Source organism: Sodalis sp. RH15 (genome assembly GCF_047324255.1).
Lineage (GTDB): Bacteria > Pseudomonadota > Gammaproteobacteria > Enterobacterales > Enterobacteriaceae > Acerihabitans > Acerihabitans ligni.
Genome location: NZ_CP178738.1, coordinates 2,703,079 through 2,759,626 on the forward strand (window position 1 = coordinate 2,703,079; position 56,548 = coordinate 2,759,626).

The 56,548-nt window shown below is 54.9% G+C and carries 55 protein-coding genes and 1 tRNA gene (2 of these 56 running past the window's edge); 35 read left to right on the top strand and 21 right to left on the bottom strand.

Translation table 11 applies throughout. The features are described from left to right. The 3 genes in view from ACL2XO_RS12475 to ACL2XO_RS12485 are tightly spaced (at most 39 nt apart) and all read right to left on the bottom strand, a layout consistent with a single transcriptional unit that may run on beyond the window. Nucleotides 1–1,277, bottom strand: the 5' portion of a protein-coding gene (locus tag ACL2XO_RS12475; RefSeq protein WP_413742848.1) for a sugar ABC transporter ATP-binding protein. 220 nt of this gene lie to the left of the window's left edge; the window shows 1,277 of its 1,497 coding nt (coding positions 1–1,277); the start codon lies at nt 1,275–1,277; its stop codon lies beyond the left edge, outside the window. A gap of 39 nt (nt 1,278–1,316) precedes the next feature. Next, entirely contained in the window at nt 1,317–2,360 is a 1,044-nt protein-coding gene (locus tag ACL2XO_RS12480) for a substrate-binding domain-containing protein (protein ID WP_413742849.1), read from the bottom strand. 21 nt (nt 2,361–2,381) lie between these two features. Further along, nucleotides 2,382–3,362: a sugar phosphate isomerase/epimerase family protein gene (locus ACL2XO_RS12485; RefSeq protein ID WP_413742850.1), complete on the bottom strand. Its 981-nt coding sequence runs from the start codon at nt 3,360–3,362 to the stop codon at nt 2,382–2,384. Between the two features lie 239 nt (nt 3,363–3,601). Here ACL2XO_RS12485 and ACL2XO_RS12490 point away from each other — a divergent pair, with 239 nt between their 5' ends. The 6 genes from ACL2XO_RS12490 (at nt 3,602) to ACL2XO_RS12515 (ending at nt 10,798) form a co-directional block, all read left to right on the top strand. Further along, nucleotides 3,602–4,462 carry a MurR/RpiR family transcriptional regulator gene (locus tag ACL2XO_RS12490; RefSeq protein ID WP_132922110.1) on the top strand — a complete coding sequence of 287 codons (861 nt, stop codon included), beginning with the start codon at nt 3,602–3,604 and terminating at the stop codon, nt 4,460–4,462. Between the two features lie 284 nt (nt 4,463–4,746). Beyond that, nucleotides 4,747–5,832 (top strand): DUF4432 family protein, encoded by a 1,086-nt coding sequence (locus tag ACL2XO_RS12495; protein WP_413742851.1) that lies wholly within the window; start codon nt 4,747–4,749, stop codon nt 5,830–5,832. A gap of 455 nt (nt 5,833–6,287) precedes the next feature. Continuing rightward, nucleotides 6,288–7,193, top strand: coding sequence for an autoinducer 2 ABC transporter substrate-binding protein (locus tag ACL2XO_RS12500; RefSeq protein ID WP_243701426.1), 906 nt, complete (start codon nt 6,288–6,290; stop codon nt 7,191–7,193). A gap of 92 nt (nt 7,194–7,285) precedes the next feature. After that, nucleotides 7,286–8,770: a sugar ABC transporter ATP-binding protein gene (locus tag ACL2XO_RS12505; protein ID WP_413742852.1), complete on the top strand. Its 1,485-nt coding sequence runs from the start codon at nt 7,286–7,288 to the stop codon at nt 8,768–8,770. Then, nucleotides 8,763–9,767: an ABC transporter permease gene (locus tag ACL2XO_RS12510; RefSeq protein ID WP_413742853.1), complete on the top strand. Its 1,005-nt coding sequence runs from the start codon at nt 8,763–8,765 to the stop codon at nt 9,765–9,767. The genes ACL2XO_RS12505 and ACL2XO_RS12510 overlap by 8 nt, the downstream gene beginning before the upstream one ends. Nucleotides 9,768–9,838: 71 nt before the next feature. Beyond that, on the top strand, nt 9,839–10,798 hold the full coding sequence (locus ACL2XO_RS12515) for an ABC transporter permease (protein ID WP_413743057.1): 960 nt from the start codon (nt 9,839–9,841) through the stop codon (nt 10,796–10,798). Nucleotides 10,799–10,970: 172 nt separating this feature from the next. Here the strand turns inward: ACL2XO_RS12515 and ACL2XO_RS12520 are convergent, their stop codons facing one another. Beyond that, nucleotides 10,971–11,882, bottom strand: a complete 912-nt coding sequence (locus tag ACL2XO_RS12520) for a ribokinase (RefSeq protein WP_413742854.1) — start codon at nt 11,880–11,882, stop codon at nt 10,971–10,973. Between the two features lie 20 nt (nt 11,883–11,902). After that, nucleotides 11,903–12,772 (bottom strand): SIS domain-containing protein, encoded by an 870-nt coding sequence (locus ACL2XO_RS12525; RefSeq protein ID WP_413724131.1) that lies wholly within the window; start codon nt 12,770–12,772, stop codon nt 11,903–11,905. Between the two features lie 292 nt (nt 12,773–13,064). On the opposite strand from ACL2XO_RS12525, the gene ACL2XO_RS12530 reads away from it, so the two are divergent. Both ACL2XO_RS12530 and ACL2XO_RS12535 read left to right on the top strand, forming a co-directional pair. Beyond that, nucleotides 13,065–14,030 (top strand): sugar phosphate isomerase/epimerase family protein, encoded by a 966-nt coding sequence (locus ACL2XO_RS12530; RefSeq protein ID WP_413742855.1) that lies wholly within the window; start codon nt 13,065–13,067, stop codon nt 14,028–14,030. 80 nt (nt 14,031–14,110) lie between these two features. Continuing rightward, nucleotides 14,111–15,346: an MFS transporter gene (locus tag ACL2XO_RS12535; protein ID WP_413724133.1), complete on the top strand. Its 1,236-nt coding sequence runs from the start codon at nt 14,111–14,113 to the stop codon at nt 15,344–15,346. An 868-nt stretch (nt 15,347–16,214) separates the two neighbouring features. Here the strand turns inward: ACL2XO_RS12535 and ACL2XO_RS12540 are convergent. From ACL2XO_RS12540 to ACL2XO_RS12570, 7 genes are all read right to left on the bottom strand, one after another. Then, nucleotides 16,215–16,484 (bottom strand): HPr family phosphocarrier protein, encoded by a 270-nt coding sequence (locus tag ACL2XO_RS12540; RefSeq protein WP_132922100.1) that lies wholly within the window; start codon nt 16,482–16,484, stop codon nt 16,215–16,217. A 26-nt stretch (nt 16,485–16,510) separates the two neighbouring features. Continuing rightward, nucleotides 16,511–17,371 carry a class II aldolase gene (locus ACL2XO_RS12545; RefSeq protein WP_132922099.1) on the bottom strand — a complete coding sequence of 287 codons (861 nt, stop codon included), beginning with the start codon at nt 17,369–17,371 and terminating at the stop codon, nt 16,511–16,513. Nucleotides 17,372–17,515: 144 nt separating this feature from the next. After that, nucleotides 17,516–18,997 carry an FGGY-family carbohydrate kinase gene (locus tag ACL2XO_RS12550; protein ID WP_413742856.1) on the bottom strand — a complete coding sequence of 494 codons (1,482 nt, stop codon included), beginning with the start codon at nt 18,995–18,997 and terminating at the stop codon, nt 17,516–17,518. Then, complete coding sequence (locus tag ACL2XO_RS12555; RefSeq protein WP_413724136.1) at nt 18,990–20,348, bottom strand: PTS galactitol transporter subunit IIC; 1,359 nt, start codon at nt 20,346–20,348, stop codon at nt 18,990–18,992. The genes ACL2XO_RS12550 and ACL2XO_RS12555 overlap by 8 nt, the downstream gene beginning before the upstream one ends. Nucleotides 20,349–20,423: 75 nt before the next feature. Beyond that, nucleotides 20,424–20,711: a PTS sugar transporter subunit IIB gene (locus ACL2XO_RS12560; protein ID WP_132922096.1), complete on the bottom strand. Its 288-nt coding sequence runs from the start codon at nt 20,709–20,711 to the stop codon at nt 20,424–20,426. Continuing rightward, nucleotides 20,708–21,181 (bottom strand): PTS sugar transporter subunit IIA, encoded by a 474-nt coding sequence (locus tag ACL2XO_RS12565; RefSeq protein ID WP_413743058.1) that lies wholly within the window; start codon nt 21,179–21,181, stop codon nt 20,708–20,710. Before ACL2XO_RS12565 ends, ACL2XO_RS12560 begins: the two co-directional genes overlap by 4 nt. A 72-nt stretch (nt 21,182–21,253) precedes the next feature. Then, nucleotides 21,254–22,000 carry a GntR family transcriptional regulator gene (locus ACL2XO_RS12570; RefSeq protein ID WP_132922095.1) on the bottom strand — a complete coding sequence of 249 codons (747 nt, stop codon included), beginning with the start codon at nt 21,998–22,000 and terminating at the stop codon, nt 21,254–21,256. A gap of 558 nt (nt 22,001–22,558) precedes the next feature. On the opposite strand from ACL2XO_RS12570, the gene ACL2XO_RS12575 reads away from it, so the two are divergent. Further along, nucleotides 22,559–22,711, top strand: a complete 153-nt coding sequence (locus ACL2XO_RS12575; RefSeq protein ID WP_413726924.1) for a hypothetical protein — start codon at nt 22,559–22,561, stop codon at nt 22,709–22,711. Here ACL2XO_RS12575 and ACL2XO_RS12580 read toward each other — a convergent pair. Further along, nucleotides 22,648–23,223 (bottom strand): TetR/AcrR family transcriptional regulator, encoded by a 576-nt coding sequence (locus tag ACL2XO_RS12580; protein ID WP_413724137.1) that lies wholly within the window; start codon nt 23,221–23,223, stop codon nt 22,648–22,650. The genes ACL2XO_RS12575 and ACL2XO_RS12580 overlap by 64 nt on opposite strands. A gap of 123 nt (nt 23,224–23,346) precedes the next feature. On the opposite strand from ACL2XO_RS12580, the gene ACL2XO_RS12585 reads away from it, so the two are divergent. The 5 genes from ACL2XO_RS12585 to ACL2XO_RS12605 all read left to right on the top strand — a co-directional run bounded on the left by ACL2XO_RS12585 (nt 23,347) and on the right by ACL2XO_RS12605 (nt 26,962). Then, nucleotides 23,347–24,081, top strand: coding sequence for an SDR family NAD(P)-dependent oxidoreductase (locus tag ACL2XO_RS12585; protein WP_413724138.1), 735 nt, complete (start codon nt 23,347–23,349; stop codon nt 24,079–24,081). A gap of 75 nt (nt 24,082–24,156) precedes the next feature. Continuing rightward, complete coding sequence (locus ACL2XO_RS12590; protein ID WP_413742857.1) at nt 24,157–24,756, top strand: NADPH-dependent F420 reductase; 600 nt, start codon at nt 24,157–24,159, stop codon at nt 24,754–24,756. A 533-nt stretch (nt 24,757–25,289) separates the two neighbouring features. Continuing rightward, nucleotides 25,290–25,754, top strand: a complete 465-nt coding sequence (locus ACL2XO_RS12595; protein WP_413726925.1) for a helix-turn-helix domain-containing protein — start codon at nt 25,290–25,292, stop codon at nt 25,752–25,754. Between the two features lie 3 nt (nt 25,755–25,757). Beyond that, entirely contained in the window at nt 25,758–26,333 is a 576-nt protein-coding gene (locus ACL2XO_RS12600) for a putative toxin-antitoxin system toxin component, PIN family (RefSeq protein ID WP_413724140.1), read from the top strand. A 296-nt stretch (nt 26,334–26,629) separates the two neighbouring features. Further along, nucleotides 26,630–26,962: a hypothetical protein gene (locus ACL2XO_RS12605; protein ID WP_413742858.1), complete on the top strand. Its 333-nt coding sequence runs from the start codon at nt 26,630–26,632 to the stop codon at nt 26,960–26,962. 194 nt (nt 26,963–27,156) lie between these two features. Here ACL2XO_RS12605 and ACL2XO_RS12610 read toward each other — a convergent pair. From ACL2XO_RS12610 to ACL2XO_RS12620, 3 genes are all read right to left on the bottom strand, one after another. After that, nucleotides 27,157–27,232: transfer RNA gene (locus ACL2XO_RS12610), tRNA-Asn, on the bottom strand. 184 nt (nt 27,233–27,416) lie between these two features. After that, nucleotides 27,417–28,757, bottom strand: a complete 1,341-nt coding sequence (locus ACL2XO_RS12615; RefSeq protein ID WP_132922006.1) for an anaerobic C4-dicarboxylate transporter — start codon at nt 28,755–28,757, stop codon at nt 27,417–27,419. A 245-nt stretch (nt 28,758–29,002) separates the two neighbouring features. After that, entirely contained in the window at nt 29,003–29,758 is a 756-nt protein-coding gene (locus tag ACL2XO_RS12620) for a hypothetical protein (protein ID WP_413724174.1), read from the bottom strand. A gap of 354 nt (nt 29,759–30,112) precedes the next feature. Here ACL2XO_RS12620 and ACL2XO_RS12625 point away from each other — a divergent pair, with 354 nt between their 5' ends. From ACL2XO_RS12625 to ACL2XO_RS12685, 13 genes are all read left to right on the top strand, one after another. Next, the gene (locus tag ACL2XO_RS12625; RefSeq protein ID WP_413724175.1) at nt 30,113–30,583 is read left to right on the top strand and encodes a MarR family winged helix-turn-helix transcriptional regulator; all 471 of its coding nucleotides are present in this window, start codon (nt 30,113–30,115) and stop codon (nt 30,581–30,583) included. Further along, nucleotides 30,580–31,716, top strand: coding sequence for an HlyD family secretion protein (locus ACL2XO_RS12630; RefSeq protein ID WP_413724176.1), 1,137 nt, complete (start codon nt 30,580–30,582; stop codon nt 31,714–31,716). The genes ACL2XO_RS12625 and ACL2XO_RS12630 overlap by 4 nt, the downstream gene beginning before the upstream one ends. Beyond that, on the top strand, nt 31,703–33,313 hold the full coding sequence (locus ACL2XO_RS12635) for a DHA2 family efflux MFS transporter permease subunit (protein ID WP_413742859.1): 1,611 nt from the start codon (nt 31,703–31,705) through the stop codon (nt 33,311–33,313). Before ACL2XO_RS12630 ends, ACL2XO_RS12635 begins: the two co-directional genes overlap by 14 nt. 142 nt (nt 33,314–33,455) lie before the next feature. Further along, complete coding sequence (locus tag ACL2XO_RS12640; RefSeq protein ID WP_413742860.1) at nt 33,456–34,079, top strand: TetR/AcrR family transcriptional regulator; 624 nt, start codon at nt 33,456–33,458, stop codon at nt 34,077–34,079. A gap of 50 nt (nt 34,080–34,129) precedes the next feature. After that, nucleotides 34,130–35,113, top strand: a complete 984-nt coding sequence (locus ACL2XO_RS12645) for an MDR family oxidoreductase (protein ID WP_413742861.1) — start codon at nt 34,130–34,132, stop codon at nt 35,111–35,113. Between the two features lie 240 nt (nt 35,114–35,353). Further along, complete coding sequence (locus tag ACL2XO_RS12650; protein ID WP_413724179.1) at nt 35,354–36,493, top strand: transporter substrate-binding protein; 1,140 nt, start codon at nt 35,354–35,356, stop codon at nt 36,491–36,493. Continuing rightward, nucleotides 36,490–37,083: an ANTAR domain-containing response regulator gene (locus ACL2XO_RS12655; RefSeq protein WP_132921998.1), complete on the top strand. Its 594-nt coding sequence runs from the start codon at nt 36,490–36,492 to the stop codon at nt 37,081–37,083. The genes ACL2XO_RS12650 and ACL2XO_RS12655 overlap by 4 nt, the downstream gene beginning before the upstream one ends. After that, on the top strand, nt 37,080–37,928 hold the full coding sequence (locus ACL2XO_RS12660; RefSeq protein WP_413742862.1) for an ABC transporter permease: 849 nt from the start codon (nt 37,080–37,082) through the stop codon (nt 37,926–37,928). The genes ACL2XO_RS12655 and ACL2XO_RS12660 overlap by 4 nt, the downstream gene beginning before the upstream one ends. A 2-nt stretch (nt 37,929–37,930) precedes the next feature. Then, nucleotides 37,931–38,857: an ABC transporter permease subunit gene (locus tag ACL2XO_RS12665; RefSeq protein WP_207918039.1), complete on the top strand. Its 927-nt coding sequence runs from the start codon at nt 37,931–37,933 to the stop codon at nt 38,855–38,857. 13 nt (nt 38,858–38,870) lie between these two features. Further along, a complete protein-coding gene (locus ACL2XO_RS12670) occupies nt 38,871–40,478 on the top strand; it encodes an ABC transporter substrate-binding protein (RefSeq protein ID WP_413742863.1) in 1,608 nt (535 codons plus the stop codon). 175 nt (nt 40,479–40,653) lie between these two features. Continuing rightward, complete coding sequence (locus ACL2XO_RS12675) at nt 40,654–41,601, top strand: acetamidase/formamidase family protein (RefSeq protein ID WP_413724182.1); 948 nt, start codon at nt 40,654–40,656, stop codon at nt 41,599–41,601. A 9-nt stretch (nt 41,602–41,610) separates the two neighbouring features. Next, entirely contained in the window at nt 41,611–43,341 is a 1,731-nt protein-coding gene (locus tag ACL2XO_RS12680; protein WP_413742864.1) for an ABC transporter ATP-binding protein, read from the top strand. A gap of 230 nt (nt 43,342–43,571) precedes the next feature. Next, complete coding sequence (locus ACL2XO_RS12685) at nt 43,572–44,705, top strand: glutathione-independent formaldehyde dehydrogenase (protein WP_203521783.1); 1,134 nt, start codon at nt 43,572–43,574, stop codon at nt 44,703–44,705. Nucleotides 44,706–44,841: 136 nt separating this feature from the next. Here ACL2XO_RS12685 and ACL2XO_RS12690 read toward each other — a convergent pair whose 3' ends face one another. Together ACL2XO_RS12690 and ACL2XO_RS12695 are read right to left on the bottom strand one after the other, a co-directional pair. Beyond that, nucleotides 44,842–46,269, bottom strand: coding sequence for a heavy metal sensor histidine kinase (locus ACL2XO_RS12690; protein WP_413742865.1), 1,428 nt, complete (start codon nt 46,267–46,269; stop codon nt 44,842–44,844). Further along, nucleotides 46,269–46,937, bottom strand: a complete 669-nt coding sequence (locus ACL2XO_RS12695; protein WP_132921992.1) for a heavy metal response regulator transcription factor — start codon at nt 46,935–46,937, stop codon at nt 46,269–46,271. Before ACL2XO_RS12695 ends, ACL2XO_RS12690 begins: the two co-directional genes overlap by 1 nt. A 202-nt stretch (nt 46,938–47,139) precedes the next feature. Between ACL2XO_RS12695 and ACL2XO_RS12700 the strand changes: the two genes are divergently transcribed. The 3 genes from ACL2XO_RS12700 to ACL2XO_RS12710 all read left to right on the top strand — a co-directional run bounded on the left by ACL2XO_RS12700 (nt 47,140) and on the right by ACL2XO_RS12710 (nt 49,231). Continuing rightward, nucleotides 47,140–47,766 carry a hypothetical protein gene (locus ACL2XO_RS12700; RefSeq protein ID WP_132921991.1) on the top strand — a complete coding sequence of 209 codons (627 nt, stop codon included), beginning with the start codon at nt 47,140–47,142 and terminating at the stop codon, nt 47,764–47,766. 105 nt (nt 47,767–47,871) lie between these two features. After that, entirely contained in the window at nt 47,872–48,483 is a 612-nt protein-coding gene (locus ACL2XO_RS12705; RefSeq protein WP_413726926.1) for a cytochrome b/b6 domain-containing protein, read from the top strand. Further along, on the top strand, nt 48,470–49,231 hold the full coding sequence (locus ACL2XO_RS12710; RefSeq protein WP_132921990.1) for a molybdopterin-dependent oxidoreductase: 762 nt from the start codon (nt 48,470–48,472) through the stop codon (nt 49,229–49,231). The genes ACL2XO_RS12705 and ACL2XO_RS12710 overlap by 14 nt, the downstream gene beginning before the upstream one ends. A gap of 47 nt (nt 49,232–49,278) precedes the next feature. Here the strand turns inward: ACL2XO_RS12710 and ACL2XO_RS12715 are convergent, their stop codons facing one another. Together ACL2XO_RS12715 and ACL2XO_RS12720 are read right to left on the bottom strand one after the other, a co-directional pair. Beyond that, nucleotides 49,279–50,850 (bottom strand): diguanylate cyclase, encoded by a 1,572-nt coding sequence (locus tag ACL2XO_RS12715; protein WP_413742866.1) that lies wholly within the window; start codon nt 50,848–50,850, stop codon nt 49,279–49,281. Nucleotides 50,851–50,977: 127 nt separating this feature from the next. After that, nucleotides 50,978–51,283: a FidL-like protein gene (locus ACL2XO_RS12720; RefSeq protein WP_413742867.1), complete on the bottom strand. Its 306-nt coding sequence runs from the start codon at nt 51,281–51,283 to the stop codon at nt 50,978–50,980. Between ACL2XO_RS12720 and ACL2XO_RS12725 the strand changes: the two genes are divergently transcribed. Further along, a complete protein-coding gene (locus tag ACL2XO_RS12725; RefSeq protein WP_413743118.1) occupies nt 51,227–51,349 on the top strand; it encodes a hypothetical protein in 123 nt (40 codons plus the stop codon). The genes ACL2XO_RS12720 and ACL2XO_RS12725 overlap by 57 nt on opposite strands. Before the next feature lie 92 nt (nt 51,350–51,441). Here the strand turns inward: ACL2XO_RS12725 and ACL2XO_RS12730 are convergent, their stop codons facing one another. Beyond that, entirely contained in the window at nt 51,442–52,260 is an 819-nt protein-coding gene (locus tag ACL2XO_RS12730; RefSeq protein ID WP_413742868.1) for a winged helix-turn-helix domain-containing protein, read from the bottom strand. A 383-nt stretch (nt 52,261–52,643) separates the two neighbouring features. Between ACL2XO_RS12730 and ACL2XO_RS12735 the strand changes: the two genes are divergently transcribed. The 4 genes from ACL2XO_RS12735 to ACL2XO_RS12750 form a co-directional block, all read left to right on the top strand. Then, the gene (locus ACL2XO_RS12735) at nt 52,644–53,183 is read left to right on the top strand and encodes a winged helix-turn-helix transcriptional regulator (protein ID WP_413742869.1); all 540 of its coding nucleotides are present in this window, start codon (nt 52,644–52,646) and stop codon (nt 53,181–53,183) included. Beyond that, a complete protein-coding gene (gene fabF, locus ACL2XO_RS12740; protein ID WP_132921985.1) occupies nt 53,176–54,447 on the top strand; it encodes a beta-ketoacyl-ACP synthase II in 1,272 nt (423 codons plus the stop codon). Before ACL2XO_RS12735 ends, fabF begins: the two co-directional genes overlap by 8 nt. A 165-nt stretch (nt 54,448–54,612) precedes the next feature. Continuing rightward, nucleotides 54,613–55,701 (top strand): ABC transporter substrate-binding protein, encoded by a 1,089-nt coding sequence (locus tag ACL2XO_RS12745; RefSeq protein WP_413724191.1) that lies wholly within the window; start codon nt 54,613–54,615, stop codon nt 55,699–55,701. Beyond that, nucleotides 55,688–56,548: the 5' portion of a FecCD family ABC transporter permease gene (locus tag ACL2XO_RS12750; RefSeq protein WP_132921983.1), read on the top strand. Its footprint extends 147 nt past the window's final position; only the first 861 of its 1,008 coding nucleotides appear in the window; the start codon lies at nt 55,688–55,690; the stop codon falls past the right edge of the window. The genes ACL2XO_RS12745 and ACL2XO_RS12750 overlap by 14 nt, the downstream gene beginning before the upstream one ends.

Genomic DNA, 56,548 nt, shown 5'->3' on the forward strand with positions numbered 1-56,548 from the left:
CCCCGTGTGGGTTCATCGAATAAAAACACCTCGGTATTCGCCGCCACCCATCTGCCGATAATCACCTTTTGCTGGTTACCGCCGCTTAATGTGCCGATGAATCTTTCAATATCCAGCGGCCTGAGGTTTAAGTTGGACATGACGCCGAATGCCACATCCTTTAATTTTTTGCCGTTAATCAAACCTTGCTGAGTGAATTGCCTCATGGAGGGCAGCGCCATGTTTACCGCCACCGATCTTTCTTTGATGATCCCTTCTTTCTTTCTGTCCTCCGGAACCAGGCCGATACCCGCCCGGATAGTGGACTTGATATTATGAGGCTTAATCTCATGGCCCTTGATATACACCTTGCCGCTGGTTTTATTGTCCAAACCCGCGATGAGGCGTAACAGTTCGGTCCTGCCCGCGCCCACCAAGCCGGTAATACCCAGGACCTCACCGGCGGAAACGGAAAAACTGGTGGGCTTGACCACGGGAATCCTGCCCAGGTTTTCCACCCGCAATATTTCGTTGCCGGTGGAAAACGTATTGTGCTTTATTTTGTCGATCTTACGGCCCACCATCCTGGTGACTATCGTCTCTTCGGTCTCGTCCGCGATATTCACCACGCCCACCTGCTTGCCGTCGCGCAGAATAGTGGCCCGATCGCAGACCCGGAAGATTTCATCCATTTTATGCGATACATAAATGATGGATACACCCATCTTCTTGAGATCAAGGATCAGCTCCGCCAAGCGTTCGAATTCGGTGGGCGTCAGACTTGATGTGGGTTCATCCATTGCGATGATTTTGGCATCATCCAACAGCGCCCGGCCGATTTCGACGATTTGCTGTTGCGCCACTTTCAAGGTCTTGATCGGCACATTGGGATCAATGGTGGTATCCAAACGCTTGAGGATGAGTATGGCCTTTTCGTACTGCGCCTTTTTATCCACAAAGAGCCCCTTTTGTTTGGTCAAGGGGCGGCCGAGAAACATGTTTTGCGCCACGGAGAGTTCCGGAACGTGCTGCAGTTCCTGATGAATCATAGCGATACCGGCCTTACGGGCGGACAGCGGGTTTTTTATGGTCACCGCCTCGCCATCCAGCGCCACTTCGCCGGCATTGGCTTCCGTTATGCCGAACAAAACATTAAGGAGGGTGGATTTCCCCGCGCCGTTCTCTCCTATCAGGGCATGAACCTCGCCGGCCTTCACCGCAAGATTGACGCCTTCCAGTACCGTAACGCTACCGTAGACCTTGGTCACGTTACGCATTTCCAGACGATTAATTTCCATAACCCCTCCCCATAACCCTCTCCGTGCCCGTGCGGTCGCTTAGTTTTGTTGCAGCAGTTTTATCAGTTGATCCCGGTTCGCCGTTTTGAATTGCTGGGCGTTGTCTTTGGTAATAATCGCCTGCGGCGTTGAAACCACGCGGGGAAGCGGCTGTCCGCCGATAACGCGCAGGGCAACGTTCATCGCCACTTCGCCCGTCAGTTCAGGGAAACTGTCAACCGTACCGGTGAGTTCTCCGCGCAGAATGGACGCATAGGCATCGGAAATACCGTCGGTGCCGAAGACCGCGACCTTATTCGTCAGGCCGGCGGCATGCACCGCTTCCACCACGCCCAGGGCCATATCGTCATTATTGGAATAGAAACCAATCAGATCGGGATGCTGTTGCAGAATGGTCGCGGCATTGTTGTAGGCGGTTTCACGGCTCCAGTTCGCCGGCACGCTGGCCACCACCTGGAATTTTTTATCGGCTTCGATGGTTTCACGAAAACCCTGCGTACGCTGGCGCGCCGCATATACCCCAGGTTGGCCTTCGATCACCGCCACTTTGCCGCCCTGCGGGCGATTTTTGATAAACCACTGGGCGACGCGGACGCCGTTGTCTTTTTGGACATTACCGACATAGTGAACCGCACCGGGCATGACGGCATCGTTAACGTTTATCACCGTGATGCCTTTTGACTTCGCTTCTTCTACGGCAGGCTCCAGGTTGGCGTCGGTTTGCGGTGAAACCAGCAGCCCTTTAAAACCCTGTGTAATCAAAGTTTCCGCGATGGCCAATTGACCCATCTGATCGTCTTCATTGGCCGCGGCTTGATACACCACGGTAACGCCGTACTGTTTAGCGGCATTGGCATACCCTTTGCCCAGGGTACGCCAGTATTCGTTGGTCAAGGTTTTCGACACGCCGCCGATTTTCAAATCCGGGCCGGCTTTGGGCACCGGGCCGAATTTGGCATCCAATTGAGCCCAGTCAATGCGATTGGGTTCGGTATCGGACTGAAGCGGAGGTAAATCCGCCGCATGGAGTAGAGACGAACTGAACACTGAAGCGGCAATAAGGGTAGAGAGGATTTTATTCATTATAGAACTCCTTCTTTTTAATTATTTTGCGAGCATGATGTCGTTCACGATGCGTTGCGTCGTCACCGCATCCTGGCGTTCGATGCCGGCCTGCAACCCGTCGTGCCCGAGCAGCTTGCCTGACATTTCCAACAGCTGTTTCACCGTCGAAATATTGAGTTCACATTCCCGTACCGGGTCAAGGCCGCTGGCATCCGGGAAGGTATCGAAATAATAGGCGCCGTTAAATCCGTCGCGTTGGAGCTGCCACAATAGTTCCAGCGTGGCGCGGGGATTGACCGAAGCCACCATCAGACCGTCATCGCGTTTGCCGTAACCGTCATTCAGGTGCAAGCCCAGGATGCGGGAACGGCGCGCCACCATGCCGGCGGCGAAGGCGGGGATTTCATCTGCGTATAGGACATGGGCGAAGTCGAGGGTAATGCCCAGATTGGCGTTTCCGGCCTCGGCAATCGCCAGCAGGCAGGTGGCCACGTTGGGGAAAATGCTAAAGGAACGGGGTTCATTCGGTTTATATTCAATACTGATGTCGCAGTCCGGCGCATAGTCGGCCACTTCCCGCACTGCGCTTACCGCCTGTTCCCACATTTTTTTGTAGTCGGCCTGAAAGCTGTAATCAAACCCGTCCTGGCCCAGCCAGATAGTCATCAGTTTGGTGCCGAATTCCCGGCCCGCATCGATGCCGCGTTTGGTAAGCTCAATGGCGTCGCGCCTCACTTTTTCATCGGGATTGGTAAAGGCGCCAATCTTATATTCAGGCTTGTCATAGCGCATCGCCATGCCGTTGACCACCAGCCCTGAGTCTTCAATCTGTTGCCTTTGGGCTTTTAAATCAGAATCGATATGTTGTGGATAGTTAAGGTCAAGATGGGTTAATCCTTTGACTTTAGAGGCTCTTTCCACCATCTGCATCACCGTGGGTTTACCCTTCATGTCTGGCCAGTAGGCGGAAGCTTTGGCGGCAAATGAGTTTAAACGTGTAGCAAACTTCAGTCCTGTCATGACGGTTCCCCTTGGGTTATGTACGTATTGTACTTTTCTATTTTACATTATTTAGTGAATTAGATAATCAAACTAGCACCGGGTTTCCGGCCGGGCAAGACAGGGCAGAACTATTGTTTATAAATAAGAGGTGATTCACAAAATTCCGGCAGCCGTTCTGCCGTTAAATCCCATAGCACCGTGCTTTTGGGCATGATATGTTTACGAATCAATAAAGTTTGCTAAGGAAACAGGGCTTCATGGTCAATCCCATCGATGATGCAAGCGCCATTGGTCCCCGCTTGCGTGATATGGTTTCGGTGCTGACCCCCTTGGAAGCGAAATTGGTCAACGCGGTACTGTCGAGCGGTTTCGATGAACACGTCGCGTTGAAAGATATCGCCGGTCTCTGCGAGATGTCAGAAGCAATGGTGGTTAAGACGGCAAAAAAACTCGGATTTGCCGGGTTTCGTGAATTGCGCAGCAAGGCCGCCGAATACAACCGATTGCCTATTACCGAGATGCACCAGGAACTCTCTCCCACGGATACGGCAAGGGAAATCGTCACCAAGGTATTTCGAACCTCCGCGCAGGCGCTGGAAGAAACCTTAGCGATTCTTGACATGGACGCTTTTGTGCGTGCTGCTGACCTGTTGGCCAAAGCGCAGCAGCGTGATTTTTATGGTTTCGGCGGATCGGCGCAAATAGCCCGGGACGCTGTACACAAATTTCTTCGCATTGGCGTACGCGCAACCGTTTATGACGATCCTCACATGATGCTGATGTCGGCATCGTTGCTGGGCGAGAAAGATGTCGTATTAGCCATTTCCCATTCCGGCCAGACCCAAAACCTCATTGAAGCGGTCAAGGCCGCCCAAGCCAACGATGTACCTGTCATCGCTATCACCAACTATTCAGAGTCACCCCTGGCCGGCCTGGCGGACACGGTTTTGTGTTCCACGGCGCGGGGCTCTCCCTTGACAGGAGAAAACGCCGCCGCTCGTGTGGCGCAACTCAATATTCTGGATGCCTTGTTCGTTGTCGTCGCCCAGCGTGACTACGCGCTGGCGGAGCTTCAGCTCAGTCGTACCATGATGGCGGTAGCCCACAAAAGAAAATAAGGCTTTCCAATCATCAAAGCCGACATCGTCACCCTTTCGAACTGGAATCGGCTCTGTCAACCCCAGCGGCAGTGATAGATTTCAACAGCCATAATTTTCCTCTTGCAGCCTTTCCAGAAAAGTACCGCCTTGCTTGCAAAGAATCCAAGCGTGTCGCAACTCTCATTTTCGAATTTTACGCAGGATCAACGGCGCCGTGTTTGTTGTGAGATTTAGGTGGAAGATTTACTGTTCATGTTTAATCAGTAAAGAAACATCAAATCTGATCTACACAGGAGGCTCCGATGAAGCACGCTGCAATCAGGCTCAATAAAACGTTTTTCAACCATTGCCCGCTTGAAATCGTCAACACGGAAGGGTTAAGCGCCGAATTGTTTCGCTATGAATCCGGCATTGAAGCGGTTCGGTTGAAAAACCGCCGGGGGCATCTGGTGGTCTTGCCATACTATGGCCAAATGATTTGGCAAGCCATGTTCGATGGCGTCGATCTCACCATGTCAAGCCGCTTCAAAACCCCGCGTCAGGCTGACGATATCGTCGGCACCTACGGCTGCTTCATGTACCATTCGGGGCTGTTGCATAACGGCAATCCGGGGGAGCACGACCGCCATCCTTTACATGGTGAAATGCCGCTGGCGCCGATGGATCGGGCGGGTATCGAGATGGGAGAGGACATTGAAGGGCCGTGGATGGCGGTGGTGGGGGAGCGCGAATACCTTATGGGTTTCGGTGATCACTATATGGCCCGTCCTCGCGTGGTGATTCGGCCTAATAAAGCGATCTTCGAGATTAAAATGGAGGTGGAGAATCTCGCTTTGGATGCGATGGATTTGATGTACATGTGCCACGCCAACTTCGCCTTCGTGGAAGGCGGCCGGATCATCCAGCCGACCAGCTTTGACCGTGCCGACACGGTGGTAAGAACCTCAGTGCCGGCCATAGTGCAAGCCAACGACGAGTACCTGGCGCGGCTTGCCAGGATGAAGGAAGATCCCTGTGCGACCGAAGTGATTGATCCTGGCCTGGGCTTCGATCCAGAGCTGGTCTTCTATCTGAAAAACCTGAAGAAAGCCGCAGACGGGCTCGTTCATGTCATGCTGCGCCGGCCCGGAGGCGATGCCTTTGCGGTGAAATACGACGCTGACGATTTTTCACACCTCGTCCGGTGGATTCTGGCCAACAACAAGCAGAAAGTCTGTGCCTTCGCGATGCCCGCCACTTGCGGGGTGGAGGGATATTACGCAGAAAAACAGTTCGGCAATGTACGTTCGCTGGCCGGCGGCGAAAGCGCAGGATTCAGCATTAAGCTCGGTTATTTGAGTGCGGCAGAGTCCGCAATGGAAGAGTCTATTATCCGGGCTTCTCTATAAGAGGTTTTGCCGTGATGACAAAACCGAGTTGTGAGCTGAATCAAATATGGGCACTTTTGTGAGCAATAAAATTTACTTTACTATTTTTTCTAGTAAAGTCGATTTTGCAGCAGGGACAATTCATGCGGTTTGTTCCAGATGCCGATAAGAGGTGCTTTAGATTAGCCATAGCACCTTTTATATTTACTAATTTCTAAAATTACGTGAATTACTTAATGTTTAGCTATTTCTACGGCACTGATAGTAAGCGTGGCTGGTTGCCTTGGTTTGTTGGCAGCGCCGTCTCGCAGGTCTTATATGCTAAACAGTACGATGCGCCAGTATATCAATGATAAATAAGGGGTATCAAAATGAATCGCCGCATGTTTATTACGTTAATGAGCATTTCTGTACTGATCTCTACGGCAGGGGGTATCGGCTGGCCGGGTTTCGCATCTGCCGCTGAGACTAAGACAATGGTTACCGTGGTCAAGGAAGCTGGCGTTCCATGGTTCAATATTCTCAATCAAGGGTTGGAAGAAGGCGGCAAGCAGTTCAATCTTAAAACATCCATGGTAGGGCCTGCCAGAGCCGACCCGGCTCAGCAGGTCAAGCTTATCGAAGATTTGATTGCTAAAAAAGTCGACGTGATCGGTCTGGTTCCCCTTGACACCAATGTCACCGCTCAGGTGGTGCAGCGCGCCCGCGATGCCGGGATCATGGTGATTACCCAAGAGGGGCCGAACCAGCCCGGCAAGACCTGGGACGTCGAGCTCATGAGCGCACAAGCCTACGGCGAAGCCCAAATGAAGGCGCTGGCCCGGGAAATGGGCGAGAAGGGTGATTATGTCATTCTCGTCGGCACCCTGACCACCACCGGCCACAATCAATGGGCTGATGCCGCCATCGCTTACCAGAAAGCCCATTATCCCAACATGAAGCTGGCCGCCGACAGGTTCCCGGGCGCCGACTTTATCGATGAATCCGAACGCGTTACACAGGATATACTCAAGGCTTATCCGAACGTAACCGGTATCATGTCCATGGGTTCCAATGGACCGATTGGCGTGGGCAACGTACTGAAGAGACGCCACCTCGAAAAGAAGATTGCGCTGGTGGGCACGACGATCCCATCCCAGGCGAAGGCTTACATCATGTCTGGCGTGATTCGGGAAGGCTTCCTCTGGAGCCCGAAGGAGGCCGGGCTGGCAATGACCGCCGTCGCGCGCCTGGCGCTGGACAATACCAAGTTTGAAACCGGTATGACGGTACCCGGCCTGGGCAAGGCCACCGTCGATAGCGCCAATCATGTGGTGATGGTTGATCGCATCCTGCTTATCACCAAAGACAATATCAACGATCTCATCAAGCTCGGACTCTAGCCGGCAAGTCTTGCAAGCATTGAGGGCGGCTTGGTTTCATGGGATCAAGCCACCCTCCCTGTGCCCTAAATAATCACAACCGGGGTATCTCGATGTCAGTCTTTTTACAACTCGATGGAATATCAAAAATCTTTGGCGGCGTTCATGCGCTCTCGAATATGAGTCTCCGACTGGAAAAAGGCGAGGTCCATTGCCTTTGCGGGCAAAACGGATGCGGCAAGTCGACGCTTATCAAGATTATGTCTGGTGTTTACCAACCGGAGCCGGGTGGGGTAATCACGATAGATGGAAATCAAATCGACCATTTGACGCCGGTAGAGAGCACCCGTCTTGGCGTTCAGGTGATTTATCAGGATCTTTCCCTGTTTCCCAACCTGACCGTGGCCGAAAATATCGCTATTGGCCTGCACGGGGGCGGGTTCAAACAGGTTAACTGGAAAAAAATCACCGGGCTTGCAGCCGACGCCATGCAAAGCATAGGCGTCTCGCTGCGTCTCAATGACAAAGTGGCCGATATCTCCATTGCCCAGCGCCAGCTGGTGGCTATTTGCCGGGCCATGGCCGCGGACGCTCGTCTGGTCATTATGGATGAACCTACCTCGTCGCTTACGCGACATGAGGTGGATGCGCTACTGCTGCTGACGCTACAGTTGAAGAAACGCGGCATCACTATTGTGTTCGTCAGCCATCGGCTCGATGAAGTCCTGGAAATCGCCGATCGTGTGACCGTGATGCGTGATGGCGTGAAACTCGGTACCTACGATGCCGGGGAAATGTCAGACCGTAAGCTTGCGACCCTGATGACGGGCAAGGAATTCAGCTACCAGTGCGAAGCAAAAGACCGGCCGGATACGGAGACGGTCATTGAAGTGCGGGGTCTCTCGCGCGCCGGCGAATATGAGGACATCAATCTGGATGTCCGGCGCGGGGAAATCCTCGGCCTGACCGGACTGCTGGGATCCGGGCGCACAGAGTTGGCACTGTCGCTGTTCGGCATGACGCGCCCCGATTGCGGAGAGATAGTGATAAACGGCGAGTCGGCGAATATGCGTTCCAATCGTGACGCCATTGAGCGGGGGATCGCTTATTTACCGGAAGACCGACTGTCGCTGGGATTGGTTCTGGAGCAGTCCATCAGCGCAAACATCACTCTGTCTGTGGTGGAATCGCTGGTAAATAAGGCGGGTCTGATCCGGGATGATTTGTACAGCGCTACCGTGCTGCATGGGATAGATGAACTGTCCATCAAGGCGGGAAATCCGGAGAATAAGGTGAAAACCCTTTCCGGGGGAAATCAACAACGCGTGGTGCTCGCCAAGTGGCTGGCTACCCATCCCAATCTATTGATTCTTGACAGCCCCACCGTGGGCGTGGATATCTCCGCCAAAGACGGTATCTATCAGGTGGTCCGAAACCTTGCCGCACGCGGCATTGCGATCATCATGATTTCAGACGAAATTCCGGAAGTGTACTACCACAGCGATCGGGTGCTCGTGATGCGCTTGGGGAGATTGTACGGTGAATATATTCCCGGACGCTGCTCGGAAAAAGAATTGAAAGAGGCCCTCAATGCGTGAATTTATCCAGCGTTTCGTGCATACGCATGAATGCCGTCTGCTGATCGTCGTGGTACTCATGGCGCTCTTCCTGTCAGTGCATTCCCCTGAATTCGCCACGTTGCAAAATCTGGTGGATGTCCTGGGAGCCACGGCATTTATCGGCATACTCGCGGCGGGCCTGCTGGTCGTCATTATCACCGGCGGAATTGATTTGTCATTTACCGCATCGGCGTCCATTGCGCAGTTCGCGGCGCTTACCGCGGCTAATCATTACGGGATAGGCTGGACCGGGGTATTTGCCATCGCCATCGGTCTGGGCGTTGTGCTGGGTTTGATCAATGGTCTGCTGGTGAACTCGCTGAGGACGTCGGCGATGATCATTACCATCGCCACCTTGAATGTATTCTTCGGCATCTTGTTGACCGTGACCGGCGGAGCAGACATTTTCGCCTTACCGGACTGGTTCAATGCGGGCTTTGAGTTTGTCTTCCATACCGATCCGAATGGCGATACCTATGCGGTGAATTTACAAATCATCGCCCTGGTCCTGGCTTTTCTGGCGACCTGGCTGCTGCTCAACAGAAGTAATATCGGCCGTCAGATCTACGCAATGGGAGGCAATCCGGACGCGGCCCAGCGCGTCGGCTTCAACGTCTACAGGCTCAATATGCTGGTGTATGGCTATATGGGCGCGCTGGCGGGAGTTGCGTCATTGGCGCAGGCGCAATTGGTGCAATCGGTGTCGCCTACCGCCCTGGTGGGGCGTGAGCTAGACGTGGTCGCGGCGGTTGTGATAGGCGGCGCGAGCCTTATCGGCGGGAGAGGCACGGTGCTGGGAACCCTATTGGGGTTGGCGCTGATCGCCATTTTGCAAAATGGCTTGATTCTGCTTGGCGTCTCGTCTTACTGGTCGCTGTTTAGCACCGGACTGGTCATTATCGCGGCCATGATCATGATGGCAATGGAAACCAAGAAGCGCCACAACAAGATCGTTGAACCGGGAGCAGTAGCATGACGCAAGGTAAAAGCACTCTTTATGGCAATATCCAGAACCGGGTGGGCGCCACCAACTCACGCCTGATTATCATGCTGGCGCTGATGGTGGTTGGACTGGGCATTCTGGAGGGGGGCAAGCTGTTCGGCCCCGCCGGGCTGAGGTCCATGGCCTTTCAGCTCCCCGAACTGGGATTCCTGGCCCTGGCCATGATGATTCCGATGCTCTCGGGCGGCATTGACCTGTCCATCATTGCGACGGCGAACCTATGTGCGCTGGTGATAGCCTACATGCTCACGTCCTGGATCCCGGGAACTCATGGTGTCGTCTGGGGGTTGATCCAGGCAGGGGCATTATTTGTGGGATTATTACTGGCCGCGCTGGTGGGTTTGCTCAACGGGGTGTTGGTAGCCTATCTGCGGGTTCCGCCCATGCTGGCTACCCTTGGCACCATGACCGCGGTGAAGGGTCTTGCCATCGGTTTCAGCCATGGCAATGTCATTACCGGTTTTCCAGAGCCGGTGGTGTTTATCGGCAATGGAAGCCTGTTGGGCGTACCTATCGCACTGATCATTTTTGTCATTGTCGTCATCCCTCTGAGTATTTTCGTCAACAAGACCCCGCTGGGCAGCGCTATCGCCATGATCGGCTCAAACGAGCGGGCCACCCGATATTCCGGTATCGACACGCGTCGCAGCCTGGTCTGGGTATATTTGCTTTCTGCACTCTTGTCCGGCGTCGCGGGGGTCATCATGATGGCGCGCTTCAATTCGGCCAATGCCGCTTACGGGGAGAGTTATTTGCTGATTGCCATTCTGGCCGCCGTGCTTGGCGGCGTTGATCCGCTGGGTGGCTTCGGCAAAGTCAGCGGCGTAATCCTGTCGCTGGTGATACTGCAATTGATGTCCACCGCGTCAATCCTGCTGGATCTCAGTCAGTTCATCACTCTGGCATTATGGGGGGCCATCCTGATCCTCGTTTCCGGTAGCGTCGTCTTAAAGGACTGGATATCCGCAAGATCAAAGACGTCGAGCAAGGTCGCCAAAACGTAGCACCTTCCCTATTTTGAACACGGTTTCCCCGACGTTCCGGCAGACCAAAAAATGTTCGGCCCGCCGGCCGCCGATAAGTGGCTTTGCTAAGCCCTGCCGGAGCATGCGGCGCCGAGAACGGTATGGACACCGGTTATCGAGCAACTGATGCCCCGGCCCTTGGGCATCATCTTCAAGAGTATTCGGGAAACGCCTGTAGTTTTTCCAGGGTGGGGAAAGAACCCTGTCCACCGTAATTTTGCACAGAATAAGCGCTGACTTCCGACGCAAAGCGAATAGACTCGGCCAACGGCAAGTTTTTGATAATGCCATAGCTCAACGCGCCGATATACGAATCACCGGCCCCTGTGGCATCGACCACGTTATCGCATTTGACCGCCGGGAAATGGTTGTTTACCTCATCTGAAATGACAACCGATCCTTTTTCGCCGAGGGTGATGATAACGGATTTCCGCACTCGGCCCTTTAACGTTGCCGCTGCCTTAAAGGCATCCTCAGGAGTATTGACTTGATAACCGAGCATAAACGACGCTTCTGTTTCGTTTATCACCAGGAAATCGACCTTACTTAGCATCTCGTCTTCAATAAACCTGGCGGGGGCATTATTCAATAAGATAATGCAGTTATGGTGTCGGGCCCGGTCAACGACTTTTTTCACCACATTCTCGGGGATTTCAGATTGCAGGATGACTAGCGGAGCGTCGGCGAAAAAATCATCCTTGATATCTCTGACGTCCAGGTGATAGTTGGCACCTTTGATGATGGTACTGCAATAATTCCCGTCCTGCAGTATTTGTACCAGTCCCAAGCCAGAGGCGCCGCATTGTTTGATATCAAAGCAGGATATATGATTCTCCTCTAGGGATTTGATTAACTCCTGACCGAACAAATCCTCACCAACGCAACCCACCATCCTGACATTTAGCCCTAGGCGAGCGCATTGTACCGCCTGATTCCCCCCTTTACCGCCCGGCATCTGATAAAGGTCCTCGCCATTAAAGGTCTCTCCGATAAAGGGAAGCCTTGACTGTTTAATCAGAATATCGAAGTTTAAACTTCCGACCACCAGTACGTCAGTTTTCATAATATTTCCCCAAACTATTTTCAAATTCGTTTCGATTGCACTGAATCACGTGTTTTTTGTAAACTATCCTGGCTTTTTTGACCGCGTTCGTTGGCCAGAATGGTAAAAAGAGCATCCAGGATATTAAGATGGACAATTCGGGTAGAAGCATTTTCTCCGGTAATGGGATTATTTTTAACCGATGAAATAATCGCATAATCTGACACTTGAGTGACCGGACTATTGAAATAATTTGTAATTGAAACCGTGTCAGCACCATTTTCACGCGCCGTTTTCAGCATATTGATGACATCCGCCGTTTTCCCTGAATGGGAGACAGCAAAGAGTATATCCCCCGGTTTCATTAATGAAGCAGACATTTGCTGCATATGAGAATCGTAATAAACGTTTGAAAAAATGCCTATCTTAAGAAGCTTATGGTGGAAATCATCACAGATGGACCTTGAACCACCGCACCCAGCCAGGATAATCTTATTATTTTCGTTGAAATTTATTAATAGTAAGGCGACCTGATTAAATACTTCAGAATTAATGAGAGTCAATGATTCCTGGAGCGCCAGAATTGAATTCAAGAAAGTACGTTCCAGTATATCTTCATAGCGCGCAGAAATATGAAAATCTTGCTGTAGACTGTCTTGATCTGAGGCGCTGATTTCGCTAATGGAGTTTTTTAGCTCATGAAAACCGCTACAACCTAATTTTTTTGAAACTTTAGTAATGCTAGCAATACTCACCTTGAGAAATTTCGAGACTTCATTGATGCGCATTGTCGAAATGACATCGGGATTATTCTCGATAAAATGCGCAATTGACCGCTCTTTTTTGCCCAAGGTAGGCGCAAGGGTTTTAGCGTAGAGTATTATTTCCCTTCCTTTTAAGCTCTGATGCATACGTATTGTTACCTTGTTTTTAAAAGAGCGCAGCTAAAAATATTACTCAAAATTTGATTTATGCACTATTGCTATCAAAATATCATGTTTGCAAGTTGATAAAGTGTTATGCATATCACATTTATAGTGGTTAAACTCATTTTTTTAATTTTTTATTTTACTCATAGTGAAATTTTTTAGGCTCTATAACGCCTGTAAAAAAACTTTAAGTGTTCATGATTTTTTTGTTTTGAAAAGACCCCTCTATCACCTATAAATAACGACATTATTAACAAGCAAGAAGGAATTTTTCATGAAATTTTCATCCCGGATTAATTCATTTAAAGCCCGTCCGGAGCTTTTTTTTGATACAAACAAAATTGATACAGTGGACCTCATCAAACGGATGTCTTCCGTTAAAGGTTTGACTCATGTTGAATTGAACTATCCTGAACATTTCTTACAAAATGATATCGCTGAAATAAAAAACGCTATTGAAGAATCTTCATTGAAAGTGGGCGGAATTGCGCTTCGCTTCCAAAAAGATTTCAATGATGGAGAGTTCGCCAACCCAGACGCGGAGTTAAGGGAAAAAGCGATACAAACCACTCTTGATGCGGTTAACGTGTGTCGCGAACTGGGTGGTGACACGGTGACCTTATGGTTTGCCAACGATGGTTTCGATTATCCATTCCAATTGGATTATGAACGCGCCTATGCCAATACGGTGGATGCTTTTAAACGGATCACCTCAGAAAACCCCGACATGACCTTTAGTTTTGAATATAAGCCCTATGAACCACGTACTTTTTCGTTAATAGGCGATGTCTGTTCTACCCTGATGTTGTTGGATGATGTTGGGCAAAAAAATCTCGGTATTACCCTTGATTTCTGCCATATGATCATGAAAAAGGAGAACCCGGCCTACTCACTGTTTCTTTCCGCGCAGCGTAATAGGCTGGTGGGCTTCCATTTGAATGATGGCTATGGTCATTTTGATGATGGGCTAATGCTCGGTACCGTACATCTTCTACAGACTCTTGAATATATCTATTATGCGAAAAAATATAAATTTGATGGACTGGTTTATTTTGACACTTTCCCCAAGCGGGAAGACCCGGTGAGAGAGTGTGAACAAAATATCAAAATGTATAAGATATTGTCAGATTATATAGATTCCGTATCTATGAATGAAATAGATTCAATTATCAAGTCCCAGGATGCCATTAAAATCCAAAGCTTGCTTTTGTCTCTCATTACAAAAAAAACATCGCTGTAATAAAAGCTTAGGTTTGATAGATATCTCTCTATTTCCATAATCTTTCATTAGGCATTGCTGTAGTAATGTCCGGAGGCAACATGTTAGATAAAATTGGATTACCCAGAAACTTATTGTGGGGCTATATCGGCCTCACCCTTTTTATGGTCGGGGACGGGGTAGAGCAGGCATGGCTCTCCCTTTATCTTGTGGAAAAAGGCTTGCACGTTTCCGATGCTTCGTTCTTGATGACATTCTATGGTGTGACGGTGACGCTGGCAGCCTGGCTATCTGGTGTGTTGGTTCAGACCCTAGGACCGAGAAAAATAATGTTGGCCGGTTTATTGGCCTTTGTCGTAGGTAGTATTGGATTCATCGGTCTAGGCATGCCCATGCTGAATATGCATATTATGCTGCCGTTTTATGCCATTCGCGGATTTGGCTATCCCTTGTTTGCCTATTCATTTTTGATATGGATTAACTACAGCTCCCCCCTTGAAAAACGCTCCACTGCGGTAGGTTGGTTTTGGTTTACGTTTTCGTTGGGTTTGAGTGTTGTAGGGCCGTTCTATTCTTCTTTGGCACTCCCGGTGATGGGCGAGATAAACGTTCTTTGGTCGGGGGCTATCTTTGTGGTTATCGGATCTGTCCTGGCGATTTACGTCAATAAAGATAGGGTTCCCGCCGATGAAATCCACCCCTTTTCGCTAGCCGAATTAATGACCTGCATAACGATATTAAAACGTCCAAGAATTGCCACCGGTCTGGTGGTAAAGTCCATAAACGGCATTGCCCAATATGGGCTGGCAGTATTCTTGCCGATCTATCTCGCCGGGTTCGGCTACTCAAAGACAGAATGGCTGCATATGTGGTCGGCTGTGTTTATGGTCGCTATCTTTGCCAATTTGTTTTTCGGTTTTTTTGGCGACAAATTCGGCTGGCGCAACACTATTATGTGGATAGGCGGCGTCTGCTACGCGATTGTGTTGATGCTGGTTTGGCTAACGCCGCAGCTTGCCGGGCATAATTTTTACCTCATGACCTTTGTGCTGTGCCTATGTGGCGTGACCATGGCGGGATATGTGCCGCTTTCCGCGCTATTCCCGCTGCTGGCGCCGGATAATAAAGGGGCAGCGATGTCGGTATTGAATCTGGGCGCCGGTCTTGGAGCCTTTCTGGCTCCCGCCATCGTCGGTATATTTTATGCGCCGTTGGGGGCGGGAGGGGTACTGGCGATTTACGCTGGGCTTTATATACTCAGCGCCGTCCTGACCCCATTCCTGAAAACGCCGCAAGAAGTCGAGCATGTGGTGCTGCTGAACAACAAAACGGTTTAACCACGCCACTGTTCTGTCATAAAGACCGGCCTGAGAGCGAGGCCGTTTTCTGGGAGGACGGTTGTCGCCTTGGCTATTTCGCAACCATGATGGACATATCTTCTCTTTTGAGCCTCGCAGCGCTGGTATAATGCTGTCCTCTCCAGAAGCCCAGATTAACGCTGCATTGCTCGGCATGGGGATTGCCGAAGTGGGAATCCACCATGCATGACCATATTTACGCAGCGGCGAACTCAAGCTGGTCCTCCGTCAGTATCACCATCCGGGCGATTATAAAATGGTAATACAGTATCCGCATCGTGCATTGCCGGCTGCCAGGGTACGCGTAACGGTTGAGCATTTGCTGGAGACATTCGCACATGATGAGAGGTTACATATTCCATTAGAGTCCCTTGCGGAATTCGAGGCGTAGTATATTGTGCATATATAGTTTAGAGCCGGTACAGATATTTCTTGGTGGTCCAGGCGAGGGGGTTAAGGCGTTTGCAGCATCTTCGCCTCATCATCAGTCAGAGTGATGGAGAGCGCCGCTATCGCGCCATCAATATGCTTGGTTTGGAGCGCTCCTACGATCGGTGCGGCGACCACGTGATTGCCGCTGAGCCATGCAAGCGCTGCATCTCTATTTATCACCGGAGCTCGATAAAACGTTTGGCTCTGTTATGCGGAATCCTTACCGTACCCCTGCATAACCCATAATCGCAATGTCCGTAGCATGTTGATAAATTTATAATATATTTAGGGAGCATCCAGTCCGTGTCTGCAGAAATTTTGGATACAAAAAAGAATATATAACAAACCTGCGCTGAGGCAGGTTTGTTGAAGATGCGGCAGTGGTGGTATCAAGATAAATTGAAGCTTGAAATAACTAATCTTTTTCACCGAAGCCACGGGCAAATTCCGTTTTAAGTTCATCCATCAACTCATGCTCATCCTGACCGTCGCACAGCAAATCAATGGTGGTATTTCCTTTCACGCCGGAGCCTAATATACTCATCATCCCTTTAATCGGGATTTCCTTCCCGTTGTTTATCAGAATAAGCGATGAATTATATTTTTTTACTATTTTGGCTAAACAAGCAGCCGGCCGGGCATGTAATCCCGTACTGTTTATGACTTTTACGCTTTGCCTGATCATACGCCCTCAGATTGTTTAGGTGCACCTTAAGATGCTTTACGAATATAACGATGACCTTTATTCATCATCAAAATTTTGCCGTAGACATCCTCTTCAACCGCGGATTTTGCGCGCGCCATTACGCGGGCCAGGTTAGCCTCATTGTTATTATCAACATAGGCTTTACCTACTGATGTTATAAAGGCCTTTCGCAAGTCGCTGGCGATATTTACTTTGACAACATTGTAGTTGACGAAGCTGCGCAGGATATCCTCATGGATGCCCGAACCGCCATGAATAACCAGCGGCACCGGGGATACCGCGGCAATGCGCTGGAGCAATGGTATGTCAATGCGGGGAATATCTTCCAGACCGTGGACGTTGCCCACCGAGACCGCAAGCAGGTCGCAACCCGTTTGCTCGACGAACGTCTTTACCTTTTCAGGCTCGGTTTTGCAATCGGCTTCGCTGACGTGATCGTCTTCTTTGCCAAGAATAGCCCCCAGTTCCGCTTCAACAGGGATACCGAATGATTTACAAAAATCGACCGCTTCACGGGTAAAAGCAATATTTTCCTCAAATGAAAACGCCGCGCCGTCAATCATCACCGAGGTGAAACCGGCGCGCACCGCTTGTTTCACATCGTCCAGCGATTTACCATGATCGAGATGCAAACTTATCGGAACATCCATTTTAGCGGCATGCCGCTTAACAATCTCATAGATGTAATCATAACCCGACAATTGGGCATTGGTTGGTGCTATCTGAATAAAATTCGGTAATCCGGAGCGTTCAATAGCATTCAGGATTGAAATGGTGGTTTCAAGATTGGTGGTATTAAAAGCGCCGGCAAGCACTTTCTTTTCGCGAATACGGTCGAGCAGGATCTTTCCATTAACTAATGGCATAGTATTTTCCTCGGTTATAGTTGCTAATATAAAAAAGAAATAGATTAACTAACTCGGATTTTTTCAACGGCTCATAAAATAATGCGGCAATGAAGGCATTATTTTATTTATGCATTGGGCGGAAACATCCCGCGCCGGCTTAGCCTATTGAGCAATAACTCCTTCTTGCTGAAGTTTGAATCGATAAAACGCCCGCCAGCGTATTTGAAAACGTTGCAACGCCTGATATCGACGCGCATCCGGACTATAACGGGCGGCGACGGTCACTTCCGGCGGCGTCAGCGCCGGACAGGCGGTAAGCAGCGCCCCGACCGAAACGGCCTCATCAAAAGCTATGGCGTCCACCGGGCGTTGCAAAATATCCGCCTTAAGTTGCAGCCAGAGAGGATTACCTGTGGCCGGGCCGATCACTTTCAGCGCTTGCCCGGCGGGGACGTTAAAGCAGGCAAAGCAGTTCGCAAATTCCATCGCCAGTCCCAGCGAAATGCCGGCGATCAGCGTATCGATGGTCAGGCTGTCGCCCAGACCGTACAGCAGCCCCCGGGTATGGCGGTTCTTATGCGGCGACCCCGAGCCGCGCAGGTGGGGAATAAAGACCGGAATATCCTCAAACGTCCACTCCTCTTCCAGGTAATGCTGATAACCGCGTTGCAGTGCGGCCTCGATTTCGGCGAAGGTAAACCGAAAGGTTTTGCTTAGCCACTCCAAGGCAAAACCGCCGACCGGCAAAGAGGCAAACAGGGTATAAAGACCCGGTAACGAATAACGGCCGTTGGCAAGCTTGTCCCGGCTCGCCTGTATGCCCAACGTAGGCCGGGAGTTGAGCAGCAGAATGCCTTCCGTGGTTCCCGTTGAGTTCAATACTTCTCCCGTCCTCATTTGCAAGGCCCGGGCGCCCGCCATATGGTCGTGTCCGGCCAGCGTGACGCCGACGGGTCCGCTAAAGCCTAATCTGTCGCCCAGTTCGCCGGTGACCCGACCCGCATTCTCGCCCGGCGTCAGCAGCGGCGCAAAGGCGGCGAACGGCAGCTTGAGAATGTCGGCTGCTTCCCGTGACCAGGTACTCTGGCGGACATCAAGACACAGTGTGCGGCTGGCAAGCGTGATATCGGTGCGTCTTTGCCCGGTAAGCCGCCATAGCAGTAATTCAGGGGCATGCAGCCAGCAGAGGTCTTTCCGGTCATGCAATTGATAGCGATCCATCAACCAGCGCATTTTGAACGCGGAGTAATTACTGTGCGGCGGCAATCCGCTGATGGCATATAGCCTTTCGCTTTCCGCCTCGCTCAACGCCGCCAGATATTCTTCGCCACGACGGTCATACCAGGCCAGCATCGGCGTCAGGATTTCTCCCTTATCATCAATGAACACACCCGATTCACCAAAGCTGGCAATACTGATGCGCGCCACCGGCAGCGGTGATTCCGCCGCCAGGCCGGACATTGCCGCCATAACCTCCAGCCACAGCCGGTCGACATCAAAATCAACCGCGCCCTGCGCCGATATCAGTTTGGGAGTCGCAAATTTTCTGGCTCCCAGCCGCGAGGCATCCTGGCAGGAAAAGCAGGTGACTTTACAATTGGTGGTACCGATATCAATGACGATAGCCGCGCTGCGATCAGGCATATACGGTTCCCCTGGTCAGACGGAACACGCCATACAGCACCAGGCCGATTACCGGTACCAACCCTATGGCGATGATGTTGCCGTTAAATATCTCAAGCAGCCAGAAACGGAAGGGATTGCCGCCATCCAGGAAACTGGAAACCTGTCCGCTCGACCCTTCGGCGAATTTAAAGTTGACGTCTTTCGCCATGTGGGTGATAAACGGCGCAATCTTGGTGGCTATCCACAAATCGGCGGCAATGACCGGAATCGCTCCCAACAGGGTACGGAAGATATTGCCGCGGCAGGCCAGGGCTATCATTGATGCCATGACCGCCAGATTCGCCAAATCCCCCAGCGGCAGTACTTTATTCCCCGGCAGCACAAAAGCGATGAAAACCGAAATAGGCGTCAGCAACAGCGCCGTTGAGATAATCGCCGGATTACCCACCGCTACCGCGATATCCAGCCCGATGTATAAATCATCGCGCCCAGGATATTTGGCATTAAGGTATTTTTTGATGGCCTCCGAAAGCGGCAGCAGGCCTTCCATCAGGATGCGCACCATACGTGGCAGGATAAACATCACACCGCCGATACTGATACCCAGTAACAAGATATGCTTGAAATCATAGCCGGCGATAACGCCCAGTAGTACGCCCAGGATGGTGCCCACCATCATCGGCTCACCGAAAATGCCGAGTTTCTTCTGAACGGACTCCGGGTCGATATGAATACGGTTAATTCCCGGGATTTTTTCGATAATTTTGTCCACCAGCAGCCCGACGGGGAAGAATACCACCGAGGAAAGCGTCGGCAACGAAATCCCCTCCAGACCGAAGTACTTCTGCACCATCGGCGCCGACCAGTCCGCCAGTTTGAGTACCACCACCGCGGCGATGCCGGCGGCCAACAGACCTAACACAAAGCTGCCGGTACTGTAGTACACCAGAGTGCCGGCCAAGGCGAAGTGCCAGTAGTTCCACATATCCACATCGACGGTGCGCGTCTTGTTCAACGCCAATAACGCAACGTTAATCAGGATGGTCAGGGGGATCACGAAAGGCGCAATCGGCGACCCCCAGGTAATGGCCGACAGCGGCGGCCAACCCAGATCCACCACCGGCAGATTGATACCGGTGCGTTCCACCATGGCCTGAGCCGCGGGCCCCACATTGCTGGTCAGAATATCGAAAATGGCATATATCCCCACAAAACCGATACCGACGGTGAGGGATGAACGCAGCGCTTTGGCCGGCTTTACTCTAAAGAACAGAGCGAGGATAAACAGTACCAGCGGCAATAATACGGTCGGGCCGAAACCCAGAATGTATTGCACTACTGTATATAGGGTATGGGCTATTTCATTCATGGCAAACCCCTGCTTCAGACGTAACGGGACCTCGCGTTAGCGCCTGTATAAATTTATCGGATTGGGTTAAATAAATTATTTTTGAGCTTTCAGGATCGATACTATTTTTTCCAGCACCTTATCCTCGCCGATACCCGTAATTATAGGCAGGCCATTAACGACCGGAATATCCAGTTCATACGGGACTTTCGTGGTGGATACCACGATAGCTGCGCCCTCGGTATTGCTTGGCAGAGAGGCGACATTCGTTTGTGAATAATTAACATCCAATCCTTGTTCCTTGCAGTATTCCATTACTTTTTCGGCAACGGCAGTGGACGTCGCGATGCCGGTGGCGCATACAAATAAAATAGTCTGGCTCATATTTCACCTCGTTCATTCAATTTATCAAAAATAGCCTGGTGAATTTGTTCATTACTCATGTCGAGTAATTGCTGCATAAACCCGCCATCCTGAATCAGATCCATTATCCAGCCCAGCACATTAAGTTGCTTGTTACTTTCACTCAGCGCCAGTAAGAAAACAACGCGTACCGGCACTGGATCCGGCTCACCACCCATATCAGCGAAGATCACCGGTTCCGGCAGAACACCGAGGCCAAAGGCGTTGCGGCGCACATGACGGTGATCGGTATGTGGTATCGCTACACCAACCGGCTCGGTAGGCAGACCGGTAGGAAATATCTGCTCGCGCCCCAGGACATGGTCGGCAAAATCCTCGGCCACCTGCCCGTCTGCAATCAACGGCTGCGCCAGTTGGCGGATGAGCGCATCGACACTCATACCCGCCGGGAGGTGTTGCACGTACTCGGATTTGAATTCAATCCCCTGCATAAATTCCTCGCTAATCACGTTAACTCTACGATTTCCAGGTTTGATAACAACCGGGGAATTGTCAAAACGGCCTCAACTCACATCCCGGCGTTGCAGGATGGTGCCCAGGTAGTATTTATTACCTTTCAGCCAGACATTACCGAACTCAACCGGCAATGTGCGGGAGAAAAAAACCAGCTGCTCCAAATGTAATACCGGCGCTTCGTCGCTAATATCCAGAAAATGCCCCCGCTCATTACCAATTAACCGCGCCGCGTAGCGGCTTTCCGAATAGCGGATTTTTTTCTGAGAAAGACGCTCAATTGTTGGAAACAAATTCTCCTTGTTAAAATCCACGTCAGTAATACCCGGACAAAGCTCAATATTAATGCGGTTCTCAATCAGCATGGCTTTTTCATCGCCAATAGAGCGCAGGCGTTCAAGATATAAAATGTCCTGCCCCGGTTTTATTTGCAGCTTCTCAGCGACAAACCGGTTGGCCGGTTCAATACGTGACGTTACCACGCTGGTGCTGAAGTTAATTTTTTGACTTTCAAGGGATTCGGCAAACGACAATAATCCTTCACCCAGAGGGTAAGCAATATTCTCCTTTTTGACAAAGGTGCCTTTTCCCTGAACCTGAACCAGCGTCCCTGCTTTAACCAACTGGGCGACCGCTTTCTTTACGGTGCCCCGGCTGACTTCCAGCATGTCCATAATCTGGAATTCGGAGGGAATACGGTCATCCTCCACCAACTCCCCGGTGTAGATACTCTCTCTTATCCACTCCGCCACCTGCTGATAGAGTGGGATCTGGGAATTCTTACTGAGTGATTTCATGGCGCGCACCTGAACATCCTGAGTTGTCTATAGACAATTATGTACAACTTCCCGACTATAATATGCATAACGGCGAATGATGTGATCGAGAGGAGTCACATTTTCAGGGACTGGATTATGATCAAATAAAAGTGATGTAAGTCACATTAATATAAAAGACAGCGCTCCCGAGAATGCTGGCGGCTACGAAGCCAAACTGGCTTACGATGGGGGCGCAGGCTAAATCACTTTACGTGCAGTGATCCTAACCAGCAATAACGGGCACCCGCGATGGCGTCGCGAGTGGCGGGGATGGCCAAGATTTTGTTTTTGAAATCAATCGCGCGCCAGCGGGCAAAAAGCAGTTCGCCGGAACGGAAAACAGATTCGGCAGAGCGGTGAAATGTCAGGTTTTCAGTTCCGTCACCGGTAGATGACCAATCACCGGGGGAATATCAGCGGATAAGCGCCTAAACCGAGACGGGATTCTTTGCCATTAATACGATACTTAAGATACCAGAGACGGGTGCCGCCAGGCAGGGGGGACGCTTCAATCGTCCCCGTCAAGAAGCGCTATGCCTGTCGGCTGACAAAGTTACGGCATTGGCCGAATACAAGCAGGACAATCCCTGGCTGCAGCCTGGCACGATCTGCACTCTTTTACGTCTTTACTTCGCCTTCGTGACATCGTTGTCCGGCCGATTTGTCAGGATGGTGTTCGCGATCATGTGAAATAGATGATCGGCCCGCGGCGCGAAACCGGATTGGTCGGCGATCCAGGCGAGCGCCGACATAAGGGCGAACAGGTCGGTCCCATCCATATCGGCGCGCGCCGTTCCCTCGGTCTGAGCACGGAACAATAGGCGCGCCCCAGCTGAGTGCACCGCTGCACATGTAGCGTAGAGCGCGGACTCCGGGTCTGCGTGTGCGCTCGCCATCAAGGCGACTACGCCGCTATAGCTTTGGACGAACGTCACCCCTTCGCGAAACCAGGACACGAGCGCTTCGTCAGGGGGATTCGACGTTTCGAGCTCGCTTGCCTTATGCGTTAGTGCGTCGAGATTCGTACGCAGCAACGCGTCGAACAAGGCTTCCCGCGTCGGGAAATGGCGAAACAGTGTGGCCAATCCAACGTCGGCTCGGCGAGCAATATCTCGCATGGACACATCGGCACCATGCTCGGCGACGGCATCACGCGCGACTGCAAGAAGGTGGCTGTAATTTTTTTTGGCATCGGCTCGCATAGGGCATCTTGACAAACGGATCAGTGTTCCATATATTAAATATGTGGATCGGTGATCCACATATTACATCACCTGGCGGCATTTCTCCAGCTGCCGTGCAACTCTAATGAAAGGGTTCTTGATATGACAAGACTGAAAGGAAAGACCGCCGTGATCACCGGTGGCGCTACCGGCATCGGCCGCGCAGCGGCAAAGCGCTTCATCGAGGAGGGCGCTTTCGTCTTTATCTACGGCCGCCGGCAGGAAGCGCTCGACGCCGCTGTGGCCGAGCTCGGACCCAATGCCCGCGCGGTGAAGGGGTCGGTCTCGGATGAGGCCGACCTCGACCGTCTCTACGCGGCGGTGAAGGCCGAACGCGGAACCCTCGACATCGTCTTCGCCAATGCCGGGGCGGGAAGCCCGCTTGCGCTCGGCAAGATCACCGCCGAGCACATTGACGAAACCTTTGACACCAATGTGAAGGGTACGATCTTCACAGTCCAGAAGGCGCTGCCGCTGATGGGGCAGGGCGGCTCGATCATCCTGACCGGATCGAGCGCCGGCACCACGGGCGCTCCGGAATTCACTGCCTACAGCGCGAGCAAGGCGGCAGTGCGCAACCTCGCGCGGACCTGGGCGGAGGACCTCAAGGGCACCGGCATCCGGGTCAACGTGCTGTCGCCCGGCGCGACGGCGACCGAACTGGCGAAGGCGGCGCTGGGCGAGGAGGGCCAGAAGGCCTACGGTGCGATGACTCCGCTCCAGCGCATGGCCGATCCCGCAGAGATTGGGGCCGTGGCCGCCTTTCTCGCGTCGTCGGACAGCAGCTTCATGACCGCCAGCGAAGTCGCCGTAGATGGCGGCCTGGCACAACTCTGACGCACTACGCCCACCGGGCGCTCCGTTCGATCGTTCGTAGCGCCCGGTGGGCGCGGTGTGCCCCAAGGAGAATATATGAGCTACGCAATTATCGGCTTCGGCAATATCGGCCAGAGCCTTGCCAAGGCGTTTGCCCGCAAGGGCATCGAAGTATTCATTGCAACGACTCGCGACCCCGAAAGCTTTGCTTCCGTAGCGGCCGCGATTGGACCGACGGTCATTCCTAAAAAACTGGCGGAAGCGGTCAAGGCGGACATCGTCTTTTTGGCTGTCCGTTTCGTGTCGCATCAGGATGTTGCAAAGGCGCTGTCCACCTGGCAGGGGAAGACTATCGTCGACGTGACCAATGCCTACGGCGTGCCCCCTGAGGAACTGGGGGGGCAGCCTTCTTCCAAGTTCGTTGCGCAGGCCTTCTCTGGTGCAAAACTGGTCAAGGGCTTCAATCATCTGGTCGCTGCCGTACTTGACCAGGATCCGGCCGTGCACGGTGGCAGGAGAGTGGTGTTTCTGGCGAGCGACGATGACGGCGCCGCAGCGGAGATTGGTGCGCTTGCGGAAAATCTCGGTTTCGCGCCGATCACACTTGGCGGCCTTTCAGAAGGTGGGCTGCTTTTGCAGGCACGCGGAAACGAATGGGGTCGGCTGATCTTCAAGGATCTGGTCAAGTTCGACTGAGCCGGGCCGAGAGAATGTTGAGGCTGACTCGGCGGCCCACGTCAATCGAGCCGTCTACGGACGGCTGAAGCCCGGTGGGTTCTACGTGATAGTCGACCACGCCGCCACCACCGGGGCGGGCACGAGCGATACCCAATCGCTGCATCGCATTGACACTTTGTCCGTCCGTAAAGAGGTGGGGGCGGCCGGCTTTATATTGGACGCGGAAAACACAATTCTCGCGAACAAGGACGATCCGCACTCCATCACAATGATTTTACGGTTGAAGATACCATCCCCGAGGTACGATAACACCCGCGTTTTTTCACCACATACGACATTACGCAACATCCCAGATATATACTTCATATGGTCCAGTCACTTTCCGCTTTGTCGCTGATCGAGGTACTTGTTCGCCTTAAGCTGTCAGGTACGGTTACTCTTTCCATGTGTGCCAGGATGCGACGATAACATATCGGTAGTGTTTCGTTTATTGCGTTTTTCGTTTATTTCGATTATTCTTTCAGCAATAGTTAATCGATGGAGATATGATGATGACGAATACTACGCTGACCGGACTGGCTCTTCCGGCAAAACATGAAATAGAAACGGCTACACGTGGCCAGCGTGCCTTGGCCGCTTTCCTTTCAACAAAGCTTGAGACGCAGCAGATTCTGATTAAAGACGCGGATGACGTCTCACACCAGATCGAACTACCTACCGCGGCCTTAACGTTGCTAATGAATGTGTTGGGTGAGCTGGCTGAAGGTAATGCCGTACAGGTTGTGCCGGTGCATGCCGAACTGACGACGCAGGAAGCTGCAAATATCTTAAATGTTTCACGGCCACACATGGTGAAATTACTCGAAGATGGCCATCTACCGCATCACAAAACCGGCCGACACCGTCGAGTGTTGTTTGCAGACTTGATGGCCTACAAAAATGAGCGCGATGCTAACAGCCAAGAGGCTATGCAGAAGCTTGCGGCACAGGCTCAGGAACTCGGGTTAGGTTATTGACACATGATGCATTCACCTTATCCCGTAGTACTTGATGCCTGTGTGCTTTATCCGGCAATACTGCGCGATCTGCTGATGCATTTAGGTTTGGCCGGTTTGTACCAGCCTAAGTGGTCTGAGGTAATTCATGATGAATGGCGGCGTAATCTGTTGTTACAGCGAAGCGACATCAACCCAGAGGCACTGGCACGAACAACGGATCTAATGAATCTGGCGCTGCCTGATGCAAATGTTACTGGATTTGAAACGCTTATCGAGGGTATCTCATTACCTGACCCCGACGATAGGCACGTTCTGGCTGTGGCAATCCGTTCGAATGCTGATGTGATTGTGACTCTGAACTTGAAGGATTTTCCAAGTGGAGTCTTGGCAGGATTTGGTATTGAAGCACTTCACCCAGATGATTTTATCTCGGATCTCTTTGATCTGAATCACTCGGTTGCGCTGAATGCCGTCAGATTACAACGCAACGCATTAAAAAACCCGCCAATGGCGACTGAAGAATTCTTGGAGATGCTACTCAAGCAGGGACTCCCCATGACGGTCAAGGCTCTTAGAAATTACCAGTTTATGATTTAGCAGGTTTTAAGCGGTGGTTTTGTCTCACTGAAGTTGCTCAAGAAGTGTGGGCATATGAAGGACCGGGATTCAGGAATCTCTGATTGAATTCAGCACTGAACCCGGAAGTGATCATAAGCCGGTTTTTCCTCATATTGCTGAGCCTAATTCGTGGAAAAGAGCAGCAAAACAGCAATTTCAAAAATGGGCGGGGTTGAATCGGGAATCACTCAATTAACCTCATGAGCATACTGGCATGGTGCCAGTGAATGGGCACTTAGGATTTTGAATTGTCTAAATATTTGTCTAGCGTTGAGATGAATAAGCTCATTAAACAGCTAAATAGAATCGATTGTGACCGGGTTGATTTTAATTATATCAAGGACATGATAGCTAAATTAACAAATGGACTGACTATGGTGCTTCAAAATCAAGGTGGCGCCGATTCTATGTATAGAATTAGACGTTTTGCGTCTACTAAAATTTCCAACGTAAGCGAGGTTTTCGCACCTCCTTCATCTGCTGTTATCAATTTTCAACGTTGTAACGGTCCTGGTGAGCCCAAATTTTATGCTGCATCAACTCGAATGGCTGCTATTAAGGAAAGCCGTGCTGAAGTTGGAGAAGTAGTGTATCTAGGACATGGATAAATCATGGAAGTTATCCAGTGAATGTCGTGCTGACTTCGCAAATTACGCCGCATGATTTCGTTTACGAGGAGGCAGAAAAAGTACTTTATCCTTATTTTGAATCGTAATGAGATTTTCAGCTATCGCTATAAAGTGTGAAAATCAAGAAAGCAAAAAGCCCGCATCAGTTCCCTGAGCGGGCTTTTCTAGAATTTTGGCTCCTCTGACTGGACTCGAACCAGTGACATACGGATTAACAGTCCGCCGTTCTACCGACTGAACTACAGAGGAATTGCAAAGTGGTTGGCATGATAGCGGGGGACCGGGTTCATGTCAAAGGGGGGAAGGGCGAAAAATCACTGTTTGCTCATAGATTGCGCATCTGACGGACAATAATGACATTTTAACCCGGTCCGGTTCAACGGCGCCGGTTTTTAAGGTCCGGCTACCGCCAAATCGCCTTTAGAAACGCTGTTTACAAGAACCCGTAAGCCCATGCCAGCACCCAGCCCAGAACGCTGGAAACCCCGACGCCGATCAGGCCGACCATGATAAAACTATGGTTGATAACAAAACGCCCGATGTGCGTGGTGCCGGAGCGGTCGAACTGGATAGCCGCCAGATCGCTGGGGTAGGTGGGCAATATGTAATAACCGTAGCAGGCCGGGGCCGAGGCCACGATATAGGCCGGGTCGACGCCGATGGCCAGCGCCACCGGTACGATGGCCGCCAGGGCCGCCGCCTGGGAATTGACGAACTTGGACACCACCAGCAGCGCCAGGGCATAGGCCCAGGGATGGACCTTGATGATGGCGCCGAGGCTGGCTTCGATTTCCTTGAGGTGCGCGCCGAAGATGGTTTCCGCCATCCAGGCGATGCCGTATACCGCCACGATGGCAATCATGCCGGAACGGAATACCTCATTCTTGGAAATTTCCGCCGGATTGGTTTTGGTGATTATCACTATCAGTGCGCCGGAGAACAGCATGCACATCTGGATCACCAGCACCATGGATAGCGGCTGGCCATGGAATACCGGCCGCAATATCGTTACCGCCCCCAATATCGCCACCACGGCGATGGTGGCCAGGAAAATCCACATGGCAATCCAGTTGCGGCGTGGCAGTTTACGATCCAGCAGCGTGGCGGTATCGCCATAGACATACTTGTGATTTTCCGGGACCGAAATGAATTTTTGAAACTCTTCATCGTCGTCCAGATCCTTGCCGCGAAACCAGCTGAAAATGCCGATGGCCAGGATACCGCACAGGGTGGAGGGAATGGTGATGGCCAGCAGGTCGAGGAAATCCAGATGCTTGCCGTTAAAGGTGACATTGCCCAGCATGGCCACCAGCGAGACCACCGCCACGGACACCGGACTGGCGATAATGCCCATTTGCGCGCCGATGGAGCTGGCGGCCATGGGCCGTTCCGGCCGGATGTTATTTTTGATGGCCACATCATAGATAATCGGCAAAATGGTATACACCACATGGCCGGTACCGCAGAGGATGGTCAATATGCAGGTGACGAACGGCGCGACAATAGAGACATATTTTGGGTTGCGCCGGAGCATCCGTTCGGCAATTTGCAGCATGACGTCTAAGCCGCCGGATGCTTGCAAGGTTGCGGAGGCCGCCACCACGGCGATAATCACCAGCATGACGTCTACCGGGGGTTTCCCCGGTTCGAGATGGAATACAAACACCAGGATGACAAGGCCTATGCCACCCAGCAAACCCAGCGCAATGCCGCCCTTCCTCGCGCCATATAACAGGCAGACCAGGATTACCACCAGTTGAATGAAAAAATCCATAGGTTCCTCTGAAATAAATTGACATGACTTAAAGCGCTAATATCGTCCTGATAAAAGGGACAAATATTGCGTGAAATCTAAGAAACCCTTCATTTCGTAAGAATTTTATCATTGCGAGAGTTGCGTCACATTCGTTCGGGAAATTTTGGAGGCGAAATCAGAAAAAAACGGGAAATGCAAATAAAAATTTTGGAAAATACGTATGAAGTATTATGTAAACCAGGCGTTATAAGTGAGCCCTATTATCAGCGACCAATATCAGCTGAATGGCCGCAGGTCATTTCGCGATAAATTGCATCTTCTCTCTTGAGATGAATAACCAGCAGATCGTTGTCCATTCCCGTGGTCTCGCTTTCCAGATAGGATTCCTGGGCTATTCTCAAGGCATTTCTCTGGTTGACGATTTTATGAGAAAGATCTTTATCCAAACCTTGATCGGTTAATTCCTTCATGGCGGAATAATAATGAAAATTGTTAATATCTTCCGGAGCACGAACGGCGTTATAAGCCAGGCTATAGGCGAAATTATATTTGAATACCGCCAGGAATCGTTGGATGTTTTTCAGGCTGATATTTTGATATGTCAAATCACACTGACTCAGGGTACAGCGAGCCGAGTGATAAAAGCTCATAAGACCGTCATAGATTTCACAACACAGACCGTAATCTTCCCAGTCCAGAGGATTTTCGATGATGCTTTTAAGCAAAAATTTTATTTTCAATTCCTGTAATGTCTTATGGTAGCCTTCCAGGAATACAATATAACCAGGATGTTTTACCCAGGGTTCTACTTTTTTCAGCATCGATTCCGTGATGTTATGCAGGCCAAGGGCGTGGCAGTATTGCTCCAGTTTGATGGCGGACGGCTCGGTATTAGACGGATATTGAACCGTTATTCTGTTTATACAATCCAGCTCCCGGCACAAAACCTGTACTTTTTTATGTAAATCCAAAGGTAGTTTAATAATTTCGTTATTACATTTTTTTATGGGAAAATCCATTGAAAAACCTTTCCGTACATACATAAATCATTCCCTGAAAAAATGAAATTTCAGCATCTTATATTGCACAAATAGCCAGGCTGTCAACCAAGCGGCGTTATTCATCTGCAGCAAAATATTATTGCATGGCGCGATTTCTCAAGATAATAAGCGAAGCGTACGATGGCTCTGGGAAGGCTTTGTGGATACTTTTTTGGACACCGGCCTGACGTCCGGGTTTCGCCCGCTGCGGCCTACCGGGGGCAACGCGCCAAAGAGTTATTGCCTAAAGGAGACGGAGTGGGGTATTGACAAGGGTAATGTTAGGTAGTTTATTAATGGTATGTCAACTATTTGGTTGGAACTCTTCTCTTTATGTCTTCGTCGTCGCATTCATTATCTCCGCAGTCGCCGCAACGCCGTTTTGCCAGTCTTGTCTCCCAAACCGCACGTCAATGGCGGCGGGTGATCGATCGTAAATTGCAGCCTTATGGGCTGACAGAGGCAACCTGGGTGCCTCTTTTGTACCTTGCCCGGATGGAAAAACCGATTCTGCAGAAAGATTTGGCGGAAGCGATTTACCTTGATGCCTCCTCGGTGGTCCGGCTGTTGGATAATTTGCAGCGTCTTGGTTTTATTGAACGCCGCGAAGGACTTGATCGCCGAGCCAAGGAAATTCATCTGACGCCCCGCGGGCTTGAACGAGTCATACAGGTGGAGGGAACGGCCCTTCAGGTACGCAATCAGGTTCTGTCGGGAGTTAAGGATGAGGAACTGGACGTGATGAGCGGGATGCTGGAGCAGGTCCTGGCCAGTCTGGCGCTGGTTGATAAGGAGCCGTCATGAGCGCTGAAGCCAAAACGAATCGCGCATTGTCCCTGAACAACTTTAATCAGTTCAGCCGGCGAAAGAAAATGATGCTGCTGGCGGGGCTGGTTGTTTTTATCCTGCTGCTGGTGTGGTTTATCCACTGGCTAAGCTGGCGGTTCGGCCATGTCACGGAAAACGACGCCCAGGTCAGGGGCGAGGTGGTTACTCTGGCCAGCCGGGTGGACGGTTGGCTGGTGGCCCGTCCGGTCATAGACGGCGATCGGATTAAAAAAGGCCAGGTCCTGGCGCAAATAGACGATCGCGACGCCCGTCTGCGTTTGGCGGAGGTGGAGGGCAATCTGGCTTCCGCCAATGCGCAAATTCTGTATACCCAGGCACAGCGGCAAACCACCGATCAGACCACCCAGGCGGAATTGGATCAAGCCAAGGCCCAGCTGACGGTGGCGGAAACGACGTTATCCGACGCCGGGCATCAGCTGACCCTGGCCCAGGCCAATTTCAAGCGCAACGATAGCCTGGTGAAAGGCGGCTCGGTTGCGCAAGAAACGTGGGATGAGAGCCACACGACGCTGTTGCAGCGGCAGGATCAGCAGCGGCAGGACGAGGCGCAGCTGCTTGCCCAGCGGGCGGCGGTATCGAATGCCTTGGCGCAGCGCGGACAGTTGCAGGTGCTGGATCGGCAAATCGATATGCAGCGCAAGCAACTGGTGGCGCTGCAGGCCCAGGCGGATCAGCTGAAGCAGGAAATCAGCGATCGCCAGCTTCGCTCGCCGGTGGACGGGGTAGTGGATCGTACCCTGGCGGACCAGGGGGATTATGTACAGACCGGGCAGTGGGTCATGATGGTGCATGACCCGAAAAATGTCTGGGTGGAAGCCAATGTCAAGGAGACCGACCTGGAGCATATCGCGGTGGGGCAAGGGGTGGATGTGACGGTGGATGCGTATCCCGGCCTGGTGAGCCACGGTCATGTGATTCGGGTCGGCAATACCGCCACCAATCAGTTTGCCTTGCTGCCCAGTCCGAACCCGTCCGGCAACTTTACCAAAATCACGCAGCGGGTGCCGGTGCGTATCGCCCTGGATAACGTGGACGGGCGCATCAAACCCGGTTTGATGGTTGAGGTGGCGATCGATGTCGCCCATTGAAGCGCAGATTGCGCGATTCGGTCCCTCTTATCGCTGGCTAGCGACGGGCACGGTAATGCTGGGAACCATCGCCACTACCGCCACCGCCACCATTGTTAATATCGCCATGCGCGATATCGCCGGCGCCTTCGGCCTGGGGCAGGATCAGGTGCAGTGGCTCTCCACGGCGTTTCTGGCCTCTATGACCGCCACCATGCTGATTACCGCCTGGGCGCTGGACCGGTTCGGCTATCGCCGCGCTTTTGTCGGCGCATTGTCGCTGTTTATTGCCGGCAGCCTGCTGGGGTTTGTCAGCAACAGCGGCGCGGAGGTGATCCTGGCCCGCATTCTGCAAGGCAGCGCGTCGGGGATTATCCAGCCGATGGCCATGGTGGTCCTGTCGCAAGTCTTCCCTCCTGCCCAGCGGGGCAAGGCGATGGGGATTTATGGAGTCGGCGTGGTGCTGGCGCCGGCGCTGGGGCCGACGGTGGGCGGCATTATGGTGGATCAGTACGACTGGCGTTTTGTGTTCCTGGTGGTGGTGCCGTTTTGCGTCGCCGGCATGGCGGCCTCGATGTTTATCCTGCCGGATATTGACCGTAACGCCTCCGCTCCCCGTCGCAGGTTTGACGGGATAGGATTTTTGCTGCTGGTGTGCGCCTTGACCACCATGTTGACCGGCTTGTCCAACGGCCAGCGGGAAGGGTGGAATTCATTTTTTATCATCGGGATGTTTGTGGCCGCGGTAGTCAGCGCCGCCGGCTTTATCATTTGGGAATTGGTGGCGCCCCAGCCGTTGCTCAGCCTCAGGGTATTCACCAATATGCGTTTTTCCGCCGGCTGCGTGGTGGCGTTTGCGCTGGGGGCCGGGATTTACGGTTCAACCTATATCGTGCCGCTGTTCGTGCAAAGCATACAGGGTTATACCCCCACCCGTTCCGGATTGTTATTGATGCCGTCCGGGCTGATGCTGGGGGTGCTGTTTCCCATAGCCGGCATGTTGAGCGATCGGCTGCCGCCCCATATTCCGGTGATAGCGGGCTTGGCGATTTTCGCGCTGTCGTGCTGGTTATCCGGCGGCGCGGACGTGGATACGCCGTTCTGGACGATGGCCGGCTGGGTGGTGCTGGGCCGCGTCGGGTTGGGGGTTATCATGCCGGCCCTGAATGCCGGCGGGCTGCGGGCCCTGCCGGCGGATAAGTTGGCGCAGGGGTCCGGCAGCCTGAACTTTGTCCGGCAATTGGGCGGAGCGTTCGGGGTGAATCTGCTGTCGGTGGTTATCGACCGGCGCTCCAGCTTTCACGGCGATGCCCTGGCGCAGGCCATGACCGCGTCCAATGCCGCCGCCGCAGAATCCATCAACCGGCTGGCAATCATCGTGGGCCATTGGGGCAATCCGTTCGGCAGCCGTTTGCCGCAGGGGGTTGACCCCAGTTCAATGGCGTACCTGGAAAGCATGCTGGTGCCGAAAGCGCAGCTCTTCGCCTATCAGGACGGCTTTTTTGTCGTGGCGATCTTTTTCTTTCTGGCCATCATCCCGGCCTGGTTTATGCGCGGTAAACCCCGCAGCACCGTTGCCGCCAAATCCATTGCCGCCGCCGGAGCCCCCAAGCCCTAGGGCTTGAGCTTGCCGGCAGTCTGTCCCGCCTTATGGACTCCGGGTATGTTTGTCAGCAGTCTGAAGCGGTTTGGCAACCGCTTAATCCGATAGGGTTCTTGAATTATATAGACGATCGGTCTATATTAACGGCATGAACACCATGACCCCAATAAAACGGCGTGGCCGCCCGCCGAAAATCCCGCGGGATAATCCCGATACCCGGGCTGCGTTGATTCGCAGCGGAACCGCCATCCTCACCGAGCAGGGCTTTAGCGCGTCGGGTATCGACGGCATCTTGAAACAGGTGGGCGTGCCCAAGGGGTCGTTTTATTACTATTTCGACAGTAAGGAAACTTTCGGCAGGGAGATCATCGACTATTACGGGCGCTATTTTGCCCGCAAGCTGGATCGCTGTCTGCTGGATGAGGCCCTTGCCCCGCTGGAACGCATCCGGGCCTTTGTGCAGGACGCCGCCGCAGGAATGGCCAAATATGATTTCAAACGGGGTTGCCTGGTGGGTAATCTCGGCCAGGAAATCAACGTCCTGCCTGAGGATTATCGCCGGCAGCTGAGCGATATTCTCCTGGATTGGCAACAAAGGATAGCCGGCTGCCTGCGCCTGGCGCGGGATAGCGGGCAACTGGCGCCGTCGGCGGACTGCGAGGGATTGGCGGAATTTTTCTGGATCGGCTGGGAAGGGGCGGTAATGCGCGCCCGGCTGGCGAAAAGCCCGCAGCCGCTGGAGCGTTTTGCCCAAGGTTTTTTTGCCGGTCTGCCTGGATAATCCCAAATCCGGCGGGCATGGACATTCGATCTACTTCATGAGGAATCAGTATGTTTAACGGAATTTTGATTGAGAAAGACGAGCAGGGCTATCGTGCCCGTCTGGCATCGCTGGCAAAGACACAGCTGCCGGCGGGGGACGTCCTGGTCAGCGTGAGCTATTCCACGCTTAACTATAAAGACGCCCTGGCCATTACCGGCAAAGGCCCGGTGGTGCGTTCGTTTCCCATGGTGCCGGGAGTGGATTTGGCGGGCAGGGTGGAGGAAAGCAGCCATCCCGCGTTCAAGGTCGGCGATGAAGTATTGCTTAACGGCTGGGGCGTGGGAGAGAAACAGTGGGGCGGTCTGGCGCAGAAAGCGCGGCTTAACGGCGACTGGCTGATTCCGCTGCCGGCGGGATTGACGCCCTGGCAGACCATGGCGGTGGGCACGGCGGGTTATACCGCGATGCTGGCGATCATGGCGCTGGAAAAAAACGGCGTCACCCCGGACAGCGGTAAGGTGCTGGTCACCGGCGCCAATGGCGGCGTGGGGCATTTCGCCATCGCATTTTTGTCACGGCTGGGTTACCGGGTGGTGGCGTCCACCGGCCGGCCGGAAGAAACGGCGCATCTGCAGCAGTTGGGCGCGGCGGAGGTTATCAATCGGACGGTGCTTTCCGCGCCGGGGCGTCCCTTGGGTAAAGAACAATGGGCGGCGGCCATTGACAGCGTCGGCAGCCATACCCTGGCCAATGTTTGCGCCGGTTTGCAATACCAGGGCACCGTGGCCGCCTGCGGTCTGGCGCAGGGCATGGATTTGCCGGCCTCGGTGGCGCCGTTTATCCTGCGCGGCGTAACCTTGGCGGGGGTGGACAGCGTGATGCGTCCCAGGGCGGACCGTGTTGCCGCCTGGCAGCGTTTGGCCTCGTTGGCGGATGAAGCGCTGCTGCAGAGCATCAGCCGGGAGATCCCGCTGGGGCAGGTTATCGAAACCGCAAACGATCTGATGGCGGGTAAAGTCCGCGGCCGGGTGGTGGTGGACGTGAATCGCTGATCCCGCCGGTTCGCCGCCAATGCACTGTTTTTGCGCCAATGCGCCATGATGGTGCAATCCGGCCGCCGGCGCCGGCGCTTTAGCGGCGGGGAACGCGGCTTGCAAGATTGGCATGATTATTTCATGACATAGGCTAGCCAAGCCCGGCCGTCGCCGATAAGCCTTGATGACATAATTTACAGGTAACGAAGCCTGATCTTCCCGTAAGGGGCGATCGGGTTTTTTTTTGGAGAAAGGGAAATGCGCCGGAGTATTGATATCGGGATATTGTTATCCACCGACGGTACCTACCGCCACATGGCGGCCGGCGCCCTGGCGGGAACGCAGGATGCCCTGGCGGAAATCAACCAGGACGCCGGGTACGATTTCCTGCTGCGGGCGCGGCATATCAATCCCCAGGCGCGGCTGGCGGACTACAGCGCCGGGGTGGCGCAGCTGATTGGGGCAGGGGTGCGGCATATTTTCGGCACCATTACCTCCGCCAGCCGCAAAGAGATTATCCCGGACCTGGAACAGCATAACGCGCTGTTATGGTACGGCTCCCCCTATGAAGGCTTTGAAAGCAGCGAGCAGGTGATTTATCTCGGCGGCTGCCCCAATCAGACGTTGGTGCCGTTGCTGCGGCTGGCCCTGGAAAATTTCGGCACCCGGGCGTTTTTAATCGGTTCCAATTACGTGTGGGGCTGGGAGAGCAATCGTATCGCCCGTGAAGTGGTGACGGCGGTTAACGGCGAGATTACCGGCGAAAAATTCCTTCATCTCGGGCATACCGGGGTGGACGAGGTGGTGCATTCGCTGCTGGCCGGCGCGCCGTCATTTGTACTGAATAACCTGGTGGGGGAATCCTCCTACGCCTTTTTGCGCCGTCTGGACGATATCTGCGCCCGGCGGCATCTCTCCCTGCCGGTGCTCAGCTGCAACCTGACCGAGGCGGAGTTGAGCCAGCTCGGGGAAATCAGAGCCTTGCGGCTGTTTTCATGCGGGCCGTTCTTCGAAACGGCGGACCCGTTATTCTGCGCGCGCCAGCGGCGGCGCCACGGCCCGGGCCATTATTCCCATTATTATACCGGCGCCTATTTGGCGGTGCTGCTGTTTGCCCGGGCGCTGCAACGGACCGACAGCCTTGATCCGCAAGGGATTTGCGAGGCGCTGTATGATAGTGACAACGTCACCTTCATGGGGCCGATGAAAATTTCACGCCGCAACAATCATACCTATCTGCCTTGTCATATCACTGAGTTACGGCACGGAGTGCTGGAACTGATCCACAGCGAGGAGCACTGTCTGGCGCCGGATCCCTACCTGACCTTGACCGATCTGCGACAGCCTATTTCCGAGCGCCTGAAGGGCGCGGGCAGACCCATGAGGATAGTGAAATGAACCTGACATCACCGGAATTTGAAGCCCGCCCGCTGTTGTTGGTGGATTGCGAAGCCCGAACCCTGGCGGCGTTGGAAAAAAGCCTGCCGCGCATGGGCGTGCGCTGGCTGACGGCGGCGCTGGACGGCCCGCCGCCGGAAGAGCCGCTGTGCGCGGCGCTGGTGGAGCTGGAGCATTTTGCCAGTCCGCGGCTGCTGGCAAGTCTGAATCAGGCGGGTCTGCCCATCGTGGCCCTGACCTCCCACGAAGCGCTGTCGCAAATCCAGCGGGCCATTGATCTGGGGGCCACCGCGCTGCTGCCAAAGCCCATCAACCAGCGGGCGATTTATACCACGTTGATGATGGCGGTGGGTCTGCGCCAGCAGTTGAACGAGGATAGCCGGAACCTGTCTTTGGCCCATCGTCGGCTGGATTTTAACGCTGAACTGGCTCAAACCCTGGCCGCGCTGATGGTGGAGCGGGATCTGGACGAACGGCAGGCCTACGCCTGGCTGCGGGGGGAATCCATGCGCACCAACCGGCGTATTGAGGATATCTGTCGCCAGCGGTTGGGACAAGCGGCCCTCAAGCGGCGCGGAGAACGGGGATGAGTTCGCCCCGCGGTTTCTGGCGGCGGCCGGCGGTCTGGCTGTCGGTGGGATATATCGCCGTGGTGGTGCTGGCGGCGCTGCTGGCGCCCTGGTGCGCGCCATTCGATCCCAATGAACAGTTTACCGAAGGGCTAAGCGTGGAAGGCGCGCCGCTGAGTCCGGGGAGCCATTTCTGGCTGGGTACGGATTTGCTCGGCCGCGACCTGCTGTCCCGCCTGATTTACGGTGCCCGCACATCATTACTGGTGGGGGTGGCGGCCAACGGCCTGGCGGTGGTTATCGGCACGCTGGTGGGGCTGTGCGCCGGCTATCTCCAAGGCAGGCTCGGCGGGCTGCTGATGCGGTTTACCGACCTGATGATGGCGTTTCCGGCCTTATTGCTGGCCATTACCCTGGCGGCGATTTTCCAGCCCAGCGTCTGGATCGTGGCCATGGTGATAGCCATGGTGAACTGGGTGCAAATCGCCCGGGTGATTTATGCCGAAACCAACACTCTCGGCGCGCGGGATTTCGTGGCGGTGGAAAAAACCCTGGGGGCCGGGCCGCTGCGGATCCTCGCCGTGCACCTGCTGCCGCATCTGGTGCCCACCATTCTGGTCTGGTCGACCCTGGGTATCTCCACCACCGTATTGCTTGAGGCCACCCTGTCGTTCCTCGGCGTCGGCGTACAGCCCCCCACCGCCAGCTGGGGCAATATCATTTTCGAAAGCCAGACCTATTTCACTTCCGCCCCTTGGCTGGTGTTTTTCCCGGGGGCGGCCATTGTGCTGCTCTCCCTCTCATTCAATCTGCTCGGCGACGCCATGCGCGACGCTCTGGATCCTACTTTGAAAGGACGTTCATGATGCTGCTGTTCCTGAGCCGCCGACTCGGCCATGCCCTGCTGATTTTATTGGGGGTGACGCTTATCAGCTATCTGCTGCTGTTTATGCTGCCCGCCGATCCCGCCCGGCAAATCGCCGGGCGCAGCGCTACGCCGGAAGTGGTGGCCAGCATCCGCCATCAGCTGGGTTTGGATTTGCCTTTTTACCGGCAGTACCTGCATTACCTGTTCGATTTGCTGCACGGCAATCTGGGCCGCTCGTTTATACAGCGCAGCCAGGTCAGCGAACTGATCTCCTCCCGCATCGGCCCGTCGCTGCAGCTGATGGCGGCGGGTATCGGCTGTGAACTGGCGATAGGCATTACCCTCGGTACCCTGGCGGCGCTGCGGCGGGATGGCCTGGCGGACAAAATATTGATGGCGCTGTCGTTTATCGGCGTCTCGGCGCCGCAGTTTATCGCCGCCATGCTGTTTCTTTATCTTTTTGCCGCCGTGCTCAACTGGTTTCCCATGGGGGGGTACGGCGGTTTCAGCCATATCGCCCTGCCGGCGCTGACCCTGGGCATTCTGGGCAGCGGCTGGTACTCGCGCATGCTGCGCTCATCGATGATTGATGTGCTGCATCAGGATTTTATCCGCACCGCCCGGGCCAAGGGTCTGAGCCGGGCGCGGGTGGTGTGCCGACATGTGCTGCCGAACGCCATATTGCCGCTGATCCCGATGATCGGCATTGATATCGGCATCTTTCTCGGCGGGCTGGTGGTGGTGGAGTCGGTGTTCGGCTGGCCCGGTATCGGCCAACTGGCCTGGCAGGCCATTCAGCAGGTGGATATTCCGGTCATTGTGGGCGTTACCACCGTATCGGCGGTGGCGATTGTGTTGGGCAATTTGCTGGCGGATCTGATTTTGCCATGGGTCGATCCTCGCATCGACGTGAAAAAACAACGGTAACAGGAGCAAGGAAATGAGAAAAAGTTTACTTATGCTGGCCCTGGCGGGAGTGCTGTATGCGGGCGCCGGCCAGGCGGATGAACCGAAAGACGGCGGCGATGCGGTGGTGACCTACCAAAGCGATATCGCCACCCTGGATCCGGCCATCGGCTATGACTGGCAGAACTGGTCGATGATCAAAAGCCTGTTCAGCCGCCTGATGGATTACAAGCCCGGCACCACGGATCTGCAAAAGGATCTGGCGCAGGATTACAGCATCTCCGACGACGGCAAGGTCTATACCTTTACCCTGCGCAAGGACGTGACCTTCCATAACGGCCGCACGCTAAACGCCGACGATGTGAAGTACTCCCTGGAGCGGACGGTGAATCCGAAAACCCAAAGCCCCGGCGCCGGCTTTTTCAGCGCCATCGCCGGTTATGACGAGATGGCCGCCGGCAAAGCCGACCATTTGAGCGGTATTGAGGTAGTGAATCCCAATACGGTCAAGATAACCCTAAAAGAGCCCAACGCCACGTTCCTGCAGGTGATGGCGCTGAACTTCGCCTCCATCGTGCCGAAAGAAGCCGTGGATCAGTGGGGAGCGGATTTCGGCAAGCATCCGGTGGGCACCGGCGCCTTTGAGCTGAGCGAGTGGAAGCTTGGCCAGGAGCTGGTGTTCAAAAAGAATCCCCATTACTACCGGGCCGGTATCCCCCATCTGAACAGCATCCGTTTCGAAGTGGGGCAGGATCCATCGGTGGCGCTGCTGAGACTGGAAAAGGGCGAGGTGGATATTGCCGGCGACGGCGTGCCGCCGGCCCAGTTCCTGCAGTTCAAGCAGGACCCGAAATACAAAGGCATGCTGGTGACCGGCGATCAGTTGCAAACCGGCTATGTCACCATGAAGACCACCCTGCCGCCGTTTGATAATGTGAAGGTCCGGCAGGCGGTGAATATGGCCATCAACAAGGATCGCATCGTCAGGATCATCAACGGCCGCGCGGCGCCGGCCAACCAGCCGCTGCCTCCCGCCATGCCGGGATATGACAAAGACTATAAAGGCTATGCCTTTGACGTCGCCAAAGCGAAACAATTGCTGGATCAGGCCGGTTTTGCCAAAGGGTTCGATACCGAGCTTTACGTGATGAATACCGATCCGCAGCCGCGTATCGCCCAATCCATCCAGCAGGATCTGGCCAAGGTGGGTATCCGCGTGGCGATTAAATCCCTGGCCCAGGCCAACGTGATTGCCGCCGGCGGTTCGGCGGATCAGGCGCCGATGGTGTGGTCCGGCGGTATGGCCTGGATTGCCGATTTCCCGGACCCGTCCGACTTCTGGGGACCGATCCTCGGCTGTATGGGGGCGGTGGACGGCGGCTGGAACTGGTCGCGCTATTGCAATAAAACCCTGGATGCCGAAGCCGCCAAGGCCGACAGCCTAACCCAGCCCGATCAGCAGGAACAGCGCATTGCCCTGTGGCGCAAGATCTTTATCGAAGCCATGGCCGACGCGCCCTGGGCGCCTATTTTCAATGAAAAACGCTATACGGTGCATTCGGCGCGTATGGGCGGGGCGGACGCGCTGTATGTGGATCCGGTACACGTGCCGGTGAACTACGACGCCATCTGGATCAAATAACCGCCGCCACCGGCCTTGCATAGGCTAAGGCCGGCGGGCCATACCCGTCATAGTTCGAGTTGCCGGCGTTGGCTGCGCTCGCTTACCCCGGTCGCTTAGCTAGCTGGGCTCCAGGGGATGCGCGGGCTTGCCGCCTTCTGGTAACAAGGATTACCTAGGGTCTAAGGAGATGAGCATGTGTCAGAATTGCCTGGTAAAAACAATCCATCATGCCCAGCATCATTTCGGCTGGGACAATAGCCTGGCCCCGGCGGCCAGAGTGGCGCCGGGCACGACGCTGGAATTCCACTGCCTGGATTCCGGCAACGGCCACTTTTCCCCCGGTTCCACGGCGGCGGCGGTGGGCAGCCTGCCGTTTGATAAAATCAATCCGGTGAACGGTCCGGTGTATGTGGAAGGAGCGCAGCCGGGGGATGTCTTGAAAATCACCCTGGATGAGTTCAGGCCCGGCGGCTTTGGCTGGACCGCCGTCATCCCCGGCTTCGGCCTGCTGGCGGAGGAGTTCACCGCGCCGGCGCTGGCCCTGTGGCAGTACGACCGGCACTCTATGGCGCCCTGCGCCTTCGGCGAGTACGGCAAGGTGCCGTTAAAACCCTTCGCCGGCACCATTGGCGTGGCGCCCGGCGCGCCGGGCCTGCATTCGGTGGTGCCGCCGCGCCGGGTCGGGGGCAATCTGGATATCCGCGATCTCACCGCCGGCTGTATCCTCTACCTGCCGGTGGAAACGGCCGGGGCGCTGTTTTCCATCGGCGATACCCATGCCGCCCAGGGTGACGGCGAGGTGTGCGGCACCGCCATTGAGAGCGCCATGGACGTGGTGTTGACTCTTGATCTTATAAAAAACACGCCGCTGCCGGCGCCGCGGTTCAGTACCCCCGGTCCGGTTACCCGTCATCTGGACGGTGGCGGCTACGAGGTGTTTACCGGCGTCGGCGGCGATTTGATGACCGCCGCCCGGGACGCGCTGCGTTATACCATTGACTGGTTGTGCCGCGAGCACGGCATGCGGGCCGAAGACGCCTATATGCTCTGTTCGGTGTGCGGCGATTTGCGCATCAGCGAGATAGTGGATGCGCCGAACTGGGTGGTTTCGTTCTATTTTCCGAAAACGGTATTACAGTGAGGGCGGACGATGTTAGCAGCCAATGACCGGCCGGTGCTGTCCGTGGAGCGATTGTCTATTGAATTCGGCAGCCGGCGGGTAGTGGATGATGTGAGTTTTTCCCTGCTGCCCGGTAAAACGCTCTGTATCGCCGGCGAGTCGGGCAGTGGAAAGTCACTGACGTCGCTGGCTATCATGGGACTTTTGCCGGAGGACGCGTCTGTTCCCGGCGGCGCCATCCTGTTTGGCAACGATGATTTGCTGAGCCTGGGCGAACGCCGGATGCAACAGCTGCGCGGCAAGCGCATCGGCATGATCTTCCAGGAGCCTATGACCTCGCTGAACCCGCTGATGACCGTGGCGCAGCAGTTGGAAGAAACCCTGCGGCGCCATGAGCATCTCGGGCGTGGGGATGTACGCCGGCGGATACTGGCCATGCTGGACGCGGTGAAATTGCCCCAGGTGGAAAAGCGGCTGGGGCAGTATCCCCATGAGCTGTCCGGGGGCATGCGCCAGCGGGTGATGATTGCCATGGCGATGCTGTGCCAGCCGGAAATCCTCATTGCCGACGAGCCCACCACGGCGCTGGATGTCACCATCCAGGCGCAGATTCTGCAGTTGATGCGCGAGCTGCAGCAGGATTTTTCCACCAGCCTGCTGCTCATCACCCATGATATGGGCGTCGTGGCTGAAATGGCGGACCAAGTGGTGGTGATGAATCAGGGACGGGTGGAAGAGCAGCTTTCCGCCCAAACGCTGTTCAGCGCGCCCCAGGCCGCCTACACCCGCAAACTGCTGGCGGCGGTGCCGGTGCTGGGCAGCGCGCCGCCGCTGGCGCCGGTGGCGCAAGAGAGACCGCTGTTATCCGTGCGGGACCTGACCGTGCGCTTTCCGGTGCGCGGTCAGGGGTTCGGGCAAAAGCGGCAGGTTTACGCGGTGGAAAATATCAGTTTTGATCTCTTTGCGGGAGAAACCCTCGGTATCGTCGGCGAAAGCGGCTGCGGCAAATCCACCACCGGCAAGGCGCTGCTGAACATGATCCCCTTTCGCGGCAGCGCCACCCTGGAGGGGCGGGAGCTGAACGGACTGCGGGGCGAGGACCTGCGGGCGGTGCGGCGGGATATACAGATGGTGTTCCAGGACCCGTACGCGGCGCTCAACCCGCGCAAGACCATTTTTGATTTGGTGGGGGAACCGCTGCTGATCCATGACGGTCTGGCGCATGCCCTCCGGGTGCAACGGGTGGCGGCGCTGCTGGAGCAGGTGGGGCTGTCCGCCGATGCCCTGGCCCGCTATCCTCACCAGTTTTCCGGCGGCCAGCGCCAGCGCATCTGCATTGCCCGCGCCCTGGCCCTCAATCCCAAGGTGATCATCGCTGATGAATCGGTCTCGGCGCTGGATGTTTCCGTGCAGGCCCAGGTGCTTGATTTGCTGGAATGGCTGCGGGGTGAGTTTCAACTGAGCTATGTCTTTATTTCCCATGATATGGCGGTGGTTGAACGCATTTGTCACCGGGTGGCGGTGATGTATTGCGGCCAGATCGTGGAAATCGGTCCGCGGGATTCGGTATTGCATCATCCCCGCCATCCCTATACCCGGCGCTTGCTGAGCGCGGTGCCCTCGCTGGATGTCAACCACAAACGGGATTTCCGCCCGCTGCTTGCTGAAATGGAGCGGCCGGACCCCATTAAACCCTTCGGCTATCAGATTCCGCCGCAGCGGTTCCAGGATTACGGCAACGGTCATCTGGCCGCCTGCTAGCTGGCTGCATTAATCATTAGTATTATTAATTTATTGTATTTCAACTCGCTGCGTTTTCATATCGAAAGCGCCGCTGCGCCTGTTTTTTCGCTTTTTCTTTCATCGACCCGCGCCGCCATAGTGTAAAAAAATTTATCTTTATTCGCGGCCCAGGATGATTTGAGCTATCCGTTATAAGAAGAGGAATGACCGCCTCATCACTGCAATAAAATCACCTGCCGGAGGAAATAATGAAAGCAGTCGTTTATAACGGTCCCCGCGATGTCGCCATCAAGGACATGCCGGACGCCCGAATCACCAAGCCTACCGATGCGCTGATTCGTATCACCACCACGAATATTTGCGGCTCGGATCTGCATATGTATGAAGGGCGCACCAGCTTTGAACGCGGCCGCATTTTCGGCCATGAAAATCTCGGCCAGGTCATTGAGGTGGGCGCGGGGGTGGAGCGGGTTAAGGCCGGCGACTATGTCTGCCTGCCGTTTAACATCGGTTGCGGTTTTTGTGAAAACTGCGAGCGCGGGCTGACCGGCTTTTGCCTGACGGCCAATCCCGGCACAGCGGGCGCCGCTTACGGTTTTGCCGAAATGGGGCCTTATGAAGGGGGCCAGGCGGAACTTTTGCGGGTACCGTTCGCCGATTTCAACTGTCTGATACTGCCGCCGGACGCGGTGGAAAAAGAGGATGACTATGTCATGCTGTCGGATATTTTCCCCACCGGCTGGCACGCCACCGAACTGGCGGGCCTGCGGCCCGGTGACAGCGTGGCGATATACGGCGCCGGTCCGGTTGGGCTGATGGCGGCCCACTCGGCGATGATCAAAGGGGCATCCCAGGTGTTTGTGGTGGATACCCATGACAGCCGGCTGGCACTGGCCGAAAAAATGGGCGCGACCCCGGTGAAGGCGGTGGGAGAGGCGGCGGTGGAGAAGATCCTTAATCTGACCGACGGACGCGGCACCGATTGCGGCTGTGAATGCGTCGGTTATCAATGCTGCGATAAACACGGCCATGAAGATAATTCCGACACCATGAACAGCCTGGTGGCATCCACCCGCGCCACCGGCGGCATCGGTGTGGTGGGGGTCTTCGTGCCGCAGGATCCGGGGGCGAAGACCGAGCTTGCCAAAGCAGGCAAGATGCCGTTTGATTTCGGCAGCTTCTGGTTCAAGGGGCAGCAGATCCGCACCGGGCAGGCCAACGTGAAGGCCTATAACCGGCAGCTGGCGAAACTTATCCATCAAGGCCGGGCCAAGCCGTCGCAGATTATCTCGCACCGCCTGCACCTGGCACAAGCCCCCGAGGCCTACGAACACTTTGATAACCGGGATCCCGGCTGGACCAAGGTGATTCTCAAGCCTTGACAGGAAAGCCGGCCTCCGGCCGTGAGTTCGTTAACAAAGCGCCCAATCGGGACAGGCTGCCGGATCGTAAACACGCCGTCAACGTGACATCATAACGTCAATTCAACGGTTATCAGGGGTTCGATCCGGGGCGGATTCAGGCCGCCGCCTGGGCATCGTTTATATTGTCCGGGAAATAGAGATGGAAGCAAATCTCGCCCGCCGGCGTGCAGCTGACGCCGGCGCTGCCCCGGTGCAGTTTCATGATGGCCTGCACAATGGACAATCCCAGGCCGCTGGCGTTACCGCTGCTGGTGCGCGCGTCGTCGGCGCGGTAAAACCGGTCGAACAGCTTGTCCATATGATCCGGCGGAATGGGCGGACCATGATTGATGACTTCAATCAGCCAGCCGTCGCCATCGCGACGGCCGCTGAGGATAATGTCGCTGTCGGCGTCGGCATAACGTATGGCATTGTCCACCAGATTGCTTAAGGCCCGGCGCAGCAGCATGGCATCCGCCTGGACCATGCCTTCCCCCCGGCAACGCAGCGCCAGGCCCCGTTCTTCCGCCAGTCCTTCAAAATAATCGGCAATCCGCTGCAGCTCGACTTCCAGCGGCAGCGGCACCGGCGAAATGGCGGACTGGGCTTCGCCGGCCCGCGCCAGGAACAGGATATTTTCCACCATGCGCGAAATGCGCTCCAGCTCTTCGCTGTTTCGGACCAGCACGCTTTCGTATTCCTGCGCCGAACGGCGCTGGTACAAGGCTACCTGGCAATGGCCCATCAGGGCGTTCACCGGCGTGCGGATTTCATGGGCCAAATCAGCGGAGAAGCGGCTCAGCCGCTGGTAGCCGTCCGCCAGCCGGTCCAGCATGGCGTTAAACGACCGGATCACCTGGTGCAGCTCCGCCGGCGCGCCCTGTTCGGACAGGCGGGTAGTGAGGGTGGCGGGATGGATGCCTTCAGCCTGGGCCGCCATGCGCCGCAGCGGCTTCAGTCCGTGGCGCATCACGCCGTAGCCCAGCAGGGCTATGAGTAAAAACGCCCCTATCACCGCCGCGATGATGCGATCGCGGTACTGCGCCAGCATGCGCGTCTCGTTTAGCATAATATGACCGGCGGTGATTTGGATGGGATCATGGCCGGCCAGACTGACCCAGGCCGTCACAAAGCGGATGGGAACGCCTTCCGGCGTGCTGGCGGCATGCACCGCACCGAGGGACACCGGAACGCCGTCCGCCACCGGCGCCACCGTCGGCAACCGGTAATGCCCCGGATTGACATTGATAAGCGGCGTCTGGCCCGGACGCTGGAATATCAGAATATCCCGTTCGTTGCCGAGCATATTCTCAAATAAATGCGGGTTATCGCTGAGTAGCGAAATGGGAAATGCATTGCCCAGCAGGCTGCGGAAATAGGCCACCCGGTTGGCGGTTTGCGCGGCGGCCTGATGGCGCATGGAACGGGCCATATCGCCGTACAGATACAATCCCACGCTGCTTATCACCAGGGCGGCCAGCACGGCGAACAGCAGGGCCGAACGGGCGGTAAGGGAGAGAGAAGGGAAACGCGGCATCATCATCAACGTACTTCGCAGACATAACCGATACCGCGCACGGTATGGATAAGTTTAACCTCGAAAGGGCGATCCATTTTGGCGCGCAGGCGCTTGACCGCCACATCCACCACATTGGTATCGCTGTCAAAATTCATGTCCCAGACCTGGGAGGCGATAAGGGTCCGCGACAGTACCTCTCCCTGGCGCCGCACCAGCAGCGACAACAGGGCGAACTCTTTGTTGGTCAGGATAATCGCGGTATCCAGACGGGTGACTTTGCGCCGCAGCATATCGATATGCAAGTCCGCCAGATGGAAATCGTTCTCCTCGCGAATGACGCCGCGGCGCAGCAGGGTGCGGATGCGCAGCACCAATTCGGTGAACGAAAAGGGCTTGATCAGATAATCGTCCGCCCCGAGCTCCAGGCCGTGAATCCGATCCTGCACCTGATCCCGGGCGGTAAGAAACAGCACCGGAACATCGCTTTTTTTACGGATTATGTCCATAAGCTGCCAGCCGTCCAATCCCGGCAGCATCACATCCAGTATGATGACATCGTAAATGTTCTCCAGGGCCAGAAACAGGCCGTCCGGACCGGTGCGGGCCAGATCGACGCTATAGCCGGCTTCCCCGAGGCCTTTTCGCAAATATTCACCAGTACTGAGATCATCTTCTACTATCAGTATACGCATCCAGATATGTCCTCCCGGCCACATTCCCAGTTTAACAGTTTGTTTGACGCCGGTTGATGACAATATTGTCATCGAACGGTCATCCGGCGGACCGGGTTGGTTTGCCAAGCTGACAGGGAAACAGGCCTCCGGGGCGAGAAGTACCGGATGCACAGATGACCGGCGCGGCATCGGCCGGACCGAATATTCAAAGGAGAATCACATGGCCAAACTCAGATTATTGACAGGACTACTGGCGGGAGCATTGACCTTAGGCAGCGTAGCGGTACAGGCGGCGGATGCGCCGGCCAAGCCCATGATGGCGATTCGCGGCACCATCACGCAAATCAGCGGCGATCAACTGCAGATAACCGATCGCCGGGGTCAGGAGCACACAGCCACCCTGAATGACAAAACCACCGTATCGGCGGTATCGCAAGGTAAGATAAGCGATATCAAACCCAACAGCTTTATCGGCACCGCCGCGGCGCCGCAGCCGGACGGTACGCTGAAAGCGCTGGAAGTGCATGTGTTCGACCCGTCGCTGCGGGGATCCGGTGAAGGCTTCCGGCCATGGCAGGGGGCCGACGGTAAAACCGGCACCATGACCAACGGCACCGTCGGCACCCTGGTGAATGCCAACGGCCACACCATGACGGTAAAATACCAGAACGGCGAGAAAAAGGTTATTGTGCCGGATGACGTGCCAGTTGTGACGTTGTCACCTGGTAATCGTTCGCAGCTGGTCCAGGGCGCGCACGTTATTTTGTGGCCGGCGCCGGGCAGCGCCACGCCAGTGGTGGCGGCTCGTATCGTTGCCGGCGTCAACGGCACCATACCGCCGATGTAACAGTGAAACGGCCGGGCGGCGGTGCTTTGCGCCGGTCTCCGGCCGGTTGTGCCGGGCTTAAGGAGAGTGCCTGTGAAAAGTGTTCCCACAGCGGTGAAAATCCCTATGCACCGGTTGCCGGTGCGTATTACCCATTGGCTGAACGTGCTGATTATGTGCGGCATGTTTATGAGCGGATGGGGTATTTATAACGCCTCGCCGATATTTCCCTTTACCTTTCCCGCCGCGCTGACCCTGGGAGGCTGGCTCGGCGGCTCCATTGCCTGGCATCTGGCGGTGATGTGGGCCCTGGCGGCCAACGGACTGCTCTACCTGTCATGGGGCTTGGCCAGCGGCCATTTCCGCCGGGATTTCCTGCCGGTGACGCCTGCCTCTCTGTGGCGGGATCTGCGGGCGGCCCTCATGTTCCGGCTTATCCACCGGCCCGGCGAATATAATGCCGTGCAAAAAGCATTTTATCTTTTTGTCCTGCTGTGCGGCCTGGTGCTGGTGCTGTCGGGACTGTCCATTTGGAAACCGGTGCAGCTGAGTTGGCTGGTGGCGGTGTTCGGCGGCTTCGACCGGGCGCGCTATGTCCATTTTTTCGCCATGAGCGCCATCGGCGTTTTTGTGGTGGTCCATCTGGCCATGGTGCTGATGGTGCCCAGCACTTTTTTGCCGATGATTACCGGTTACCTGCGCCGTAAACCACGGAAAACACGCAATGAACAACCCTAAAAAGAGCGGGCTGGTATTGGAGCCGGCCCAAAAGAAAGAGCTGTACCGATTGCAGCGCCGTTTGCTTCTGCGCTCCGGCCTGACCCTGGGGGCGCTGACGATGCTTACCGGCTGCAATATGCAGGACGGCGATGATGTGGATAAGGTGCTATGGGCCATGTCGCGCTGGAATGACCGGGTGCAGGCCTGGCTGTTCAGCGACCGGCGGCCGGCGCAAACCTATCGCCCCGACCAGATAACCACGCCTTTTCGCTTTAATGCTTTTTATCCCGAAGATAACGTGCCGGAGGTGGATATCGCCACCTGGCAATTGGACGTCTCCGGCCTGGTGACGGATAAGCGTCCCTGGACCATGCAAAAATTGCGGGCATTGCCGCAGCAAAGCCAGATTACCCGCCTGATTTGCATTGAAGGCTGGAGCGCTATCGGTCAATGGAGCGGTGTGCCGCTGCGCACCTTTTTACAGCATGTGGGGGCGGATATGCGGGCCGGTTTTGTCGGCTTCCGCTGTGCCGATCGTTATTACTCCAGCATCGACATGGCCACCGCGCTACATCCCCAAACCACGCTGGCGCTGGATTTTGTCGGCAAGGAGCTGCCGGATGAGTTTGGCTATCCGCTGCGATTACGCGTGCCCACCAAACTGGGTTTCAAAAATGCCAAGCATATCGTGGCGATTTCCGTCAGCAATACCAATCCCGGCGGCTACTGGGAGGATCAGGGGTATAACTGGTTTAGCGGGATATAACAGACAATATCGCCGGCGCCGGGCGGGATGCCGCGCCGCCCGGCCCGTCAGGCTTCGCAAATCCGGTTTCTGCCCAGCCGCTTGGCCTCATACAGCGCCGCATCCACCCTGACCACCAGTTTGGACGGCGTATCTACCTCGCTGAAGGGCAATCCGACATAAATGCCGATGCTTGCGCTGATACTGCCCACCGGGCTGCCCCGATGCTGGATTTCAAGTTGCCCTATCTTGTCCTGAATCCGTCCGGCCACCGCCAGGGCGCCGGTTTTGTCGGTTTCCGGCAGCAGGACGATAAATTCCTCGCCGCCGTAGCGGGCCGCCAGATCGCGCTGGCGCAGGGGCAGCGCGCGCAGGGTATTGCCAATGAGCCGCAGGCACTCGTCCCCGGCCACATGGCCGTAAATATCGTTATATTGCTTGAAAAAATCGATATCCAGCAAAATCAGCCCCAGCGGCCGGCGAAGTTCTATAGCACGGTTGAATTCATTTTTGAATACCAAATCGAAGTGGCGCCGGTTATACAGGCCGGTCAGCCCGTCGGAGCGCGCCAGCTTTTCCAGGGACCGGTTTAATTTACGCAGCTCCTGCTGCGCATGGATCAACTCCAGTTCAATCCGCATTCTGGCCCGTACCTGCCGCATTAGCAGCAGGCAGACAAGGGAAATCATCAGGACAAAAATCAGCGTCATGACGGCATGGCTGATGGCATCATGCCGCCAGTCGGCCAACGCCTGATCCATGGATACCCCGCTGGTGATAATGACCGGGAACTGTTTGAGATGCTCATAGCTGTAAACCATGGACTGAGGGTCGTTCGCCAGGGCGCTGTTGACGGTGCCGGATTGATTTTGACGGATATTATCTTTATACAGCGGTGAATCGGCGATGGTGGTGCCGATGGCTTTTTCATTGTAAGGATGGCGGTATAGCACGGTGCCGTTATTGAGCAGCATCATTAACGTGGAGTCGTCGCTGATAACGAATTTGGTATAGAAATTCCGGAAATGGCTGATCATCACGCTTTCAAGCAGCACGCCGGCGAAGCTGCCATCGGAATTATCAAGGCGGCGGGAGAGGGGTAATATCAGCTCTTGGGTCATGCGGCTGCGGATTACCTGGCCGATATGTATGGTCAAATCCGGATGATCGCGGTGATATCTAAAATAATCCCGGTCGGAAAAATCATTCACCGACGGTAAGTTATCCGCCGCCGTCACCAGCATACGGCCCCGGGCGTCATAGAGGGAAATGGCGTCTATTTGCTGCAAACCTTGGGTTTTTTCCTTGAAAAGCCGATGCAGAACGGGCCATTTGTCCGGGTCCATGCCCTGTTGATGGATCATTTCAGCCAGTTCTTCCAGGGTTGCCTCGGCCTGGACAAAGGTATCGCTGGCATGCTGGGTCAGCGCCTGGGTGAGATTGGCGGTATTGGTCTGGGAACGCGCCAGCGCCTGATGATAGGTGCGCCATAAATGCAAGCTGTTCAATACGATAAGCGCCAGGATAAGCAACACGGCGGAAGCGCCGAGCTGGAACAACAGGGTAAATCGCTGGTGACCGTAGACTGCGCTGTTACGGACTCTTTGCCGGGGGGAGCCGAAGGGTCTTGTTTTTCTCATGGGGTATCCACAGCATCTCGGGTCAGGCAGAAGGGCTGCCGCTAATGACATAATTTGACATGTTCATTAAGAGTATTTATGCATTGTCACACTTAGTCAAAGATTCAGCGGGATTTAATAGCGCAGGTCACTCCTTGGCACATATAAAGAAGGGTGAATATATCAAACTGACGAGTATTGAACGTTTATCCAAACGCCGAAAGCGGGGCAAAACCGATTCCCCCACCGGTATCAGCACCGGATCTGTCGCCGATTTAGGCGTATTGTCCATATTGGATATTATTTCTCTTGTGATGATGATTTCATACAAATCCTGATTATTTTTTCGCCGATAAGAGAAAAATTTTGTGCGATGTAAATTAAAGGTTTGCCCGTTATGAGCAAAAGTGCCGTTCAGGACGTAAAACCCTTCGCGGCGATTGGTAAAAAACATTTTAGCTTCGGCCGTGTAGCTAAAGCGGCCTTGCGGGGTATTGGCCCTGAACACCATCATGCCTGAACATTGAAACCCCGCGAAAGGATGACGATAATGATACAGATAAAACAGGCCGGAAAAAATTGTGACCAGACAACAGGCCGCCAGAATTCTTTTCATTGTGCGTCCCAATTATAAAAGTAAAAATTAAGGCAGCTTGCTATATTTCCCTGGGCATCCCGCTCACATTTAGCCATGAAATTACGCTGATTAATGCCGCTTCTTATTGTGGTATTAGTCACAATGTTATGGGAAAACAGGATGAAATGATGCGCTGTGCATTTCTCGATATTGCCCCTCATCACCTGCCGCAACTGTTCGAGCATGGACTCTTTATCCCGGGCCGGCACCGGCCGGAGGGTATAGATATCGCAAGAATCCACCTTATCCAGTAAAAACAGCGGCTGCCTATCCTGCCGGTTGAAATAGACATAGGCCATCAACAGGGTGGCGGCAAAGGCGATACCCAAGACGCCGTTGATAAAGATTTCTTTAGTTGACGAGGATTTTTCGGCGGTGAAAGCGTCGTCCGGCTGCCCGTCTTCTCTATCCTGAGGTTGGAGCAAAGACGCGGCGGGCGGCTGAGGTGGGTCTTCCTGCTGGGTTATCAGCAAGCGATCGTTAAGCTTCAGCCCGCGTTTGGGTAAGGTCACTATGGCCGTCGCATCCAAATGCAGGGATATGAGCGCTTTTCTCAGCAGGCTGATTTGCTGATTCAAATTGCCGTTTGAGGGCTGCATTCCGTATTTTACCCAGACGCTGTCAAATAACCATTCACGGGTTACCGTATTCCCTTCGCCGTGGGCGGCTATTAACGCTTCCAATACCCGGCCGGCGGTATTGGATAATTTAATTACAGATGCATTATTATTTAATAAGCCTAATTGATATCCCGCGGTGTCAAATAAAACTGAATGATTAATTAAATACTTCATAACAGGCTCCATAATGGACCGCTAAGCCGAACAATACATAGACCTGATTTGAAGACTATATACCCGTCATACTTTACGTTGCCAGGGTATATTGAGAGGCGGCGCCGAAAGTCATCAGTAATAAAATCTGTTAATTAAGTAGCGATCCAAGGCGATGGATAAAACGCGTCGGTTTATTTATCGACGATTATAATCGGCGTCGCGGAGAGAAAGAGTTATGTCGCGCCGAAAATCAACAAAAAACGTACGCCATTACAAAAAGCGCTACTGATCGGACTTGTTCAGCGTACACATGTACGCTAGGATAGCATTCCTCAAGTGACTACAATGATTATAGTTACTGAGGATTGCGTGTTAAACCCGCTGATAACCATCAGGAAAGTATGCAAAGAACCCATTTTGACCATATGGCTTGTCCCATAGCACAATCCCTGGAACGGATAGGCGAGTGGTGGAGCATGTTGATCGTGCGGGATGCCTTTCGCGGTTTGACCAGATTCGATGAATTCCAGCATAGCCTGGGGATATCCCCCACCATGCTGACCCGGCGGCTCAATACGCTGGTGCGAAACGATATTATGTTTAAGCAACCCTACCAGACGCGGCCAGTCCGCCATGAATATCTTCTGACCGAACGCGGATTGGCGCTGTTTCCGGTGCTGATTTCACTGCTGGACTGGGGTAACCGCTTGTTAGACGACGATCGGATCACTATCGTGCCGGTGCACCGCCACAGCGGCAAAGCGGTCACGCCGCAAGTGATTGACAGGCAGAGCGGCGAGCGGCTCACCTATCATAATGTCAATATTATCACCACCGCGCGTTGCGCCGGAACGGGCAACAAGCCGCAGCGTGACGCGCATCGGGAAATTTCCGCTCCTTACCAACATCAACAACCCTATAACAGGACAGGCAATGAATAAGCGTCGAGTAGTGATCACCGGCATGGGTGCCGTATCGCCGTTAGGCTGTGGCGTAGAAACCATCTGGTCGAGGTTGCTGGCCGGGCAATCGGGGATCGGGCCTTTGCCGGAAGAAATGGTCGCGCTGCTGCCGGTGAAAATAGGCGGCCAGGTGCCGACGTCGGAACAGGATCCCGAAGCGGGTTTGTATCCGGATCGGTACGTTCCGCCGAAAGATCAGAAAAAAATGGACCGGTTTATCCTCTTCGCCATGGCGGCGGCGGATGAAGCTCTCCGTCAGGCCGGCTGGACGGCCGATACCGATGAACGTCAGGAGCGTACCGCCACCATTATCGCCACCGGTATCGGCGGATTCCCCGCCATCGCCAATGCGGTGCGAACCTCGGATAACCGCGGGCCAGGGCGGCTCTCTCCCTTTACCGTTCCGTCGTTTCTGGCCAATCTGGCCGCCGGACATGTTTCCATCAAGCACCATTTCCGCGGACCTATCGGCGCGCCGGTCACCGCCTGCGCGGCCGGTGTGCAGGCTATCGGCGACGCGGTTCGCCTGATTGCCAATGATGAGGCGGATATCGCCCTGTGCGGCGGCGCCGAAGCGGCCATCGATACCGTAAGCCTGGGTGGATTCGCCGCCGCCAGGGCGGTTTCCACTCACTTTAACGACGCTCCGGCCGCCGCTTCCCGTCCTTTTGACCGGGATCGCGACGGTTTTGTCATGGGCGAAGGGGCGGGTCTGCTGGTGGTGGAAGCCCTTGACCATGCCCTGGCCCGTGGCGCCACGCCTCTGGCGGAAATAGTGGGTTATGGCACCACCGCGGACGCCTATCATATGACCTCCGGCGCGGAAGACGGCGACGGCGCTTACCGGGCAATGAAAATCGCCCTCAAGCAGGCCGGCGTCTCGCCCCAGCAGGTGAGGCATTTAAATGCCCATGCCACCTCGACTCCGGTGGGGGATTTGGGCGAAATCAACGCCATAAAACATCTATTCGGTTTGGGGTCGGCACTGGCCGTCACCGCCACCAAATCGGCAACCGGCCATTTGCTCGGCGCCGCCGGCGGCCTTGAGGCCATTTTTACCGTTCTGGCCTTGCGCGATCAAATCGTTCCGGCCACCCTTAACCTGGAGAATCCGGACCCGGCCACCGAAGGTTTGCATCTGGTGCGCAAAGAGGCGGAGCCTTATGAAATGACCTACGCCTTATCCAATGGCTTCGGTTTTGGCGGCGTCAACGCCAGCATCCTGCTGAAAAAATGGTCGTGATATCAGCTTTTCCCAGGGCGCTCCTGGCTTGGCGGCGATAATACCGCCCGCAATCAAGCGTAATCCGAATTGATGTAAATCAGGGGCGGGGGGGATGGCTGTTGTACCCCCCGCCTTATCGTTATATATTCAGGCATATATCGTTTAAACAGCCACCCCCATCTTATGAACACGCCCCGTTTCGCCCGACCATTCTGTCTGCACATCCTGTTGTGTTTTTCGTTTCTTGCCGCCAGTTTCAGCGCCGTGGCGGATCGTGTCCTTACCGATCAGCTCGGACGCCAGGTGACCCTGCCCGATCGGGTGACGCGAGTGGTGGTGCTACAGCATCAAACCCTGAATCTGCTGGTGCAGTTGCACGCCGCCGATGATGTGGTGGGAATATTGTCCAGCTGGAAAAAACAGCTGGGCCCGGACTTCGTGCGTTTTGCTCCAAGGCTGGCCTCTTTGCCTATGCCGGGGGATTTGACGCAGGTGAATATCGAAAGTCTGCTGGCGGAACATCCGCAGGTGGTCTTCGTCGCCAACTATGCGCCGCCGGAAATGATCAAGCAGATTGAATCCGCCGGCATCCCGGTGGTGGCCGTCTCGCTGCGCAAGGATCGTCCCGGCGAACAGGACAAGCTGAATCCCGCCATGGCGGACGAAGAGCAGGCCTATAACGAGGGCCTGAAAGAGGGCATCCGTCTGGTGGCTGCGGTGGTTAACCGGCAGCCGCAGGGGGAGGCGATGATTGATTATGCCTTCCGCGCCCGCGAGGAAGTAGCCGGCCGGCTCAAGGATGTGCCCGCCGATAAGCGGGTGCGGGTGTATATGGCGAATCCGGATCTCACCACCTATGGCTCGGGAAAATACACCGGTCTGATGATGCAGCATGCCGGCGCGCTGAACGTGGCGGCGGCTACGGTAAAGGGTTTCAAACAGGTTTCCATGGAACAGGTATTGGCCTGGAACCCCCAGGTGATTTTTGTGCAGGATCGCTATCCGGAAGTGGTACGGCAAATCAACCGCGATCCGGCCTGGCAGTCTGTAGACGCCGTGAAACAGCACCGGGTATTCCTGATGCCGGAATATGCCAAGGCCTGGGGCTATCCCATGCCGGAAGCGTTGGCCATCGGTGAGCTGTGGATGGCCAAGCAGCTCTATCCGCAACGGTTCGCCGATGTGGATATGAACCGCCGGGCCGACGACTATTATCAGCGCTTTTACCGCATCCGCTGGTCGCCGCGCCAGGTGGACGATGCCGCCCGCTAACGGCCATGGCGCGGGGGTACAACCGGTACTGGCGGCCCTCACGCTCGTCATCGCCTTTCTCTCGCTGGGCATGGGGCAATACGCGCTTTCTCCGCTGCAGGTTCTAAGTGAACTGGCGTCGCCGTTTCATCACCATCAGGTGGCCGGCCAGATCATCTGGATGGTGCGCATGCCGCGTATCCTGACCGCCTGCCTGGCGGGCGGGGCGCTGGCGCTCTGCGGGGCCGCCCTGCAGGGCATTTTCCATAATCCGCTGGTGGATCCGCATATTATCGGCGTCAGCGCCGGCGCCGCGTTCGGCGGGACGCTGGCCATCCTGTTCGGACTGACGCCGCTGGCGTTGCTGGGGTCGGCGTTTGTATTCGGTTTATTGGCGCTGGGATCGGTATATGTGATTGCCGCCACCCTGGGGCGGGATAATCTGCTGATGCTGATTCTGGCGGGGATTATCCTGAGCGGTTTTTTTTCGGCATTGGTCAGTCTGCTGCAATACCTGGCCGACACGGAAGAAAAACTGCCCAGCATCGTGTTCTGGCTGCTGGGGAGCTTCGCCACCGCCGATTGGCATAAGGTGCTGATGCTGGCGGTACCGGTGCTGCCGGCGGGTTTACTGCTGCATCGCCTGCGCTGGCGGGTGAATATTCTGTCCCTGGGGGACAGGGACGCCGCTTCTTTGGGCATGTCTGTTGCCAATCTCCGCCGCGGGGTGCTATTGCTGTGCGCGGTGCTGGTGGCGGCGCAGGTATCGGTGAGCGGCAGCATCGGCTGGATCGGCCTGGTTATTCCCCATCTGGCCCGCCTGCTGGCGGGGGCGGATCATCGCCGTTTGTTGCCTACCGCTTTCTGG

Bases quoted from the DNA above. Each gene is read 5' to 3' on its own strand.
- ACL2XO_RS12725 (WP_413743118.1), top strand. From the start codon at position 51,227: ATGAGCAAAAGTGCCGTTCAGGACGTAAAACCCTTCGCGGCGATTGGT.
- ACL2XO_RS12695 (WP_132921992.1), bottom strand. From the start codon at position 46,937: ATGCGTATACTGATAGTAGAAGATGATCTCAGTACTGGTGAATATTTG.
- fabF (WP_132921985.1), top strand. From the start codon at position 53,176: ATGAATAAGCGTCGAGTAGTGATCACCGGCATGGGTGCCGTATCGCCG.
- ACL2XO_RS12580 (WP_413724137.1), bottom strand. From the start codon at position 23,223: ATGCGAGCCGATGCCAAAAAAAATTACAGCCACCTTCTTGCAGTCGCG.
- ACL2XO_RS12500 (WP_243701426.1), top strand. From the start codon at position 6,288: ATGGTTACCGTGGTCAAGGAAGCTGGCGTTCCATGGTTCAATATTCTC.
- ACL2XO_RS12690 (WP_413742865.1), bottom strand. From the start codon at position 46,269: ATGATGATGCCGCGTTTCCCTTCTCTCTCCCTTACCGCCCGTTCGGCC.
- ACL2XO_RS12715 (WP_413742866.1), bottom strand. From the start codon at position 50,850: ATGAGAAAAACAAGACCCTTCGGCTCCCCCCGGCAAAGAGTCCGTAAC.
- ACL2XO_RS12585 (WP_413724138.1), top strand. From the start codon at position 23,347: ATGACAAGACTGAAAGGAAAGACCGCCGTGATCACCGGTGGCGCTACC.
- ACL2XO_RS12710 (WP_132921990.1), top strand. From the start codon at position 48,470: ATGAACAACCCTAAAAAGAGCGGGCTGGTATTGGAGCCGGCCCAAAAG.
- ACL2XO_RS12525 (WP_413724131.1), bottom strand. From the start codon at position 12,772: ATGCATCAGAGCTTAAAAGGAAGGGAAATAATACTCTACGCTAAAACC.
- ACL2XO_RS12655 (WP_132921998.1), top strand. From the start codon at position 36,490: ATGAACCTGACATCACCGGAATTTGAAGCCCGCCCGCTGTTGTTGGTG.
- ACL2XO_RS12590 (WP_413742857.1), top strand. From the start codon at position 24,157: ATGAGCTACGCAATTATCGGCTTCGGCAATATCGGCCAGAGCCTTGCC.
- ACL2XO_RS12560 (WP_132922096.1), bottom strand. From the start codon at position 20,711: ATGAGCCAGACTATTTTATTTGTATGCGCCACCGGCATCGCGACGTCC.
- ACL2XO_RS12635 (WP_413742859.1), top strand. From the start codon at position 31,703: ATGTCGCCCATTGAAGCGCAGATTGCGCGATTCGGTCCCTCTTATCGC.
- ACL2XO_RS12685 (WP_203521783.1), top strand. From the start codon at position 43,572: ATGAAAGCAGTCGTTTATAACGGTCCCCGCGATGTCGCCATCAAGGAC.
- ACL2XO_RS12720 (WP_413742867.1), bottom strand. From the start codon at position 51,283: ATGTTTTTTACCAATCGCCGCGAAGGGTTTTACGTCCTGAACGGCACT.
- ACL2XO_RS12700 (WP_132921991.1), top strand. From the start codon at position 47,140: ATGGCCAAACTCAGATTATTGACAGGACTACTGGCGGGAGCATTGACC.
- ACL2XO_RS12620 (WP_413724174.1), bottom strand. From the start codon at position 29,758: ATGGATTTTCCCATAAAAAAATGTAATAACGAAATTATTAAACTACCT.
- ACL2XO_RS12485 (WP_413742850.1), bottom strand. From the start codon at position 3,362: ATGACAGGACTGAAGTTTGCTACACGTTTAAACTCATTTGCCGCCAAA.
- ACL2XO_RS12625 (WP_413724175.1), top strand. From the start codon at position 30,113: ATGTCTTCGTCGTCGCATTCATTATCTCCGCAGTCGCCGCAACGCCGT.
- ACL2XO_RS12705 (WP_413726926.1), top strand. From the start codon at position 47,872: ATGCACCGGTTGCCGGTGCGTATTACCCATTGGCTGAACGTGCTGATT.
- ACL2XO_RS12745 (WP_413724191.1), top strand. From the start codon at position 54,613: ATGAACACGCCCCGTTTCGCCCGACCATTCTGTCTGCACATCCTGTTG.
- ACL2XO_RS12530 (WP_413742855.1), top strand. From the start codon at position 13,065: ATGAAATTTTCATCCCGGATTAATTCATTTAAAGCCCGTCCGGAGCTT.
- ACL2XO_RS12570 (WP_132922095.1), bottom strand. From the start codon at position 22,000: ATGAAATCACTCAGTAAGAATTCCCAGATCCCACTCTATCAGCAGGTG.
- ACL2XO_RS12495 (WP_413742851.1), top strand. From the start codon at position 4,747: ATGAAGCACGCTGCAATCAGGCTCAATAAAACGTTTTTCAACCATTGC.
- ACL2XO_RS12600 (WP_413724140.1), top strand. From the start codon at position 25,758: ATGATGCATTCACCTTATCCCGTAGTACTTGATGCCTGTGTGCTTTAT.
- ACL2XO_RS12645 (WP_413742861.1), top strand. From the start codon at position 34,130: ATGTTTAACGGAATTTTGATTGAGAAAGACGAGCAGGGCTATCGTGCC.
- ACL2XO_RS12735 (WP_413742869.1), top strand. From the start codon at position 52,644: ATGCAAAGAACCCATTTTGACCATATGGCTTGTCCCATAGCACAATCC.
- ACL2XO_RS12730 (WP_413742868.1), bottom strand. From the start codon at position 52,260: ATGAAGTATTTAATTAATCATTCAGTTTTATTTGACACCGCGGGATAT.
- ACL2XO_RS12640 (WP_413742860.1), top strand. From the start codon at position 33,456: ATGACCCCAATAAAACGGCGTGGCCGCCCGCCGAAAATCCCGCGGGAT.
- ACL2XO_RS12650 (WP_413724179.1), top strand. From the start codon at position 35,354: ATGCGCCGGAGTATTGATATCGGGATATTGTTATCCACCGACGGTACC.
- ACL2XO_RS12515 (WP_413743057.1), top strand. From the start codon at position 9,839: ATGCTGGCGCTGATGGTGGTTGGACTGGGCATTCTGGAGGGGGGCAAG.
- ACL2XO_RS12510 (WP_413742853.1), top strand. From the start codon at position 8,763: ATGCGTGAATTTATCCAGCGTTTCGTGCATACGCATGAATGCCGTCTG.
- ACL2XO_RS12555 (WP_413724136.1), bottom strand. From the start codon at position 20,348: ATGAATGAAATAGCCCATACCCTATATACAGTAGTGCAATACATTCTG.
- ACL2XO_RS12480 (WP_413742849.1), bottom strand. From the start codon at position 2,360: ATGAATAAAATCCTCTCTACCCTTATTGCCGCTTCAGTGTTCAGTTCG.
- ACL2XO_RS12670 (WP_413742863.1), top strand. From the start codon at position 38,871: ATGAGAAAAAGTTTACTTATGCTGGCCCTGGCGGGAGTGCTGTATGCG.
- ACL2XO_RS12630 (WP_413724176.1), top strand. From the start codon at position 30,580: ATGAGCGCTGAAGCCAAAACGAATCGCGCATTGTCCCTGAACAACTTT.
- ACL2XO_RS12505 (WP_413742852.1), top strand. From the start codon at position 7,286: ATGTCAGTCTTTTTACAACTCGATGGAATATCAAAAATCTTTGGCGGC.
- ACL2XO_RS12535 (WP_413724133.1), top strand. From the start codon at position 14,111: ATGTTAGATAAAATTGGATTACCCAGAAACTTATTGTGGGGCTATATC.
- ACL2XO_RS12680 (WP_413742864.1), top strand. From the start codon at position 41,611: ATGTTAGCAGCCAATGACCGGCCGGTGCTGTCCGTGGAGCGATTGTCT.
- ACL2XO_RS12520 (WP_413742854.1), bottom strand. From the start codon at position 11,882: ATGAAAACTGACGTACTGGTGGTCGGAAGTTTAAACTTCGATATTCTG.
- ACL2XO_RS12490 (WP_132922110.1), top strand. From the start codon at position 3,602: ATGGTCAATCCCATCGATGATGCAAGCGCCATTGGTCCCCGCTTGCGT.
- ACL2XO_RS12595 (WP_413726925.1), top strand. From the start codon at position 25,290: ATGACGAATACTACGCTGACCGGACTGGCTCTTCCGGCAAAACATGAA.
- ACL2XO_RS12545 (WP_132922099.1), bottom strand. From the start codon at position 17,371: ATGCCATTAGTTAATGGAAAGATCCTGCTCGACCGTATTCGCGAAAAG.
- ACL2XO_RS12675 (WP_413724182.1), top strand. From the start codon at position 40,654: ATGTGTCAGAATTGCCTGGTAAAAACAATCCATCATGCCCAGCATCAT.
- ACL2XO_RS12565 (WP_413743058.1), bottom strand. From the start codon at position 21,181: ATGCAGGGGATTGAATTCAAATCCGAGTACGTGCAACACCTCCCGGCG.
- ACL2XO_RS12540 (WP_132922100.1), bottom strand. From the start codon at position 16,484: ATGATCAGGCAAAGCGTAAAAGTCATAAACAGTACGGGATTACATGCC.
- ACL2XO_RS12550 (WP_413742856.1), bottom strand. From the start codon at position 18,997: ATGCCTGATCGCAGCGCGGCTATCGTCATTGATATCGGTACCACCAAT.
- ACL2XO_RS12660 (WP_413742862.1), top strand. From the start codon at position 37,080: ATGAGTTCGCCCCGCGGTTTCTGGCGGCGGCCGGCGGTCTGGCTGTCG.
- ACL2XO_RS12605 (WP_413742858.1), top strand. From the start codon at position 26,630: ATGAATAAGCTCATTAAACAGCTAAATAGAATCGATTGTGACCGGGTT.
- ACL2XO_RS12615 (WP_132922006.1), bottom strand. From the start codon at position 28,757: ATGGATTTTTTCATTCAACTGGTGGTAATCCTGGTCTGCCTGTTATAT.